This is a genomic window from Streptomyces sp. NPDC000941 (genome assembly GCF_053599555.1).
The window spans coordinates 1-45,909 of sequence record NZ_JBSFMM010000081.1; the positions used below are offsets into that span (position 1 = coordinate 1).

41 protein-coding genes and 4 pseudogenes are annotated in these 45,909 nt (G+C 70.8%); 25 read left to right on the forward strand and 20 right to left on the reverse strand.

Annotation, left to right across the window (positions count from 1 at the left end):
- Positions 1–157 precede the first annotated feature (157 nt).
- Positions 158–586: an IS200/IS605 family transposase gene (gene tnpA / locus ACWDSL_RS25145; RefSeq protein ID WP_450488985.1), complete on the reverse strand. Its 429-nt coding sequence runs from the start codon at positions 584–586 to the stop codon at positions 158–160.
- Positions 587–609: 23 nt separating this feature from the next.
- Here tnpA and ACWDSL_RS25150 point away from each other — a divergent pair, with 23 nt between their 5' ends.
- Positions 610–1,770, forward strand: coding sequence for an RNA-guided endonuclease InsQ/TnpB family protein (locus tag ACWDSL_RS25150; RefSeq protein WP_450488987.1), 1,161 nt, complete (start codon positions 610–612; stop codon positions 1,768–1,770).
- A 139-nt stretch (positions 1,771–1,909) separates the two neighbouring features.
- Here the strand turns inward: ACWDSL_RS25150 and ACWDSL_RS25155 are convergent, their stop codons facing one another.
- The 3 genes from ACWDSL_RS25155 to ACWDSL_RS25165 form a co-directional block, all read right to left on the reverse strand.
- A complete protein-coding gene (locus ACWDSL_RS25155) occupies positions 1,910–2,221 on the reverse strand; it encodes a hypothetical protein (protein ID WP_450488989.1) in 312 nt (103 codons plus the stop codon).
- Between the two features lie 146 nt (positions 2,222–2,367).
- Entirely contained in the window at positions 2,368–3,378 is a 1,011-nt protein-coding gene (locus tag ACWDSL_RS25160) for a zinc-dependent alcohol dehydrogenase (protein ID WP_450488991.1), read from the reverse strand.
- Positions 3,371–3,802, reverse strand: a complete 432-nt coding sequence (locus ACWDSL_RS25165) for a tautomerase family protein (protein ID WP_450488993.1) — start codon at positions 3,800–3,802, stop codon at positions 3,371–3,373. The genes ACWDSL_RS25160 and ACWDSL_RS25165 overlap by 8 nt, the downstream gene beginning before the upstream one ends.
- A 102-nt stretch (positions 3,803–3,904) precedes the next feature.
- On the opposite strand from ACWDSL_RS25165, the gene ACWDSL_RS25170 reads away from it, so the two are divergent.
- Positions 3,905–4,495, forward strand: a complete 591-nt coding sequence (locus ACWDSL_RS25170) for a TetR/AcrR family transcriptional regulator (RefSeq protein ID WP_450488995.1) — start codon at positions 3,905–3,907, stop codon at positions 4,493–4,495.
- 56 nt (positions 4,496–4,551) lie between these two features.
- On the forward strand, positions 4,552–5,022 hold the full coding sequence (locus ACWDSL_RS25175) for a DsbA family oxidoreductase (RefSeq protein ID WP_450488997.1): 471 nt from the start codon (positions 4,552–4,554) through the stop codon (positions 5,020–5,022).
- Between the two features lie 34 nt (positions 5,023–5,056).
- Here ACWDSL_RS25175 and ACWDSL_RS25180 read toward each other — a convergent pair whose 3' ends face one another.
- Positions 5,057–5,392, reverse strand: a complete 336-nt coding sequence (locus ACWDSL_RS25180; protein WP_450488999.1) for an ArsR/SmtB family transcription factor — start codon at positions 5,390–5,392, stop codon at positions 5,057–5,059.
- A gap of 166 nt (positions 5,393–5,558) precedes the next feature.
- Between ACWDSL_RS25180 and ACWDSL_RS25185 the strand changes: the two genes are divergently transcribed.
- Positions 5,559–7,013, forward strand: coding sequence for an MFS transporter (locus tag ACWDSL_RS25185; protein ID WP_450489054.1), 1,455 nt, complete (start codon positions 5,559–5,561; stop codon positions 7,011–7,013).
- 330 nt (positions 7,014–7,343) lie between these two features.
- Positions 7,344–7,784, forward strand: a pseudogene (locus ACWDSL_RS25190) (SDR family NAD(P)-dependent oxidoreductase); the annotation flags it as partial.
- Positions 7,785–8,143: 359 nt separating this feature from the next.
- Here ACWDSL_RS25190 and ACWDSL_RS25195 read toward each other — a convergent pair.
- Positions 8,144–8,740 carry a CGNR zinc finger domain-containing protein gene (locus ACWDSL_RS25195; RefSeq protein ID WP_450489001.1) on the reverse strand — a complete coding sequence of 199 codons (597 nt, stop codon included), beginning with the start codon at positions 8,738–8,740 and terminating at the stop codon, positions 8,144–8,146.
- 100 nt (positions 8,741–8,840) lie between these two features.
- Between ACWDSL_RS25195 and ACWDSL_RS25200 the strand changes: the two genes are divergently transcribed.
- Together ACWDSL_RS25200 and ACWDSL_RS25205 are read left to right on the forward strand one after the other, a co-directional pair.
- Positions 8,841–9,614, forward strand: coding sequence for an MBL fold metallo-hydrolase (locus ACWDSL_RS25200; RefSeq protein ID WP_450489003.1), 774 nt, complete (start codon positions 8,841–8,843; stop codon positions 9,612–9,614).
- 78 nt (positions 9,615–9,692) lie between these two features.
- Positions 9,693–10,958 carry an MFS transporter gene (locus ACWDSL_RS25205; protein WP_450489005.1) on the forward strand — a complete coding sequence of 422 codons (1,266 nt, stop codon included), beginning with the start codon at positions 9,693–9,695 and terminating at the stop codon, positions 10,956–10,958.
- A gap of 61 nt (positions 10,959–11,019) precedes the next feature.
- Here the strand turns inward: ACWDSL_RS25205 and ACWDSL_RS25210 are convergent, their stop codons facing one another.
- The 3 genes from ACWDSL_RS25210 to ACWDSL_RS25220 form a co-directional block, all read right to left on the reverse strand.
- Complete coding sequence (locus ACWDSL_RS25210; RefSeq protein ID WP_450489007.1) at positions 11,020–11,205, reverse strand: DUF1737 domain-containing protein; 186 nt, start codon at positions 11,203–11,205, stop codon at positions 11,020–11,022.
- A 91-nt stretch (positions 11,206–11,296) separates the two neighbouring features.
- Positions 11,297–11,803, reverse strand: coding sequence for a carboxymuconolactone decarboxylase family protein (locus tag ACWDSL_RS25215; RefSeq protein ID WP_450489009.1), 507 nt, complete (start codon positions 11,801–11,803; stop codon positions 11,297–11,299).
- A 107-nt stretch (positions 11,804–11,910) separates the two neighbouring features.
- The gene (locus ACWDSL_RS25220) at positions 11,911–12,855 is read right to left on the reverse strand and encodes a LysR family transcriptional regulator (RefSeq protein ID WP_450489056.1); all 945 of its coding nucleotides are present in this window, start codon (positions 12,853–12,855) and stop codon (positions 11,911–11,913) included.
- Between the two features lie 99 nt (positions 12,856–12,954).
- On the opposite strand from ACWDSL_RS25220, the gene ACWDSL_RS25225 reads away from it, so the two are divergent.
- The 3 genes from ACWDSL_RS25225 to ACWDSL_RS25235 all read left to right on the forward strand — a co-directional run bounded on the left by ACWDSL_RS25225 (position 12,955) and on the right by ACWDSL_RS25235 (position 16,678).
- Positions 12,955–14,079 (forward strand): diaminopropionate ammonia-lyase, encoded by a 1,125-nt coding sequence (locus ACWDSL_RS25225; protein WP_450489011.1) that lies wholly within the window; start codon positions 12,955–12,957, stop codon positions 14,077–14,079.
- Between the two features lie 31 nt (positions 14,080–14,110).
- Positions 14,111–15,376, forward strand: coding sequence for a Zn-dependent hydrolase (locus tag ACWDSL_RS25230; protein ID WP_450489013.1), 1,266 nt, complete (start codon positions 14,111–14,113; stop codon positions 15,374–15,376).
- Positions 15,377–15,484: 108 nt separating this feature from the next.
- A complete protein-coding gene (locus ACWDSL_RS25235; RefSeq protein WP_450489015.1) occupies positions 15,485–16,678 on the forward strand; it encodes an ArgE/DapE family deacylase in 1,194 nt (397 codons plus the stop codon).
- Between the two features lie 87 nt (positions 16,679–16,765).
- On the opposite strand, the pseudogene ACWDSL_RS25240 reads toward ACWDSL_RS25235, so the two are convergent.
- A pseudogene (locus tag ACWDSL_RS25240) lies at positions 16,766–17,731 on the reverse strand (MFS transporter); the annotation flags it as partial.
- A gap of 173 nt (positions 17,732–17,904) precedes the next feature.
- On the reverse strand, positions 17,905–19,038 hold the full coding sequence (locus ACWDSL_RS25245) for an acyltransferase family protein (protein ID WP_450489017.1): 1,134 nt from the start codon (positions 19,036–19,038) through the stop codon (positions 17,905–17,907).
- 707 nt (positions 19,039–19,745) lie between these two features.
- Between ACWDSL_RS25245 and ACWDSL_RS25250 the strand changes: the two genes are divergently transcribed.
- A complete protein-coding gene (locus ACWDSL_RS25250; RefSeq protein ID WP_450489019.1) occupies positions 19,746–20,969 on the forward strand; it encodes a cytochrome P450 in 1,224 nt (407 codons plus the stop codon).
- 107 nt (positions 20,970–21,076) lie between these two features.
- Positions 21,077–22,267: a cytochrome P450 gene (locus tag ACWDSL_RS25255; RefSeq protein ID WP_450489021.1), complete on the forward strand. Its 1,191-nt coding sequence runs from the start codon at positions 21,077–21,079 to the stop codon at positions 22,265–22,267.
- Positions 22,268–22,376: 109 nt separating this feature from the next.
- Here the strand turns inward: ACWDSL_RS25255 and ACWDSL_RS25260 are convergent, their stop codons facing one another.
- The 6 genes and pseudogenes from ACWDSL_RS25260 to ACWDSL_RS25285 form a co-directional block, all read right to left on the reverse strand.
- Positions 22,377–22,784: a RidA family protein gene (locus ACWDSL_RS25260; RefSeq protein WP_450489023.1), complete on the reverse strand. Its 408-nt coding sequence runs from the start codon at positions 22,782–22,784 to the stop codon at positions 22,377–22,379.
- Between the two features lie 130 nt (positions 22,785–22,914).
- Positions 22,915–26,307 (reverse strand): pyruvate carboxylase, encoded by a 3,393-nt coding sequence (locus ACWDSL_RS25265; RefSeq protein ID WP_450489025.1) that lies wholly within the window; start codon positions 26,305–26,307, stop codon positions 22,915–22,917.
- Positions 26,308–26,552: 245 nt separating this feature from the next.
- Positions 26,553–26,933: an ArsR/SmtB family transcription factor gene (locus tag ACWDSL_RS25270; RefSeq protein WP_450489058.1), complete on the reverse strand. Its 381-nt coding sequence runs from the start codon at positions 26,931–26,933 to the stop codon at positions 26,553–26,555.
- Positions 26,934–26,987: 54 nt separating this feature from the next.
- A pseudogene (locus ACWDSL_RS25275) lies at positions 26,988–27,440 on the reverse strand (tellurite resistance TerB family protein); the annotation flags it as partial.
- Positions 27,441–27,708: 268 nt separating this feature from the next.
- The gene (locus ACWDSL_RS25280) at positions 27,709–28,722 is read right to left on the reverse strand and encodes a sporulation protein (protein ID WP_450489027.1); all 1,014 of its coding nucleotides are present in this window, start codon (positions 28,720–28,722) and stop codon (positions 27,709–27,711) included.
- 193 nt (positions 28,723–28,915) lie between these two features.
- Complete coding sequence (locus ACWDSL_RS25285; RefSeq protein ID WP_450489029.1) at positions 28,916–30,397, reverse strand: short-chain fatty acid transporter; 1,482 nt, start codon at positions 30,395–30,397, stop codon at positions 28,916–28,918.
- A 184-nt stretch (positions 30,398–30,581) separates the two neighbouring features.
- On the opposite strand from ACWDSL_RS25285, the gene ACWDSL_RS25290 reads away from it, so the two are divergent.
- From ACWDSL_RS25290 to ACWDSL_RS25305, 4 genes are read left to right on the forward strand one after another with little or no spacing between them, the layout of a single operon-like run.
- A complete protein-coding gene (locus ACWDSL_RS25290) occupies positions 30,582–31,298 on the forward strand; it encodes a GntR family transcriptional regulator (RefSeq protein WP_450489031.1) in 717 nt (238 codons plus the stop codon).
- Positions 31,299–31,357: 59 nt separating this feature from the next.
- Positions 31,358–32,362, forward strand: coding sequence for an ADP-ribosylglycohydrolase family protein (locus ACWDSL_RS25295; RefSeq protein WP_450489033.1), 1,005 nt, complete (start codon positions 31,358–31,360; stop codon positions 32,360–32,362).
- A gap of 26 nt (positions 32,363–32,388) precedes the next feature.
- Positions 32,389–33,882 carry a purine-cytosine permease family protein gene (locus ACWDSL_RS25300; RefSeq protein WP_450489035.1) on the forward strand — a complete coding sequence of 498 codons (1,494 nt, stop codon included), beginning with the start codon at positions 32,389–32,391 and terminating at the stop codon, positions 33,880–33,882.
- A complete protein-coding gene (locus tag ACWDSL_RS25305) occupies positions 33,879–34,898 on the forward strand; it encodes a PfkB family carbohydrate kinase (protein ID WP_450489037.1) in 1,020 nt (339 codons plus the stop codon). Before ACWDSL_RS25300 ends, ACWDSL_RS25305 begins: the two co-directional genes overlap by 4 nt.
- A gap of 45 nt (positions 34,899–34,943) precedes the next feature.
- Here ACWDSL_RS25305 and ACWDSL_RS25310 read toward each other — a convergent pair whose 3' ends face one another.
- The 3 genes from ACWDSL_RS25310 to ACWDSL_RS25320 form a co-directional block, all read right to left on the reverse strand.
- Positions 34,944–35,075, reverse strand: coding sequence for a hypothetical protein (locus tag ACWDSL_RS25310; protein ID WP_450489039.1), 132 nt, complete (start codon positions 35,073–35,075; stop codon positions 34,944–34,946).
- A gap of 25 nt (positions 35,076–35,100) precedes the next feature.
- Entirely contained in the window at positions 35,101–39,633 is a 4,533-nt protein-coding gene (locus tag ACWDSL_RS25315) for an HAD-IC family P-type ATPase (protein ID WP_450489041.1), read from the reverse strand.
- A 232-nt stretch (positions 39,634–39,865) separates the two neighbouring features.
- Positions 39,866–40,084 (reverse strand): three-helix bundle dimerization domain-containing protein, encoded by a 219-nt coding sequence (locus ACWDSL_RS25320; protein WP_450489042.1) that lies wholly within the window; start codon positions 40,082–40,084, stop codon positions 39,866–39,868.
- Positions 40,085–40,336: 252 nt separating this feature from the next.
- Here ACWDSL_RS25320 and ACWDSL_RS25325 point away from each other — a divergent pair, with 252 nt between their 5' ends.
- From ACWDSL_RS25325 to ACWDSL_RS25365, 9 genes and pseudogenes are all read left to right on the forward strand, one after another.
- A complete protein-coding gene (locus ACWDSL_RS25325) occupies positions 40,337–40,954 on the forward strand; it encodes a hypothetical protein (RefSeq protein WP_450489044.1) in 618 nt (205 codons plus the stop codon).
- A complete protein-coding gene (locus ACWDSL_RS25330) occupies positions 40,951–41,148 on the forward strand; it encodes a hypothetical protein (RefSeq protein ID WP_089505642.1) in 198 nt (65 codons plus the stop codon). The genes ACWDSL_RS25325 and ACWDSL_RS25330 overlap by 4 nt, the downstream gene beginning before the upstream one ends.
- Before the next feature lie 167 nt (positions 41,149–41,315).
- Entirely contained in the window at positions 41,316–41,723 is a 408-nt protein-coding gene (locus ACWDSL_RS25335; RefSeq protein WP_014172832.1) for a hypothetical protein, read from the forward strand.
- Between the two features lie 45 nt (positions 41,724–41,768).
- Positions 41,769–42,344, forward strand: coding sequence for a phage tail tube protein (locus tag ACWDSL_RS25340; protein ID WP_450489046.1), 576 nt, complete (start codon positions 41,769–41,771; stop codon positions 42,342–42,344).
- 34 nt (positions 42,345–42,378) lie between these two features.
- Positions 42,379–42,669: a hypothetical protein gene (locus ACWDSL_RS25345; RefSeq protein ID WP_089505644.1), complete on the forward strand. Its 291-nt coding sequence runs from the start codon at positions 42,379–42,381 to the stop codon at positions 42,667–42,669.
- Positions 42,670–42,683: 14 nt separating this feature from the next.
- Positions 42,684–43,064, forward strand: coding sequence for a hypothetical protein (locus tag ACWDSL_RS25350; protein WP_450489048.1), 381 nt, complete (start codon positions 42,684–42,686; stop codon positions 43,062–43,064).
- A 15-nt stretch (positions 43,065–43,079) separates the two neighbouring features.
- Entirely contained in the window at positions 43,080–43,736 is a 657-nt protein-coding gene (locus ACWDSL_RS25355) for a hypothetical protein (protein WP_450489050.1), read from the forward strand.
- A 20-nt stretch (positions 43,737–43,756) separates the two neighbouring features.
- The gene (locus ACWDSL_RS25360) at positions 43,757–44,914 is read left to right on the forward strand and encodes a hypothetical protein (RefSeq protein WP_450489052.1); all 1,158 of its coding nucleotides are present in this window, start codon (positions 43,757–43,759) and stop codon (positions 44,912–44,914) included.
- Between the two features lies 1 nt (position 44,915).
- Positions 44,916–45,824, forward strand: a pseudogene (locus ACWDSL_RS25365) (phage distal tail protein); the annotation flags it as partial.
- Between the last annotated feature and the right edge of the window lie 85 nt (positions 45,825–45,909).

Sequence of the window (45,909 nt, forward strand, 5' to 3'; positions counted from 1 at the left end):
CGTTCACATACGGCGACGGCGCGGGTGGCCATGGTCGTCCCGCTGTCCTGGTTCAGCATGATCTAGCAAGGAACCCCGGCCCCTTTAGGGGCTCGGGAGGAATTGCTTCTCAAGATAGGGGTGACCCGCACCGGAACACGGGTCCGCACTGTTGACCTCAGTCGGGACGCTTCTGGTTCTCGATGTACTCCTTGATCACGGCGAGCGGTGCGCCGCCGCAGGAGGCGGCGAAGTAGGACGGGGACCAGAAGCGTTCGCCCCACAGGTACCGCTTGATGTGGTCGGGGTATTCCTTGCGGAGGTAGTGGGCGGAGACGCCCTTGAGGGAGCCGACCAGCGCAGACAGCTTGACCTGCGGCGGGTAGTGCACCAGGAGGTGCACGTGGTCGGTCTCGCCATTGAACTCGCGCAGTTCCACGTTCGCCTTGGCGCACACCTCCCGCATGATCGTTTCGCAGCGCGACAGAATCTCGTCAGTGGACACCTTCCGCCGGTACTTGGGGGTGAAGACCAGATGTGCGTGAAGGGTGTAGATGACGCTACGACCCCTGCGGATATCGGGGTTTGGTTCCCATCGAGGTGACATAGACACGATGGCAGGATGCTTGTGTGAAGATCGTCGTGCAGGTCAAACTCACGCCGGATGCCGTGCAGGCACCGTTGATCGAGTCGACCCTGCATGCCGCGAACGAAGCCGCGAACCGGGTGTCCGAGGTGTCGTTCGAGCACTTCGGTCTCAAGGGCTCCGTCCGCGAGCTGCGGAAGCTGTGTTACGGCGAGCTGAAGGCCCGTGGTTTCGGGGCGCAGGCAGCGCAGCACATCATCAAGCGCGTCGCCGACGCGTACACGACGCTGCGAGCCAACATCAAGGCCGGGAACCTCGGCCCGGAAGGCTCCAAGCGCCGCCGCAAGGCCGAGTCGAAGCCGATCACCTTCCGGTCCGACGCGGCACACACGTACGACGATCGCTGTCTGAGCTGGAACTACGACGCCCGGACCGTGTCCATCCGGACCTTGAGCGGCCGGGTCAGGAACGTGCGGTTCGCCTGCTCGCCAGCCGCGCTCAAGCAGCTCACCGAGCACCGCAAGGGCGAGTCCGATCTGATCGAGCGGGACGGCAAGCTGTTCCTGGTCGCCACCATCGACATCGCCGAGCCCGAGGTGTTCGAGCCGAAGGGCTGGATCGGAGTGGACCGGGGCATCAACAACCTCGCCACCACCAGCGACGGGGACAACCACTCCGGCCGTCGTCTGGGCCGGTACCGGCGCTGGCAGGCCCGTAAGAAGGCCGAGACCCAGGCCAAGCGCACCCGCAGCGCTGCCCAGCTCCTCAAGAAGCGTGCCCGCCGCGAGGCCCGGCACGCGACCCACGTCAACCACAAGGTCTCCAAGACTGTCGTTGCTGTCGCCCAACGCACCGAGCGCGGCCTGTCCCTGGAACAGCTCCAGGGCATCCGCGAGCGGGTTACGGTTCCCCGCGACCAGCGAGCACGCCAGTCTTCCTGGCCGTTCCACCAACTCGGCTCATTCATCGAGTACAAGGCCCGCCGTGCTGGCGTGCCGTTCATCGAGGTGGACCCGGCCTACACCTCGCAGCGCTGCCCGCGCTGCGGCCACACCGAGCGCGGCAACCGCCGCACTCGGGACCACTTTTCTTGTCGTCGGTGCGGCCTCGCTGGGCCGGCCGACCACGTCGCCGGGGTCAACATCGCACAGCGAGGGGCCACGGCGTGGGTATTCGTAAACATGCCCCAACCCGACCCCGCATAGCGGGGCCGGGCGATGTGACCCGTGACCGCCCTGTCGTAGGGGGCAGTCGGGAGCATAAGCGGAGCCTCACAGGGACCCACAGCCGGAAAGCTCGGTCCCTTCAGGGGCCGAGTTGTTTACAAGCGGGACTTGGTGTTCATCAATCGACCCAGACGGCTCGGCCAAGAATGGCGATGGCGCCCCCCGCGGAGCGGCCGCCGGGCGGGATCACGTCGATGACTGGCCCGGTGCAGTTGGCATTCTCGTAGGCGAGAGCGTATTCGTTGGTGGAGTTGTACACATGGAACCTGTTGTCTTCCAGCGGTACCGCAATACAGCCGGTGGGGTTGACGACGTGCCAGGTGCTGTTGCGGAGGTCGCCATGAGCGGCGGAGGCTGATGTGGCCATGCCGAGGGTGAGGACTCCTGCGGCGGCCAGAATCCCGGCAGTGGTGGTGATGCGTCGCATCATGCCTGACTCCTTCGGAGTGCTGCGGTCGGTGTGGCAGTTCCAGACCGACTGACGGCCATCTGGATTACCTGGGGACGCAAGAATTCCGGTGGAGCGCAGGGCGGTGCGTAGGCCGCCGTGCCCGTAGCCGGGCGGGCCTGAGGTGGTCAGCCGTCGGCGCGGACGAAGACGGGCTTGAGGTGTTTCTCGGGGAGTGCGTCGGGGAGTTGTTCCCAGTCGAGGACGTGGGAGACGACGCGTGCGGGGTCGACATGGCCGGTGCGGACGAGTTCGAGGGCGTCGGGGATGTGGTTGCGGACGTTGTCACGGGCGATACGGATGGTGACGCCGGTGAGGTACATGTCGAGCAGGGGCAGCTCGCCGGGGCGGAAGTGGTTGCCGGCCGGCTCGCAGATGCCTTCCGGGGCGAGGCATGTGACGGCCAGGGCGAGCTGGTCGACGCGGCCGGTGGCCTCGACGGCGATGTCGAATCCGTGCCGTACGGGCTCGAGGGTTTCCACGGTGGTGGCGCCGTAGCCGCGGGCGATCTCGCGGTGTTCGGGGTCGGGGTCGACGTACAGCACCTGCGAGGCGCCGAGCGCGCGGGCGATGTCGCAGACGTACAGGCCGATGCTGCCGCGGGCGACGACCAGGACGCGGGCCCCGGGCCTGCTCTTCAGATGGGGCGCGACCAGGCGCCAGGACAGGGACCAGTTGTCGCTGGCCGAGGCCATGGCGACCGGGTCGAGATCGGCGGGCAGGGGGACCAGCATGGCGTCCGCCCACACCACACGGACCAGGTCGGAGAAAAGCCCGCCCCAGCTGCCGCCGATCGGCGCGCCGTACATGGCCATATGCGGTACGGCCGTGCAGTGCGCGGTCAGCCCTGCGCGGCAGTGGTCGCAGCTGCCGCAGTTGATGGACCAGGGGACGACCACCAGGTCGCCGGGGGCCACGGTGGTCACGGCGTCACCGGTTTCGACGACCTTGGCCACGCACTCATGGCCGAGGGCGAACGGCGGGTCGACGAAGCCGTGTCCGGCCAGGATTGCGGAGTCGACGTCGCAGGAGGTCGCGGCCACCGGGGCGACGATCGCTTCCTGGTCGGACCGGAGCTTGGGGTCGGGGGCCTCGCGCCATTCGACGGTGTGCCGGGCGACATAGGTCAGTTCACGCATCGGCCCGCTGCCCCTTGGCCAGGGCCACGAGGTCGGCGTAGCGGATGACGGAGCCGCCCGCACCCCAGGTGCCGTCGGGCTGCTCGTGCACCAGCACCCATACGCGCAGGGCGTCGGCGGGGGAGAGCCCGGCGGCGTCGAGCACGGTCTTGGTGGCGTCCTCGATCAGGCCCGCCTTGCGCCGCTCGGACAGTGCGCCCTGGGGGACCGTCACCTCGACGAGGAAGCGGGGCACGTCGTCCTCGGCGGTGGTCTGCGCGCCGTCGGGCAGCTCGACGAGGTAGCTCCACGCCTGGGCGCGGAAGAACGCGGTGTCGGGCGCGCCCTCCCAGCGCAGCAGGACGGCGGCCAGCTCGCGCTGGACGCTCTTGCGGCCCTCCTCGGTCAGGGAACCGGGCGGGGCGGTGAGCCGGATCATCGGCATGGCGAAGTCTCCCTTCGGCCGCACTCACGGCCTATAACGGTCGTTATAAACGGAGGTCACGCTAGACTATGACGTGCGTTATAGCCAGAGGGGAGCCCGGTCGTGGCCAAATCCAGCGCGCCGTCGCGCGAGCGCATCGTGGCCGGTGCGGCCGACCTGATCAGCAGGCGTGGCCTGAACGCCACCAGCATCCGTGAGCTGGCCAAACACGCCAAGGCACCGCTCGGCTCGACCTACCACTACTTCCCCGAGGGCAAGCAGCAGCTGGCCACCGAGGCGGTTCGGTACGCGGGCACGGCCGTCGCCCGTCTCCTGCGCAAGGAACTGGACGCGGGCCCGGCCGCCGGACTGCGCGCCTTCCTGGCCCTGTGGCGCGGCATCGTCGTCGAGAGCGACTTCCGCGCCGGCTGCCCCGTACTGGCCGTCTCCGTCGAGGAGCCCCCGGCCGACGGGATCCCGCCCGCCCTCGTCGCCGCCGCCGAGGCGTTCGAGGACTGGGAGAAGCTGCTCGCCCAGGCGCTACGGGACCACGGCGCCGCCCCCGAGCGGGCTCCGGGGCTCGCGACCCTGATCGTGGCGTCCGTCGAGGGCGCCATCGCCATGTGCCGCGCCAAGCGCAGCATGCAACCCCTGGATCAGGTGGCGCAGCAGCTCGAAGCGCTGATCGCCGACGCGCTCGACGGTTCTGCCTGACGGTTACGCCTGATGGTGGAGGGTGGCTGGGGGCAAGTGCCGATCGCCTTGGCGGTGTGCGTGTCTACGGCGCGCCGGCGCAGGTACGGGCGATGACCCGGCAGGTCACTCAACTCGCCGCCGCCGAGGGGCTGAAGTACGACCTGGAAGCGGCCGTCTCGGTCAACACGATCGACGCCCACCGCCTGACCCACCTCGCCGCCGCGCAGGGACTGGACGGGCAGCTGCACGAGCGGCTGCTCCGTGCCCACTTGTGCGAGGGCGAGGTCGTCGACGAGCCCGACACGCTGGTGCGGCTCGGTGTCGAGGTCGGCGTGCCCGAGGACGAGATCCGGCGGATGCTGGACGGTGGCGCGTACGCGGACGAGGTGCGGGCCGACTTCGACGAGGGGCGCCGCTTCGGCGCCACGGGTGTGCCGTTCTTCGTCCTCAACCGCGCCTACGGCATCTCCGGCGCGCAGTCGTCGGACACCTTTCTCTCCGCGCTGCGCACCGTCTATGCGAACCCCACCCCGGAGAACAACTGAGCTGATCTCCGGCTCTCGCCGCGGCCGAGTCGCCCTACAGCGGCTCGCCGTTGGGCGACTCGGCCGCAGCGAGGCGCAGGATCGGATCGAGCAGGCCCGGGAAGCGGTCGCTGAGATCGTCGCCGCGCAGTCGGATCCGCCGGTGCCTTCCGTCGACGGTCATGCTGATCAGCCCGGCCTCGCGCAGGATCCGCCAGTGATTGGACAGTGTCGATATCGGCACATCCATACCGTCGGCGAGAGCGGCGCAGGTCGACTCGGGATTGCCCCGGGCCCGCCGCACCAATTCCAGGCGCACCGGATCGCTGAGTGCGTGCAGCACCGGCGCGAGCGTCAACGACTCGCGGGCGGGCTGGGGGAGCGGTCGCATGGCTCCACGATACCAAACTGTTCGACAGTTCGGGATTATGGAACTATCTTCTGCCGGAGCATCCGCAACGTGGGAGGGAACGGCGTTGACCGCACGCAAAGACACGACAACGGCCGGATCATCGGCGGCCGCAGGCAGCCGATCGGCTCGGGCGGCCTTACTCGCAGTGGCCTGTCTGGGGCAGTTCATGGTGCTGCTCGACAGCACCATCGTCGGTGCGGCGCTGCCCGATATGCAGGAGCGATTGCACACCGGGTTGAGCGGTCTGCAGTGGATTGTCGACGCCTATGTGCTGCTGGTCGCCATGCTGTTGCTGTCCGGCGGTGTCTTCGCCGACCGTTTCGGCCGCAAGCGGGTGTTCTTGGCGGGCGTCACGGTGTTCACCGTCGCCTCCGTGGTGTGCTCCGTCGCGCCGTCCATCGGTTGGCTGATCGCTGGACGGGCGGTGCAGGGCATCGGGGCCGCGGCGCTGAGCCCGGCCTCGCTGGCGCTGCTCGCCGCCACGTATCCCGTTCCGCAGGAACGGGTCAAGGCGATCGGGCTGTGGGCCGGATTCAGCGGAATCGGCCTGGCCGCCGGACCGCTGGCCGGTGGCATTCTGGTGGATGCCTTCGGCTGGTCCGCCATCTTCCTCGTCAATGTGCCCATCGGCGCGGTCCTGCTGCTTGCCGGACTGCGCGTCCTGCGCGAGTCCCGCAATCCGAGTGCGCCGGCGATCGACATCCCGGGGACGGCCCTGTCCGTCCTGGGTGTGGGTGCGCTGGCCTACGGGTTGATCGAGGGCGGTTCCCGTGGCTGGGCCTCGCCGTTGATCCTGGGCAGCTTCGCCGCCGCGGTGGTGATCCTCGCCGTCTTCGTCGCCGTCGAAGCACGCAGCGCGACGCCGATGCTGCCGCTGCGGCTGTTCCGGCAGCAACTGTTCACGGTGTCCAACACGGCCATGGTCGTGGTGGGTTTCGCGCTCATGGGCTCGTCCTTCTTCTTCTCCCAGTTCTTCGTGTACGTCCAGGGCAGTTCGATTCTGCGCGCCGGTCTGCAGACCCTGCCCGGCTCCCTCGCCATGGTGATCGTCAGCCCGTATGCGGGCCGCCTCGCCGCGAAGTACGGCTTCCGGATCGTGGTCACCACCGGCCTGACCCTGGCCGGTCTCGGGCTGCTGGCGCTGGGCTTTGTGCACGCGGCCACCGGCTACGGGAATGTGTGGTGGCGGCTGGCGGTCGTCGGTATCGGTTTCGCTCTCACCATGTCCCCGCTGACCGGCGCCGCCATCCAGGCGGTCAGCCCGCGGGAGGGCGGCCTGGCGTCGGGCATCAGCAGCACCACCCGGCAGATCGGCGCGGTGCTCGGCGTGGCTGTGCTCGGAGCCATCGTGCGCACCCGGGAATCCGGTGGCGCGACCTTCGAGGCCGGCCTCAACAGCGCCTTCGTCGTGGCCGGCGCCGTCACCTTGGCCGGCGCGGTGTTCACCGGTCTGTGGCTGGTGAAGTCCGAGCCAAGCCCTGTGCCCAGTCCGACAGCAGGGCGAAGTCCGCTGCCGTCAGACCGGTCCGAGGGTCGACGTGGTGGAGCAGAGCCTGACCCGCGTGGTGTTCTCGAGTCCACACGCGATCCGCGTCCGTGATCTCGTCGTCGACCCACGCGAACGGCCGGCCCCGCGCCCAGGCGACGATCCCTGACCTGTTTGTCGGGCAGTCCCCACTCGTTGAGCCGACGCCGCTCGGCAGCGTGCCATCGCGGTGTCAGCAGCCGGTGCGTCTCGTAGGCCTCAGGACGCCTGTGCGGCCTCGCCGCGTACGGATTCAGTGGTCCGTCCACATCCACCAGCAGCACCGGCCGCACCAGCCCACCCCCGTGAGGTCGTCCCCGCACGCTACCGGCCGATACCGGGGAGCCACCAGCGGTTTCGAGGGCCGCCACCTGGCCGGGTGAGTGGGGCCTGGCCGGGCGAGCGGCCCGGTGGCCGTGCGTCAGCTCCACCGGCCATCAGCAGTCCCCGATCGTGTGGGACGACATCCACTTCGCCTTCCGCCGCTACGACCCATGGCTCGGCTACGGCCAGTCCAAGACCGCCAACGTCCTCTTCGCGGTGGAGGCCACCCGCCGCTGGGCCGCCGACAGCATCACCGCCAATGCCCTGATGCCCGGCGCCATCTACCCCAACCTCCAGCGCCACATCGGTGACCGCGGCAGCGGCAAGGTCCCGGCCGAGCTCATCAAAACGGTCGAGCAGGGCGCCGCCACGTCCGTACTCCTGGCCACCTCGCCCCTGCTGGAAGGCATCGGCGGCCGCTACTTCTCCGACTGCAACGAGACCGAGATCGTCGACCGCCGCACCGGCACCCTGAGGCAGAAAGGATGCCCGGCCGGATCGGTGAGGCCGGCGGTTCAGCCGGCGGCCGCGAGCAGCTCCTGCGAGAGCGTCCACAGCCGCCGGGCGTTGTCCGGGTCGACGGCGTGGCGCCGAACCCGGCGCCGTACTGCTGGCTCAGGTGACCCCCGCCCTCCAAGCACTCGACGCGGCGGTCCGCCGCGCCCAACGGGCCTCGGCGCCGAATCACAGCGTGCTGTCGGCCGACAAGGCAGACGCCGACGGGGGACTGCTGGCCGGAGCGCTCCCGCAGCCGTGGTGTGGCCGCGCTGGTGCGCGCGGCGGTGGCCGTCGCCGAGTCGCGGGGGACGGGCGCGGCTGTGGAGGCGCCGGGGTAGCGCCGTGTTCTGATGCGCCGTACCGCCCGACGGCCGCCGCTATGGTCACGCTTCCGGGCGGGTGCGCCGGGCGTACGCGCGGGCGGCGCGGGCGCGGTCGCCGCAGCGGGTGGAGCACCAATGGCGGCGCCCGTGGCGCAGCAGGTAGCGGTTGCAGGGGGCGGAGCCGCAGCCGGTCAGGCGGTCGGCGTCGGGGCCGGTGAGGAGGTCGGCCGCGTTGGCCGCGAGGGCCGCGAGGGCGCGGTCGAGGATTTCGTTGGTGGGGCAGGGGGCCGCGCGGTAGGGGCCGTTCCGCTCGTCCCAGTACAGCAGCGCGGCCGTGGGAGCTTTGCTCAGCGCGTCGTTGACGGCGGACAGCGCCGCGGGCAGGGCGGGCAGCCCGGCGACGCGGGCGGCGAACAGCGATCTGAGGTGTTCGCGCAGGGAGCGCAGCTGCGCCGTGCACATCTCCTGCACCCCGGCGTCAGCCGGCGCGAGGCCGCGTTCGGTCAGCCATCGATTCGTGGCGTCGGGGGTGCCGAGGAGATCGATGAAGTGCCCGCCGGGCAGCGCGATGGCGCTGTTGGCGAAGTCGAGGGCGAGGTATTCCTCCGCCCCCGGCGCGGGCGGTGGCACGGATTCGGCGGTCGGGGTCTCGCTCATGGCTGTCATGGTACGGCTTGTGTTCATCCGTGAGACACGGCTATCGTCCCTCACGGATAAGCCGCTCTACATCCGTGAGGTTTTCATGTCTGGCACCCGTATGCCCACTGAGCAGATCCCCGTCCGTGTCTTCGGCGGCCCGACGGCCCTTTTCGAATACGGGGGCCTGCGATTCCTGACCGACCCCACCTTCGACGAGCCCCGCGACTACCACGTGCCGGGCGGGCAGCTGACCAAGACGGCGCCCTCCTCCGCCGCGCCGGCCGACCTCGGCCGTATCGACGTGGTCCTGCTCTCCCACGACGAACACCCCGACAACCTCGACGACTCCGGCCGGGCCCTGCTCGCCGACGTCCCGCTGACCCTGACCACGCCCGGGGGCGGGCAGCGCCTGGGGGAGGGGGCCAAGGGGCTGGCCGACTGGGAGTCGATCGAGCTGGACCGCCCCGGCGGCGGCACGATCACCGTCACGGGCGTGCCCGCCGTCCACGGGCCCGGCGCGCGCGAGGACGTCGAGCCGATCACCGGCCAGGTCGTCGGATTCGTGCTGACCGGGGAGGGTCTTCCCGCGGTCTACGTCAGTGGCGACAACGCCTCGCTCGACCTGGTCAAGGACATCGCCGAACGGCTCGGCCCGGTGGACACCGCCATCCTGTTCGCCGGGGCTCCCCGCTTCTCCGTCCTCTTCGACGGCGCGCTGATCGTCCTCGACAGCGCGCAGGCGGCCGAAGCCGCTCGGATCCTCGGTGCCCGCCGGGTGGTGCCCGTCCACTACGACAGCTGGGCGCACTTCACCGAGGGCCGTGACGAACTGATCGCCGCCTTTACCGGCGCCGGGCTGCTCGACCGGCTGGACCTGGGCGACCGGGGCTGACCGCGCGGCCGGGGGCGGGCCGGTGGCCTGCCGCCGGTCTGTCGCCGTCCGGGTCGCGCCTAGCGAAAGAACTCTCTTGTGACGACTACCGTGCCCGCTCGGGCCGAGGATCTGCCGCGGTCTCAGGCGCAGCGCCGCGTCCTGATCGTCCTGATTGCCGCTCAGATGTTCAGCGGCGCCGGGCTGGCGGCGGGGGTGACCGTCGGTGCCCTGCTCGCGCAGGACATGCTCGGCTCCACCAGCCTCGCCGGTCTGCTCGGCGCCCTGTCCACCGCCGGTTCCGCGCTGGCGGCCGTCGCGGTCGGCCGTATCTCTCAAGCGCGCGGCCGCCGCCCCGGTCTTGCCGCCGGGTACCTGGCCGGTGCCATCGGCAGTGCGGGCGTCATCGCCGCCGCCGTCGCCGGGAGCTCGGTGCTGCTGTTGGCCGCGATGTTCGTCTACGGTGCCGGTGCGGCGACGAATCTGCTGGCCCGCTACGCCGGTGCCGACCTGGCGGATCCTGCGTACCGCGCCCGCGCGGTGTCGACCGTGCTGGTCGCCACCACCCTGGGCGGCGTGGTCGGCCCCAATCTCGCCGCGCCCGCCGGTGACCTTGCGCACGCCCTCGGCATCCCCCGCCTGACCGGGCTGTTCCTACTCTCGGGTGCCGCCTACGCGCTGGCCGCCCTGGTTCTGGCCGTATGGCTGCGTCCCGACCCGCTGCTGCTGGCCCGCACGCTGGAGGCGGAGCGTGCCGCCGCGGCGGTCGCGCGCCCGGACGATGTCGGCGGTCGCGTGCGGCCGGCGGCCGGACGGCGCGGTTCCGGCGTTCTGGTGGGTGCGCTGGTCATGGTGGTCACCCAGCTCGTCATGGTCGCGATCATGACGATGACGCCGGTCCATATGCACGGCCACGGCCACGGTGCCGCCGCCTCCGGCCTGGTCATCTCGATCCACATCGGGGCGATGTATCTGCCCGCGCCCCTGTCCGGCTGGCTCGTCGACCGGTACGGCCGGCTCACGGTCGCCGCCGCTGCCGCGCTGGTCCTGCTGGCCGCCGGGATCGTCGCCGCCAACGCCCCTGTCGGTTCCGCCGCCGTGTTCGCGGTGGCCCTCGCGTTGCTGGGCGTGGGCTGGAGTCTCGGCCTCGTCAGCAGCACCGCGATCATCACGGATGCCGTTCCCCTGGCCACCCGTGCCAGGACCCAGGGGTGGGTCGACGTCTCCATCGCCATCGCGGGCGCCACGGGCGGTTTGGCCTCCGGCCTGGTCGTCGCAGGCCCCGGCTATCCCGTCCTGGCCGTCGGCGGCGGCATCCTGGCGCTGGCCATCGTGCCGACGGTCGTCGTTGCGGCGCGCAGCTGACGGTCAGAGCTCCGGCGCGCGGTGGACAGGACGGCAGGGTGCCTTCCTGCGCGGCAGGTGCCTACGGCCGTGTCGGCCAGATCAGCGCCTGGGCGACGATGACCCTCTCACCGTTGAAGGTGACGGCGGGACCTTGGTGCAGTTCGTAGCCAAGGCCGATCATTTCGCTCACGCGCTGGCAGAACGTGGCGTCGTCCGGTCCGGTCAGGACTCGGTAGATGGGCAATCCGTCCGGTGGTGTGCTCATGGGACGAAGAATTCCACAAGCGCCCGCCCACGCCCGTTCGGGTCCCGAGTCCCGCCCCGGGACCCGAACGTCGGGCTCTACCCCGGTGGCCTCACTTCCACGGGTCGGTGAACGACCGGCCGGGCACCGGCTTGGCGATGAGCGCTATGGAGATGAAGAAGTTGACCTGGCCGATCGCGAACATCAGCGTGGCGAGCGCCTTGGAGTCGTAGTGCTCGGCCGCCTGTGCGTACAGGTCGTCGGAAACCCGCTCGCCATCCGCGGACGGCTGGAGCACGGCTTCCACAAGCGCCAGCGCGGCGCGCTCGGCACCCGTGAAGTACGGCGAGTCCTGCCAGGACGCCACCGACGTGATCCGCTCCTCCGATTCCCCGGCCTTGCGCAGGAAGCCCGTGTGCAGAACGGTCAGGTAGGTGCTGCCGACGATCTGACCGGCACGCAACTGGATCAGACTGATCGTGGAGCGCGGTACCGAACCGTTGCCGGTGAGCTTGAACAGCGCCGCCGACGCCTCCGTCAGTTCGGGCACGAGCTGCGCGGGGTCCTCGGACATCCGCGGAGCCATCGGGACCTCGGCCGTGATCGAACGTGTTTCCATCGCTGTCTCCTCAGGGCTTTCGTGTTGCTCTCACTGCCCTGACGGAGCGCGACGGGGAAATGTGACCGGCGGAGGAAAGTTGTTCTTGGCCGGTGAGGTGTCCCGCCCTACGCCTGATCCGAGCGGAGGGCGGCTGCCCGGAGCAGGGCGTCCCGGCAGGCGAGGACGGCGGGGTGCTGGCTGCGGCCACGGCGTACGACGGTGAAGACGCGGCGGGTGCGCTGGCCGCGGGGGAGCCGTCGCAGGGTGACGGTCGGAGGTCGGCCGCTCCAGACGAGGTCGGGGAGGAAGGCCGCGGCGTGTTTCTGCTCGACGAGGCGGAGGTGGAGCAGCAGGTCGGTGGTCTCGAACCGTACGTCGGGTTCGAAGCCGGCGTTGCGGCACAGGGTCATGGCCCAATGCCGTGCGGCTGTGCCCTCGGGCTCCATCACCCAGGGGTGGTCCGCCAGTGAACGCAGCGCCGCCAGCGGGGAGTCGGTGCCCCGGCCTTCGGTGTCCGGGCCTTCGGTGTCCTCGGCCGGCTCCGGCAGTGCGAGGTGCAGGGGGTCCTCGAGCAGGTCTTCCTGTTCGAGTTCGGCGGGCCGCGGGTTGGGGTTGCCGGGGTATTCCTCGGCGAGGACCAGGTCGAAGTCGCGGGCTTGCAGGGCGGGCAGGGCCTTCTCCGGCTCCATATGCGTGACATGGACGCGCAGGTGCGGGTGCAGATCGCGCAGAAGGCTCAGCGCGGTCGGGACCAGGGCCAGGGCGGCCGTCTGGAACGAGGCGATGCGCAGGGTGCCGGTCAGCTCGGTGAGGGAGGTGGCGATATCGGCCTCCGCGCGCTCCAGGCGCTCGAGGACCGCTTCGGTGTGGGCGACCAGGATCTCGGCCTGCTCGGTCAGCCGCACCCGCCGGCCGACCGGCTCCAGCAGCGGGACGCCGACTTCGGCTTCCAGCTGGGAGAGCTGCTGGGAGACGGAAGAGGGCGCGTAGGACAGGGCTGTGGCGACGGCCGCCAGAGTGCCGCGGTGCTTGAGTTCGCGCAGCAGGCGCAGTCGGTGCAGATCGAACATCGCCGGCCCACTCATTTTCTTAATGGTCGGTTTTTCCGATGAGTATACGTTGAAAACATTCGCTGGACCGATCCTAGGGGGATATCGGACCCTGATCGCGTGCTTGAGAACCTTTCCCCCTCCCGTACGCTGCCGTGGTTCGTACGGCCCGGTGCCCGTACCTGGCGGTGTGATCCCGCGCCCGCCGAGGTACGGGGCTTCCATGCCGCGCTGCCCGACTACGCACCCACCCCGTTGACCGAACTCCCGCAACTGGCCTGCGGGTTGGGGGTCGGCCGGGTCTTCGTCAAGGACGAGTCATGCCGTCTGGGGCTGCCCGCCTTCAAGGCGTTGGGCGCGTCCTGGGCGGTCCACCGCACCCTGGCCGAGCGGGCCGCGGCGAGCGGGCGAGCGTCGGGTCCGGTCACCCTGGTGACCGCCACCGACGGCAACCACGGCCGCGCGGTGGCCCGTACGGCACGTCTGCTCGGGCAGCACGCCCACGTCTTCGTTCCGCAGGGTGTGCATCCGCAGGCCGTGGCGGCCATCGCCGCCGAGCGGGCCGAGGTCACCGAGGTCGAGGGGGCGTACGACGAGGCCGTACGCCTGGCGGCCCGGGCTGCCGCCGCACCGGACGCGGTCCTGGTTCAGGACACCGCCTGGCCGGGCTATGAGCGGATCCCGGGATGGATCGTCGAGGGCTACTCCACCCTCTGCGCCGAGATCGACGAGCAGTTGGCGGCACAGGGCATCGCCGACGGACCCGACCTCGTCTCCATCCCGGTGGGCGTGGGCTCGCTGGCCCAGGCCGTGATCACCCACTACCGCAGCCGTCCCTCGGGGCGGGCTCCGGCGCTGCTGTCGGTGGAGCCGGAGGCGGCGCCCTGCGTCCTCGAAAGCCTCATCCACGGTGCACCCGTCGGCGTCACCACCGGCGAGACCAGCATGGCCGGACTGAACTGCGGCACCCCGTCCAGCATCGCCTGGCCCTGTCTCAACGGCGGGCTGGACGCCGCGGTCGCCATCCCCGACGCCGACAGCGCCCACGCCGCCGCCCGCCTCGCCGCCCTCGGCGTTTCCTCGGGCCCCTGCGGGGCCGCGACGCTCGCCGGTCTGCGCGCGGTGCTCACCGGCGCGGGCGTCGGAGAACGCCGTACGGCGCTGGGGCTGGCTGCGACCTCGGTCGTCGTACTGCTGAGCACCGAGGGCACGGCCGCCAACCCGCACTCCACCACCGATCACTGAGCGCTCGGCGCCAACCACCTGGAGACAAGCCATGACAAGCCCGAAGATCACGGTCAACGGTGACCGCCTGTGGCAGTCCCTCATGGACCTCGCCGAGATCGGCGCGTACGACGACGAGCGCACCGGCCTGCGCGGCGTCAACCGCCTCGCCCTGACCGACGCCGACGCGGCCGGCCGCCGCCGGGTCGTCGGCTGGATGGAAGAGGCGGGACTGGCCGTCCGTATCGACCGGATGGGCAACATCTACGGCCGCCGCGAGGGCACCGACCCGACCGCGGCCCCGGTCCTGACCGGCTCGCATATCGACAGCGTCGCCACCGCCGGGGCCTTCGACGGCTGCCTCGGCGTCCTGGGCGGCATCGAGGTCGTGCGCACTCTCGACGAACGCGGCATCACCACCCGCCGCCCGATCGAGGTCGGCATCTTCACCGAGGAGGAGGGCGTCCGCTTCGGCACCGACATGCTCGGCAGCGCCGTTGCCGCCGGCCGCCTCACCCTGGAGTACGCCCACGCCCTGACCGACCGCGACGGCCACACCCTCGGCGCCGAACTCATCCGCACCGGCTTCGCCGGCCCCACCGACGTACGCCTCGCCCCGCCCCACGCCTACGTCGAATGCCACATCGAACAGGGCCCCGTCCTCGCCGAGCACGACGTCCCGGTCGGTGTCGTCACCGGCGTGCAGGGCATCTCCTGGCAGGAGATCACCATCCACGGCCGCGCCGCCCACGCCGGCACCACCCCCACCCATCTGCGCGCCGACGCCGGCCTCGCCGCCGCGCAGATCATCGTCCACCTGCGGTCCCTGGTCGACTCCGGCGAGTACGGCGAGCTGCGCGCCACCGTCGGCCATCTGATCGTCCACCCGGACCTGACCAACATCGTCCCGGCCCGCGCCGAGATGACCGTCGATCTGCGCAACCCCGACGACGCCCAGATGGCCCGCGCCGAGGAAGCCCTGGCCGCGTTCCTGCGCGACCTGGAGAACAGCCGGCCGGGCCTGTCGCTGACCACCCGGCGGATGGCCAGGACCGGCTACGTGCCCTTCGACGACGGTGTGCAGAAGGTCATCGCCCAGGCCGCCGACGACCACGGCCTGGAGCACATCTCCCTGCTCTCCGGCGCCGGCCACGACGCCCAGGAGATCGCCGCGCTCTGCCCCACCGCCATGATCTTCGTCCGCGGTGAGTACGACGGCATCAGCCACAACCCCCGCGAGTACTCCACGCCCGAGTCATGCGCCCACGGCGTCGACGTGCTGGCCACCACCCTCCTGCGCCTCGCCGACCAGGACTGACCGCCCACGGCGGCCCGCACAGAGCCCACAGCCGATCAAAACACCGCCACCCCCCGCGTGCCACCCGCCCCTGACCCCGGGGTGGCATCGACACGTCGGAAGGCCCCCATGCTCCCCGAAACCCCCTCGACTCCGCCGCCTCCAGCGGCTCCCGACGCCCTGGACCCGGACCCCGGCCGCCTGCTGGCCAGGCTGATCGCCATCGACTCCGTCAACCCGGACCTCGTCCCCGGCGGGGCCGGCGAGGCCGTCATCGCCGATTTCTGCGGCCAATGGCTGGCCGCCCGCGGCTTCGAGGTCCACAGCCTGGAACAGCGCCCCGGCCGGCCCTCACTCGTCGCGATCGCCCGTGGCACCGGCGGCGGTCGTTCGCTCATGCTCAACGGCCACCTCGACACCGTCAGCCTCGCCGACTACGACGGCGACCCACTCGACCCGCGGGTCCACGACGGCAAGATGTACGGCCGTGGCGCCTTCGACATGAAGGGCGGCATCGCCGCCATGATGGTCGCCGCCGCACGCGCCACCGCCCAGGGCCCGCTGCGCGGCGACGTGATCGTCGCCTGCGTAGCCGACGAGGAGTACGGCAGCCACGGCACCGCGGAGGTGCTGGAGTCCTTCGCCGCCGACGCGGCGATCGTCACCGAGCCGAGCCATCTCCAACTGACCCTCGCCCACAAGGGCTTCGCCTGGTACGACGTGGAGATCGAAGGCCGTGCCGCCCACGGTTCGCGCCCCGAGCTCGGCATCGACGCCATCGCCAAGGCCGGCCACTTCCTGGTCGCGCTGGAGGAACTGGGACAGCGCCTCGCGCAGGGCCCGGCACACCCCCTCCTGGGCGCCGGCACCGTCCACGCCTCCGTCATCCACGGTGGCCAGGAACCCTCCACCTACCCGGCGCACTGCCGCATCACCCTGGAGCGCCGCACCGTGCCAGGTGAGAGCGCCGACACCGTCGAGCGGGAACTGACCGATGTCCTCGACCACCTCGCCGCCACCGTTCCCGACTTCCGCTACCGGCTGACCCCCGGCCTGCACCGCGAACCCTTCCAAGCCGACCCCGACGCGCCCATCGTCCGCGCCCTCACCCGCCATGCCGAACAGGCCCTCGGCCATCCGCCCGTGGTGCGCGCCGAGCCGTTCTGGACCGACTGCGCCCTGCTGGACCGCGCGGGCATCCCCTGCCTGCTCTTCGGCGTCGACGGCGCGGGCGCCCACGCGGCCACCGAGTACGTCGACCTCGCCTCGCTGGACCGCCTCACCGACATCCTTACCCACACCGTCGCCGACTTCTGTTCCTGAGCCCCAGCTCCCGGGCGGTGACGGCGCGCCGGCCGAGTTGTTCCAGGTGAACGCCTCCGTAAGAACCGTCGGGTGGACGGACTTCTCGGTGAGCACGTTCAGCAGGACGAGCGTCGGCGGCACCGCCGCCTCCGTGACCACCACGGCTGCGCCGAGCCAGATCGCGGATGGTGCGAGGGGAAGCAGCAGTCCTGTGCCTGCCAGGTACGCGGTGGCGACGACGAGTTGGAGATGTGCCGGGGCGCGGCGCCGACGCAGTCCGTAGAGCCAGCCGGAGAGGAGTCCGTTGAGGCTGGCGGCGGCGGTGATCGGCGCGGCCGCCTCGGGCATGCCGTGTCCAATGGCGAAGGCGCTCACCGAGACGCCCATGGTGCCGAAGTAGAGCCCGATGGCCAGATTGAGCAGGGCGAGGAGGAGGGAGTCCGGCCGCAGCAGCGTCCGTTCGGTGCTCCCGGTGCTCCCGGTGCTCCCGGTGCTCTCGCTGCTCTCGCTGCTCTCGGTGGTGTGCCCGCGGGCGGGCCGGGGTGCGGTGCGGCGCTGGGCGGTCAGGGCGCCTCCTCCGCTCAGGATCAGGGCCGCGACGGTGGCGGTGGCCAGGGCCGTGTCGTCGGCCGCACCGAGCGCGGTGACCAGGACGGGCCCGAGGAGGAAGGCGGTGGCGTTGGCCAACGATTCCAGGGAGAAGGCGGTGGGCAGTTCACCGGTCCGCTCGTCGCGCAGCAGATGGACCCAGCGGGCCGCGGAGAGAGCTCCGAGCTGGGGGACGGCCGCGCCGGCGCAGATGGCGGCGGCGATGAGTACGGTCGAGGAGGTGACAGCCAGGACGCCGAGGATGGCGGCGCCGTGGGCGACCAGCGAGAACGGCAGAACGCGGGTCTGGCCGAACCGGTCGGCCAGACGCGCCAGATAGGGGCCGATCAGCGCCTCGGCCAGGGCGAAGGAGTCCTTCGTCGCCGCCGGGCGGGGCGGGCCATCACAGGTCGCCGGCGTCTGGCACCCCGCCGGGGTGCGAAGAAAAATTGGTGCGACCCGTGGCCCGCCAAGGACGTCCATGACTGGGGAAGGACGGGACACGCGCCCTCGCCGCCACCCCGAAGACCAGGCGGAGGAGAAATACCGGGCCCGGGCCAAGGCGGGACCGAGCGACTGGGATGACGGTAACAGGACATGAGGGTTCACCGGACCCTGGTCCGGTGAACCCTCACGGCACGCCCTGGTATGGCCGGTTACGTCGAGGGAGTGGGAGTGGGAGTGGGAGCCGGAGCGGGCTGGGACTGGGGCGGGGTCGGAGTCCGGGGGCTGCGGGCCCAACGGCGCATCAGCGGGAGCTCGAAGTACCGGAAGACGACCACGGACAGCGGGATCGCGACGGCGATCACTCCGAGGACCCATGCGAAGCCCACCCAGGGAGCCAGGTCGGGGTCGGGCCCGACCAGATAGCGGGCGGCCATCATCAGCGGGGCGTGGGTGATGTAGAGGGCATACGAGGACTCGCCCAGGAGGATCAGGGCCGGGCGGGGCAGCCGTCGTGAGCGGCCCTCGATATCGGCCAGGGCCGTCCTCGCGATCATCACTGCGAGGGCGGGGGCCGCCGCCGAGCCCATCGCGTACTGCGGGGGCAGGGAGGGCAGGGCGGCGAAGAGTACGAAAAGGAAGATCCCCAGGTACCGGCGGCGGATGTGCGGCCAGGTGCTGGTCTGGATCAGGCGGGCGGTGACGATGCCGAGAGCGAACTCCAGCAGCCGGACGGGCGGGAAGATGTAGACGAACCACAGGCTGCGTTCATTGATGGGCAGCCAGTCGTAGAGCTCCGGTCCGGGGATCGCGGCGGAGATCAGCGGGATCAGGACGATCACCCCGGCCAGCGCCGCCCACACCGGCCGCAGCCGCCGCGCGGGGATCTTGCGCGCCACGAGGATGAGGGCGGGGAAGAGCGCGTAGAAGAACACCTCGCAGGAGATCGACCACGCAGGTGTGTTGAAGCCCGAGTACAGGTGGTAGTCGGGTACCCAGTCCTGGACCAGGAACAGGTTGGTGACCGCGGCTGCCGTCCCGTCTCCGGGCGGGGACGGCATGGGCATCTGTTTGGCGGCGAGGGCGAAGAGCACCAGGGTCGCGGTCCAGCCGAGCAGATGGTTGGGGACGATCTTCCACCAGCGGCGCCGCCAGAACGAGGCGGGCCGGTCGCCGGGTCTGTACACCCAGGTCACCACGAACCCGGAGAGGATGAAGAAGGCGCTCACGGCCCCCGCGGCAAACGGCGAGACGATGGCGAGCGACTTGTGCAGAGAACCGTCGAAGATCCCCGAAACATAGCTGACGTGGTACCAGATGACGGGGCAGGCCAAGATGAAGCGCAAGCTTGTTAACGACGGCAGACGGCGGGACGACAGCTCGTCGGACATGGGGTTCCTTGCCTCCTTGAGGTGAAGAAGCCAGAACAGGTGAATCAGGCAAACCGGCCCCGACGACGCTTTTTCGAGTGAACTCCCTTTCGCGAAGGAATACATGGCGATATCGGCCGGGCCGGACTGGACCGGATTGCAGGATTCCGCGCTCACCGGCCGGGTGCACCACGAGTACCATAATTCGTCTGTCGCCGGCGACGGGTTGGAATCGCCAACTCGTGCTGTGTGCCCAGGTGTTGGACAGAAGTGTGCCGAATACACGGTCCCTTGATTGCGCCGAGTATCCGTATTCGGCGGGGAACTCCGAGCTTCGGCCCTTTGTTGCCGCAGTTGACCGAAGAGGGCGGATCGGAGTCACGCTCCGTTCTCCGCCGCAAGTGGATTATCACACTGCGTTCATTGCCTCGTGCTGTCGGTCTGAGTAGCGTTGCCGTCGGTTGTAAGAGTGGACAGGTAAGTTCGTTTTCGGGGTATTTTGCGACCGCGGGGTTTCGGGTCACGCTGTGGCCGGAGTTACGGGGGAAAGATGTAAAGGCGTAGTTATTCCCTTTGTCTGCGACGACGTTGTTCCTCGCCTTTCCGTGGCCGGTCCGTTGCCCCTCACCCGCCGTACGCGGAAGCCGACGCGTGCGCACGCAAGCTCGGAACAGGAGTTGACTGTGAGCACCCCACCGCAGAGCGAGCCCGTCATCTTCAACCCGTTCACGCCGGAGTTCATGGAAGATCCCTATCCGCACTACGCCGAGCTGCGCCGGCATGTGCCGGTCCATGAGCATCCGGGCGGCTTCTGGATGCTCTCCCGCTACGAGGACGTGGACGCCCTGCTGCGCTCCGGGCTCTCCGTCGAGCAGCGCCATGTCGCCCCGGGGCCGTTCCGCGACGCGTATACGAACGCGGGCGTCACGGACGAGCCGCGGCTGAAGGGGCTGGCCCTGCTGGACCGGGACCCGTCGGACCACACCCGGCTGCGGAGACTGGTCTCCAAAGCGTTCACCCCACGAGCCATCAAGGCCATGGAGCCGCGGATCCGCTCGCTCGTCGACGACGCGCTCGACGCCATCGCCGAAGCCGGCACGGTCGACCTGGTCGAGGCGCTGGCGTTCCCGCTGCCGTTCACCGTGATCTCGCAGATGCTCGGCATGCCGCCGACCGACAACGACCGACTGCGCCTGCTCTCCCACACCCTGATGCGCTCCGTCGAACCGACCACCGACGTGGAGGTGATGAGGGCCGTCGAGGCGGCCGACGCGGAGCTGTTCGCCCTGGTCGGCGAGGCCGTCTCCTGGAAGCGTGACAACCCCGCCGACGACCTGCTCACCGCACTGATCGCCGCCGAGGACGACGGGGACGCGCTCACCCACGACGAACTGGTCGCCCAGGTGGCGATGTTGTACGTCGCGGGCCACGAGACGACCGTGAACCTGCTCTCCGGCGGAACCCTCGCGCTGCTGCGCAATCCGGACCAGCTCAAGCTCCTGCGTGACACGCCGGACCTCATCGAGAACGCGGTCGAGGAACTGCTGCGCTACGACGCCCCCGTACACAACAGCAGGCGGGTGACGCTGGAGACCTACCACGTCGACGGATTCGAGATCCCGCCCGGATCGTTCATCCTCGCCAACCTGGCCGGAGCCAACCGCGACGAGACGTTCTGGGGCCCCGACGCGGAAGAGCTCCGGCTGGAGCGGGAGAACGCGCGCCGCCATCTGGCCTTCGGCGGCGGCATCCACCACTGCCTCGGTGCGGCGCTGGCCCGGATCGAAGGCAGGGTGGCCATCGGTGAGCTGGTGCGGCGGTTCCCCGCGCTGAGCCTGGACGGCGACGTCGAGTGGAACGGTCTGCTCAGCCTGCGCGGCGCGGCCCGGATGCCGGTCCGGGTCTGAGCCGTGCGAACGCGGGCCCGGACCGGAAGTGAGCCACCGGACCGGCACCCCCGCGCCATCTCCAACTCCATGAACAGCGAGAGCGACCATGAACGGATCTACTGCCCATGACCAGTGTTGACAGCGACACCGTGCGCGTAGTCAGAGACCTCCCGGTGGCCGAGCGGCGGGACGACGCCTGGCGGATGCTGATGGCCCGCCCGGAGCCGGCGCCCATGGACGACGGCCTCGCGGTGACCAGCCTCGCCGCCGTCAAGGCGGTGCTCAAGGAGCCGAACCGGTTCTCCGCCAAGAAGGCCTTCGACGCCGTGGAGACCGGCTATCCCCTCATCCCCCTCGCCTTCGACCCGCCCGAGCAGACCCACTACCGGCGGATCCTGCAGCCCTTCTTCGGCCCGCGCCGGATCCGGGCCCTGGAGGAGTCGCTGCGCGCCCAGGCCATCGACCTCGTGGAGGCCGTGAAGCCCCGTGGCGGCTGCGACTTCGTCGCCGATATCGCCGTCCCCTTCCCGGCGCAGGCGCTGCTCTCCCTGCTGGGGTTACCGCTCGACGACCGCGACCGCTTCATCGAGTCGAAGAACGCCGCCCTCGAACTCACCGCCGACGCCGTCGGCGAGCTGGCCCTCACCGACGAGGAGCGCGCCGCCAGGGTGGAACAGACCATGGCCCTGGGCAACTATCTGGGGGAGCTGATACAGACCCGCCGCGCCCGGCCCGGCGACGACATCCTCAGCGAGATCCTGGCCATCGACGGCGACGACCACCTCTCCGACACGGAAGCCATGGGGGTCTGCCTCATGCTCGTGCTCGCCGGGCTTGAGACCGTCACCGACGCGCTCAGTCTCGCGATGGAACGGCTGGCCACCCACCCCGAGCGGCGCCGGGAGCTGGCCGAGGACCCCTCCCTCGTCCCGGCCGCCGTGGAGGAACTGCTGCGGCTCGACCCACCGGCCCCGTTCCTGCCCCGGGTCACCACCGAGGACGTCGAGATCGCGGGCTGCCCCGTCCCGGCCGGGACCCTGGTCAACACCCATCTGACCACGGCCAACCGGGACGAGACCTGCTGGCCGCGCCCCCATGACATCGACTTCCACCGCCCGGACAATCCGCACACCAGCTTCGGCGTCGGCGTGCACCGCTGCCTGGGTACGCATCTGGCACGTCTGGAGATGCAGCTCCTCTTCGAGGAGTGGCACCGCCGGATTCCGGAGTACGCCATCGCCGAGGGCACCTCGCCCCGGGCCAGGCTGGTACGCGCCAACATCGGGATGGAGTCGCTGCGGCTGACACTCCCGTGACGACCCCGACGGCGTGACCGCAGCGTCGCAAAGGCCGCTCCCGACTTCCGGGAGCGGCCTTCCTCGTGGCGTCCCGGCCGAGATGGCGGCGCCGCGCGGCAGGGCGCTGTCAGTCGAGGATCGCGGTGGCTTCGATTTCGACGAGATGGTCGGGTACGTCCAGTGCCGCAACGCCCAGCAGCGTGGCCGGCGGGGTCGGGGTGACCCCCAGCTTCGCGGCCGCCCGGGAGATCCCCTCCAGGAGCGCGGGCATCTTGTCGGGCGTCCAGTCGACGACGTGGACGGTCAGCTTCGCCACATCGTCGAAGGAGCCGCCGACCCCCGCGAGGGCGGTGCCGATGTTGAGGTAGCACTGTTCGACCTGCGCGGTGAGGTCGCCCTCGCCGACCGTGTTCCCCTCGGCGTCCCAGGCGACCTGCCCGGCGATGAAGACCAGCTTCGACCCGGATGCGATCGACACCTGCCGGTAGACATCGATCTTGGGCAATCCGTCGGGGTTCACCAGAGTGATGGCCATGCTGCCAGTCTCCTTGCGTGCTCTCTTGTGGTTACTCGGGAACTTTAGGAGAGTGGCCGCTGACATGGAAGAACGCACTTTTCGGTGACTGAGGAACCTTATGGTGACCGAGGCGCCCCCGGGGGCGGCTCTAGCTGAGCTCGACGAGCAGGTCACCGCCCTCGACCTGCTGGACCCGGCTGATCGCGAGACGGGACACCTTCCCCGCCTTGGGGGCGGTGATGGTGGCCTCCATCTTCATCGCCTCGATGGTGGCCACGGTGGCACCGGCCTCGACCGTGTCCCCTTCGGCGACCGTGAGCGTGACGACGCCGGCGAAGGGGGCCGCGACATGGCCGGGGTTTGCCTTGTCGGCCTTCTGCGTCGCCGGGATGTCGGACGCCACGGAGGTGTCCCGTACCTGGATCGGCCGCAGTTGGCCGTTGAGCGAGGACATCACGGTACGCATCCCGCGTTCGTCGGCCTCGCCGATCGCTTCGAGCTCGATGAGCAGCCGGACACCGGGCTCGAGGTCCACCGCGTACTCCTTGCCCGGGCGCAGCCCGTAGAAGAAGTCCTTGCTGGCCAGCAGGCTGGTGTCGCCGTAGTTCTGGCGGTGGGTGGCGAAGTCCTTGGTCGGCCCGGGGAACAGCAGCCGGTTCAGCGTCGCGCGCCGGTCCTTCTCCAGCAGTGCACGGTCCTCGGCGGACAGCCCGGGGGTCGGCTTGGGGTTCGGGCGGCCCAGCAGCGCCTTGGTGCGGAACGGCTCCGGCCAGCCGCCGGGCGGGGTGCCGAGATCGCCGCGGAGAAAGCCGATGACCGAGTCGGGGATGTCGTACTTGTTCGGCTCGGCCTCGAAGTCCTCCGGCGCCACGCCGGCCCCGACCAGGTGCAGTGCCAGGTCGCCGACCACCTTCGACGAGGGGGTGACCTTCACCAGGCGGCCGAGCATCCGGTCGGCGGCGGCGTACACCGCCTCGACCTCCTCGAAGCGGTCGCCGAGGCCGAGCGCGATGGCCTGGGTGCGCAGATTGGACAGCTGTCCGCCGGGGATCTCGTGGTGGTAGACGCGTCCGGTCGGCGAGGCCAGACCGGCCTCGAACGGGGCGTAGACGGCGCGTACGGTCTCCCAGTACGGCTCCAGGTCGCCGACGGCCTGGAGGTCAAGACCGGTGGGCCGGTCGGAGTGGTCGGTGGCGGCCACGATCGCCGACAGTGACGGCTGGCTGGTGGTGCCCGCCATGGAGGCCACCGCCCCGTCCACCGCGTCCGCACCGGCCTGGATCGCCGCGAGATAGGTGGCGAGCTGGCCGCCGGCGGTGTCGTGGGTGTGCAGATGCACCGGCAGGTCGAACTCCCGGCGCAGCGCGGACACCAGCCTGGCCGCGGCCGGGGCGCGCAGCAGCCCGGCCATGTCCTTGACAGCCAGGATGTGCGCGCCGGCGGCCACGATCTGCTCGGCCAGCCTCAGGTAGTAGTCGAGGGTGTACAGCTTCTCCGACGGGTCGGAGAGATCGGCGGTGTAGCACAGCGCGACCTCGGCGATCGCGGTGCCGGTGTTCCGTACGGCGTCGATGGCGGGGCGCATCTGCCCGACGTCGTTGAGGGCGTCGAAGATCCGGAAGATGTCGATACCGGTGTTCGTGGCCTCTTCGACGAAGGCGTCGGTCACCTCGGTCGGGTACGGGGTGTAGCCGACGGTGTTACGGCCGCGCAGCAGCATCTGCAGGCAGATGTTCGGAACCGCCTCGCGCAGCTGGGCCAGGCGCTCCCAGGGGTCCTCGGCGAGGAAGCGGAGTGCGACGTCGTAGGTGGCGCCGCCCCAGCACTCCAGGGACAGCAGCTGCGGCAGCGTCCGTGCCACCACCGGGGCCACCGCGAGCAGGTCCTTCGTCCGTACGCGGGTGGCCAGCAGCGACTGATGGGCGTCACGGAAGGTGGTGTCGGTCACCCCGATGGTCGGCGAGTCGCGCAGCCACCGCGCGAAGCCGTCGGGACCGAGTTCGGTGAGCCTCTGCCGGGAGCCGGCAGGCGGTTCGGTGGCAGCCGGTTCGGCGGCGGCGGGGGTCAGCGGCAGTTTGGTGGTCGGGTCGAGCAGCGCCGGCCGCTCGCCGTGGGGCCTGTTCACCGTGACGTCGGCGAGGTAGGTGAGCAGCTTCGTACCGCGGTCGGCGGAGTGCCGTGCGGTCAGCAGATGCGGGCGCTGCTCGATGAACGACGTCGTGACCCGCCCGGCCCTGAAGTCCGGATCGTCCAGTACGGCCTGGAGGAACGGGATGTTCGTGGCCACCCCGCGGATGCGGAACTCGGCCACGGCACGCCGGGCGCGGCCGACCGCGGTGTCGAAGTCCCGGCCCCGGCAGGTCAGCTTGACCAGCATCGAGTCGAAGTGCGCGCTGATCTCCGTACCGGCGTGGGCGGTGCCGCCGTCCAGGCGGATGCCCGAGCCGCCCGGCGAGCGGTACGCGCTGATCATGCCGGTGTCCGGGCGGAAACCGTTGGCCGGATCCTCGGTGGTGATCCGGCACTGCAACGCGGCACCGCGCAGCGTGACGGTCTCCTGCGAAAGACCGAGATCGGCCAGCGTCTGACCGGAGGCGATCCTCAGCTGTGCCTGCACCAGGTCGACGTCGGTGACCTCCTCGGTCACCGTGTGCTCGACCTGGATCCGCGGGTTCATCTCGATGAACACATGGTTCCCGGCACGGTCGAGCAGGAACTCCACCGTGCCCGCGTTGCGGTAGCCGATCTGCCGGGCGAACTTCACCGCGTCGTCGCAGATCCGCGTCCGGAGCTCCGGGTCGAGATTGGGCGCGGGCGCCAGCTCGATCACCTTCTGGTGCCGACGCTGCACCGAACAGTCACGCTCGAAGAGGTGCATGACGTTGCCCTGCGCGTCGGCGAGGATCTGCACCTCGATATGGCGGGGCTCGACGACGGCCTTCTCCAGGAAGACGGTCGGGTCGCCGAACGCGGAGGCGGCCTCGCGGGATGCCGCCTCGATGGACTCGCGCAGCGCCCTCCGGTCCTCGACCCGTCGCATACCGCGTCCGCCACCGCCGGCCACGGCCTTGACGAACACCGGGAAGCCGAGCTCCTCCGCCGCCTGGACCAGTTCGTCCACATCGGTGGAGGGCTGTGAGGAGCCGAGCACCGGGACACCGGCCGCCCGGGCCGCGGCCACCGCCCGCGCCTTGTTCCCGGTCAGCTCCAGGATCTGCGCGTCAGGGCCGACGAACGTGATGCCCGCCTCCTCGCACGCACGCGCGAGGGCGGGGTTCTCGGACAGGAATCCGTACCCGGGGTAGACCGCGTCCGCGCCCGCCGCTCGCGCCGCGCGGACGATCTCCTCCACGGACAGATAGGCCCGTACCGGATGCCCCGGTTCACCGATCTCGTACGCCTCATCGGCCTTCAGCCGGTGCAACGAGTTGCGGTCTTCGTGCGGGAACACGGCGACGGTTTTCGCGCCCAGCTCATAGCCGGCTCGGAACGCCCGAATCGCGATTTCACCACGGTTGGCAACGAGGATCTTCCGGAACATCGCTGTCCCCCCTTGTTCGGTCGGGCCGTCGATCGGCTCTTCATCGCACCCTGGAAGCCATGTGAACGTTAGTGGCACCAGGTGCCAATGAAAAGGGAGGCGGTGCGCTCGATTGCGGGGAATATGCGTTACAGAGGCGACGAAATCGGTCGTAATCGGGGCGCGCCGACGGGCCTGAATCGACCGCCATTCGCCCCGCATGTGGCACCCGGTGCCGCCAGAGGTGCTCCCCTGGGTACTCGCCGCTAGCTCTGGGAAGCGCGAGTGTCCCGCGGTTCCGAAGGGGAGAGCAGGTAGGAGTGGAGCTGATCGAGCAGTTCGGCGATGCCCTCCTGGTCGGCCCGGTAGCGGACCAGCTTGCCGGTACGCGTCGACTGGAGCAGACCTCCGCGGCGGAGGACGGCAAGGTGCTCGGAGGTGGTCGACGGGCCGAGTCCGGCACGCTCGGCCACCTCGCCGACCGTCAGCTCCTCCCCGTCCGCGAAGTGCGAATAGAGCTTCTGGCGCGTCGTGCTGGCCAGTGCCTTGAGAAAGACCTGAAGGTCGTCGTCCGGTATGGCGGCCTCGGGGCGCACCGCCTGTGCCGTACCCGAGTCCGCTCGTGGCGACGGCCGGTCGTCGGCCACCTGGGGAAGCTCGTCCAGGGATCGGTATCGGCGGGGAGCGCGGAGCGCGCGGTGCAGGTCGAACTCGGTCGGCGGGATGTCCAGGGCCGTGCAGACCTCGCGGACGACGGCCCGTTCGCTGTCGTCGAAGTAGCCGTCGGCGCAGCCGATGACGATGCCGATCTGGATGACGGCTCGTGCCTCCGCGGGCTTCCTCCGCGTCTTGCCGATCTCCTTCATGGCGCTCACCTTGCCGAGGGGGAAGTCCTCGGTGAGCTTGTCGAGGTGTTCCTCGAAGCGGTGGTGCAGATCGTCCGGCGGGAAGTGCTGGAGCACGTCGTTGGTGGTGATGAGCTGGGCGACGCGTTGTCGCTCGGACGGGTCGATCGTGCCGTCCGCCGCCGCCACCAGGGCGCACATCGCCATGCTCGCGTCCCGGAATGCCCCGCTCTGCAACTCGTTCTTCTTCGCCGTGAGCTGGGCCTGCATCATCTGGGCCGAGTCCTTGATGCGGTCCCACAGCGCCATCCGTATCTCCTTGCCAGTACTTCCGCCAGATGAGGAAGAAACAGAATCTACAGGTATGTAGAGAGCTACCGGAAAGGAAGCCGTAGCGGAGGGTGAGTCGATCGTAGCCGGATGTCCAGGGCGGCCGGGGGAGGGGGCGTAGCGGGGGTGCGCGTACGCCCCCTCCGGTTCCTGGTTACTCCTTGGGTCACGCGGTCACGCGGTCATGTCGGCGTTGTCGTCGACGTTGCCGTCGGGGCCGCCGATGACGGTGTGGCCCTGGGTCGGCTCAGTCGTCCTCTTCCTCGTCCTCGAAGGCATCGCCGATCTCGTCCACGACCTCGGCGGCCACGATTCCGCCGACGACACCGACCGCGACCCCGGCCGCGACGCCCGCGACCACCGCGCCGGTGCTCGGCCCTGAGCGGTGCTGCCCGTCGTGTCCGTGGCCGTCGTGGCCGTCGTGGCCGTCGTGGCCGTCGTGGTGGGCGTAACCCTGCCCGTAGGGGGTGCCGTACTGGCCATGCGATGCGTGGCTGTCGACCAGCTGCCGGACCCAGGCGTCGACCTCCGCGTTCCAGTCGCGGTGCTCGACCCCGTCGTGGCTGACGGTGAAGCGGTTGAGGGCGTCGTGGCCGCCGGAGAAGAGCCCGCCGCGCTTGTCGGCCTCCAGGACCACCTCCATACCGCCGGGGTGGGCGAGGAAGGTGACCTCGATCTCGTTGACCGCGTGCGCGTACTGCGGGGCGGGGGCGAGCTCGATCTCCTGGTAGAACGGCAGCGTCTGGCCGGTGCCGCCGATGTGGCCCAGCTCCAGATCGGCCGACTTGAAGCCGAAGCCGAGCTGCCCGAACGCCTCCAGGACGGCTTCCTGTGCGGGCAGTGGGCCCACGGTCAGCTGGTCCAGGTCGCCCTTGTCCTTGGCGCCCTTCACCTCGAGCTCGGTGCGCACCCCCATGATGATGCCCAGCGGCTGCCCGTACAGCTCGGTGACGGGGGTCTCCCACGGGATGTGGACGGAGAACGGCACACTACGGTGCTCGCCCTCGGCGAGCCGGAACCCGCCGCCGACCGTGAAACGGTCGAAGACGACGACGCCCTCGTGCTCCCCGTCCTCGTGCTCGGCCTCGACCCGGGCCACCAGTTCCAGGGTGATCTGCTCGATCTCGAAGTCCGAGGATCCGCCCTTGAGATGGACCTGCCCGCTCAGTGGACCACCGGGACGCACCGGCCCGCCCTCCAGGACCGTGTCCACGGTGGGGCCACCGACACCGAGCGAGCCGAGCAGTCGCTTGAACACCATCGCGGCGTTCACTCCTTCATACATGTGGGGTTCTGATCTACACGCATGTAGAAGCATAGACCGACCTGGCGGGTGGTCAGGTCGCCTCCAGGGCTGCCAGTTCGGTGCGCAAACGTGGCTTCGCCATCAACGACCAGAAGACCGAGGCCGGACTCACCGCGGTCGCCGTCGAGATCCGGGACACCGTCGCCGGTCAGGGAAAGGTCAGGGTCTGAGCGAGCAGCGTCACGAGGACGAGCACCGTGGGAAACAGTGCGAGGAACATGGCGAAGGTGTAGCCCATGATGTCGCGCGCCTTCAGGCCGAGGATGGCGAGGGTGGGAAGCATCCAGAACGGCTGGAGCAGATTGGCGCTGGCCTCGCCGAGGTCGTACACCACGACCATCCACCCCTGGTTCACATGGAGTTCGTTGGCCGCCCCGAGGACGTACGGCGCCTCGACCACCCACTTGCCACCGCCACTGGGTACGAACACCCCGAGCACACAGCTGTAGACGCCGATGAGGGCCGGGTAGAGGTATTCGTTCGACACCGACACCAGCCAGTCGGCGATGGTCTGGTGCAGTCCGGTGAAGGCGATCATCCCGAAGATGCCGCCGTACAAGGGGAACTGCAGCAACACGCCAGAGGCGGCAGGCGCTCCCTCCCGGAAGGCGCGGGCGAGGTGTACGGGCCGCCAGTGCAGGATGAGGGCCAGCAGGATCAGAATCAGGTTGACGGTGTTCAGATCGAGCGCGTTGAGCGCATTGCCCTTGGCCTGGGTGAAGTGGCGGACCAGATACCACAGGCCCAGTACGAAGAGCGCGATCGTGAAGGTCGGGCTGTACTCGACCCACTCGCCGGGGCGGCTGCGCCGGGAGTCCGGGCTCTTCGTACGGAGCGCGGGACCGAGATCGATACCAAGGCGCTCCGCGGTCATCGCACGCTCCGGTGACGGGGCCAGGAACCACGCCATGGTGACCGCGACCACGAAGACGACCAACGTGGCCACGATGCCCTGCCAGAGGAAGATGGTGTCGGTCAGCGGAATGACCCCGCTGCCGCCACGCCCCTCGGCGATGATCTTCTGCACGGCGGCGGGGCTGGACACCGCGCTGGCCACCTGCAGCGCGGCCGATCCCGACAGGCCCTGGGCCCATACGGTGCCAAGACCGAGGAAGGCCATGGCCCCGATGGCGCGGTAGTCGACTCCGGGCAGTCGGCGGGCGATCTCCTTGGCGAGGATGGCGGTGAAGACGAGGCTGAAGGCCCAGTTCACATACGAGGTGGCCATGGCGACTGCGGCGGTGAACGGGATGGCGCCGCGCGGGGTTTTGGGCACGGCGGCGAGCCGGGCGATCAGGCGGGCGACCGGCGGCGAGACCGCGACCGCGTAGCCCGCGATGACGATGATCGCCATCTGCAGGGTGAACTCGATAAGTGACCAGAAACCCTTGCCCCATGCGTCCACGAGGCCGAAGCCGCTGGTCGCTTCCGGGTCGCTCGGCTTGCCCAGCAGACTCTCCCCGGAGGCGAGCCCCAGGGCGAGGACCACGAAGGTGCCGATCAGGACGAAGCCGAGGGCATCGGGCAGCCACTTCTCGGAGAAGCGGGTGAACCGCAACGCCAGCCGGGCAAGCCAGGTTTCCTCACGGCTCGCCTCTGCTTCCGACGTCTTGAGGGGGTTCGTGGGCATACGCATCTCCTGATCGCGGGGCAGGGTGCGCAAGATCCTCATGGGGAGCCGGTGAACGAGGCAATGGGGAGATCGCACACCGGTTGCCGCCACACCATGTGGAGCCTCCCTATCGATCACCGGCAATGACGGATAGAAAAACTCGTACTAGACAGGACTGGACATGTATGGCTAGCTTCCAGACATGCCTAAACAGGTCCTCAAGCATCAGCGCATCGCCCGCGTTCTGGCCCGTGAGATCCACAGCGGCGTTCTGGAACCGGGCAGCAGGCTGCCCGGCGAACACGCGCTCACCCGGCGCTTCGCGGTCAGCCGGACCACGGTCCGCCAGGCGTTGGACGAGCTCAGCAAACAAGGGCTGATCTCCACGCACGCGGGCGTCGGCTCGTTCGTCGCCTTCGACGGCAGCCTGCTGGACAACAGCTTGGGATGGACCAGGGCCCTGGCCGACCAGGGCGCCCGGATCACCACGGAGGTGCTCCGTCTCGAAGCGGTGCGCGATGCCGGACTGGCGGCGGACCTGGGGCTGGAGAGCAGCGAGTTCATGGCGCTCGACCGGCTGCGCGTGCTGCCCGAGGGCACTCCTGTCTCGCTGGAGCGCAGCAGGGTTCCGCTGGTCCCGACGCTGGGCGACGTCCCGGTCCGCGGGCTTCTCGACGACTCGCTGACCAAGACCCTGGCCGCGGCCGGACTGCAAGCCACGCATGGCGACGAGTGGGCGTCCGTGAGGCCACTGGCCGCCGAAGAGGCGACACTGCTCCGCCGCCCGGAGGGAGAGGTCTGGCTCAACACCCGCCGGGTCAGCCGCGGAGCGGACGGCCGGATCGTCGAGCAGGTGACCAGCCTGCTTGACCCCGGCCGCTTCCAACTGCACCTCGGCTTCGGCGAACCGCCCCAGTGAGCCGGCCCGTGCCCCATGGCGCGCCCGACGTACCTCCGCACACCGACAGAAAGCCCCGCATGAACCACCAGCACGACCGCGCGCTCGGCGCCCTGTACGGCCTGGCCATGGGCGACGCCCTGGGCATGCCCACCCAGATCATGTCCCGGCGGTCGATCACCGCCCGGTTCGGCACCGTCACCGGCTTTGAAGCCGGTCCGGCGGACAACCCGGTGAGCGCCGGAATGCCCGCCGGGTCGGTTACGGACGACACCGACCAGGCCCTCATCGTCGGCCGGCTGCTGACCGAGGACGGCGGGCGCGTCGACCCGCGGCGGCTCGCGCATGAACTCCTGGAGTGGGAGCGTGCCATGAAGGCCAAGGGCTCCTTCGATCTGCTCGGCCCCTCCACCAAGGCCGCCCTGGAGGCCGTGTCCCGCGGCGTACCGCCGGAGGAGGCCGGTAAGTCCGGGGCCACCAACGGCGCGGCCATGCGGATCACCCCGGTCGGCGTCGCCTTCCCCGCCACCCCGCTGGAGCCCTTCATCGACCGGGTGGCGGCGGCCTGCCAGGTCACCCATGACACCGGCATCGGCATCGCCTCCGCGGCCGCCGTGGCGGCGGCCGTCAGCCGGGGCATCGACGGCGGAGACCTGGAGGACGCCTTCGCCGCGGCGATCACGGCGGCCGAGGCCGGCGCCGAGCGCGGCCACTGGGTCGCCGGTGCCGATATCGCCGCCCGTATCCGCTGGGCCGTGGACCTGGTCCGCGGTCTGCCCGAGGACCAGGCCCTGGACCGCGTCTGCGACCTGGTCGGCACCAGCGTCGCCAGCCAGGAGTCGGTCCCCGCGGCCTTCGCCGTACTGGCCCTCGCCGAGGGCTCCCCCTGGCGGGCGTGTCTGCTGGCGGCCAACCTCGGCGGCGACTGCGACACCATCGGCGCCATCGCGGGCGCCATCGCCGGAGCCATCAGCGGGGCCTCGGGACTGCCCGCCGATGCCCTCGCCACCCTGCGCTCGGTCAACGGCCTCGACCTGGAACCGCTGGCCACCGCCCTGCTCGCGCTGCGCGCCGGCCCGGCCTGACCCCGTACAGAAAGACAGGTACCACCATGGCGGCTTCTGAGAACGACCGCGTCGGCTCCGTGGAGACCCGTGGCATCGAGCCGGTTCCGGACACCGAGCGCCACGGCCACGCCGGACAGATGTTCTGGACCTGGTTCGCCGCGAACATCAGCATCCTCGGCCTGCCGCTCGGCGCGGCTCTGGTCAGCTTCCGCGGTCTGAACATCTGGCAGGCGGCCGTCGTGGCCGTGCTCGGGTCCTTCGGCTCCTTCGCCCTGGTGGGCGCGCTCAGCATCGCCGGCAAGCGAGGCGGGGCGCCCGCCCTCACGCTGTCCCGGGCGGTGTTCGGGGTCCGTGGCAACGCGGGCCCCACGCTGGTCACCTGGATGAGCCGGCTCGGCTGGGAGACCATCAACACCACCACGGCCGCCTTCGCCCTGCTGGCGCTGCTCGACGTCGCCTTCGGCATCCGGCGGAACACCGTGCTCACCGTGGTCTGTCTGCTGGTCTTCATCGGCTGCACCCTGCTGATCAGCGGCCTCGGACACGCCACCATCATGTGGATCAACAGATGGGCCAGCTATGTCTTCGGCCTGCTCAACCTGGTGGTGATCGGTTTTCTCGCGGCCACCGTGGACTGGGGCAAGGTGGGCCACGCGCCGGCCGGTCCGGTGAGCGCGATGGTCGTGGGCGTCGGCATGATCGCCGCCGGGACCGGGATCGGCTGGGCCAACACCGGCGCCGACTACGCCCGTTATCTGCCCCGGCGGATCCCCGGCGGGCGGCTCGTGGCCGCGTCCGCGTTCGGCGCCGGTATTCCGCTGGTCGTGCTGATCTCGCTGGGCTCACTGCTCGCGGCGGGTGAGCCGGACCTCGCGTCCGCCTCCGATCCGGTCTCGGCCATCAACGCGATGCTGCCCACCTGGATGTCCATCCCGTATCTGATCGCCGCCTTCGGCGGGCTGCTGCTCTCCAACCACCTGTCCGTCTACTCGGCCGGACTCACCATGATCACCCTGGGCATACGGGTCCGGCGCACCCTCGCCGTCGGCCTGGACGTGATCGTCACCTTCGCGGGCGGGATCTACTTCATCCTGATCGCCAAGGACTTCTACGGCCCGTTCATCACCTTCCTCACCCTTCTCGCCGTGCCGATCAACGCCTGGGTGGGCGTCTTCGCCGTTGACCTCATCGTCCGCCGGTCGTATGACAGCGCGGCCCTGATGGACGTCGGGCGCTCCAGCCGCTACTGGTTCCGGGGCGGGGTCGCCTGGGCCGCGATGATCGCCTGGGCGATGGCCATCGTGGTGGGCCTGCTGTTCACGGAGGCGAGCACCGGCCCGACCGACGTGTGGTTCTCCGGGCCGCTCGCACACAGCTGGATCGGCTCCAACGGGCTCGGGTGGGTTGTGACACTGACCCTCTCGGCCGGCGTCTACGCGCTGCTGCGCAGGCTGGACGGCACCGTCCGCCAAGAGGCCGCCGGACAGCGTCCCCAGCAGCAGGTCCTGTCCGCCCCGGCCACGCGGGAGCTCTCATGAACGGGCTGGTGAACCCCAGCGCCCGGGACGGCGTCCCCGGCGAGCCCACGGGCGGCCGGCTGGTCCTGGTCGGCAACGCCATCGTCGACCTGGTGATGCGCGTGCCCGCACTGCCCGAACGCGGCGGCGACACCGTGTCCCAGGACACCAACCTCACCACGGGCGGCGGATTCAACGTCCTCACCGCCGCCCGCCGGCTGGGCCTGCCGACCCTGTACGCGGGCGCCCACGGCACCGGGCCGTTCGGCGACCGGGTGCGGGCGGACCTCGCCAGGGCGGGCATCGAGATGGTGCTGGACCGGGTCGCGGAGGCGGACACCGGATTCTGCGTCGCCTTCGTCGACGACGGAGGCGAGCGCACCTTCGCCACCAGCCTCGGCGCGGAGGCCCGGCTGACAGAGGCCGACGCCACGGCCGTGCTCGCCGCGCTGCGCCCCGGCGACATGGTGCAGATCTCGGGATACGGGCTCGCCTACCCGGTCAACGGCCCGATCCTGGCGTCGCTGGTCGCGCGGCTGCCGGAGCACACCCGGGTCTGCCTCGACCCGGGCCCCCTGGTCGACCAGATTCCGCAGGAGGTGCTGGCACCCGTCCTGGCGCGCTGCGACTGGGTCAGCTGCAACCAGCGTGAGGGAAGGCTGCTGACCGGTCTGGCCGACGCGCGCGGGGGCGCGGCCGCGCTCGCCGCCCGGGTCGGCCCCCGTACCGGGGTGCTGCTGCGGGCCGACGCGGCCGGCTGCTGGCTGGTCCCGCCGGGCGGCGAGCCGCTGCACCTCCCCGGCCGCCGCGTGACCGCGGTCGACAGCAACGGCGCGGGCGACGCCCATACGGGAGCCTTCCTGGCCTTCCTCGGCCATGGGCTCGACCCGATCGCCGCCGCACAGGGCGCGAACGCCGCGGCCGCCTTCGCGGTCACCCGGCACGGCCCCGCCACCGGACCGACCGTCGACGAGCTCTTCGACTTCCTCGACGGCGATCCGCCCGCCGCGCTGCTGTCCTCGGCGCTCCGGCGGTAACGCGGCGCTCCGGCGGTAGCGCGGCGTCCTTCTGGAAGCGGTGCCTCAGGCCGCGGCCGTCATCGGGCGACCGCGGTAGGCGAAAGCGTTCCAGAGCTGGACGAGCAGGCGCATGAGCAGCGCCTCGAGTACGGCGACCGCGGCCTTGGTGAGGAGGGTGGTGAACAACTGCGGCATGACAGCCGCCTTTCTTGTGCATGCTTCACTTACCGCTCCTTTGTGCGGTGCCGGAGCTTCGTACGGATGGAGTGCAAGGGACCGTCAGGTGAACCGTCGGTGTCATTCCGGCGTCCGTGTCGGAGCGCATACGAGCGGTGAGGAAGTGCCACGCGGCGGGCAGTACGACGGGGCCCGCCGCCGCTGCCAGCCCGATCGTCCAGCCGACCGGGCCCAGGGGCCGGCTGCCGAAGAAGTGGCTGAGGCCGGGGAGCGCGACCACCAGGCCGAGGGCCACGAGGGATCCGACGGCGGCGAGGGCGACCACGGGATCACGGCCCGCGTCGGCGAGGGTCTGCAGCAGCTGGGAGGCGACGAGCGCGACCAGGGAGACGGTGTCGGCGCGGGCCCTGGTGCCGGTCGCCCGGGCGACGGCCCATGCGCAGCCCGCCGCGAGCGCCGTGAGGGTGGCGCGCAGGCGGATGTGGCGGGTGAGGGCTCGGCCCAGGGACACCTCGGGCCCTTCCGCGAGCAGTTTCTCTGCCCTGCCCGCCGGAGGACGGGCGGCGATGGCCATGGCCGGCAGCATGTCCGTGAGGAGATTGACGAGGAGCAACTGGCGTGCGTTGAGCGCGCTTCGTCCGGTGAACATGGAGGTCGTCAGGACGAAGGCGATCTCCCCGAGGTTGCCGCCGAGCAGGATGCCCAGCGCCTTGCGGACCGAGGCCCACATGGCGCGGCCCTCCACGATGGCATCGACGACGGTCTCGATGCGGTCGTCGGTGACCACCACATCGGCGGCGGTGCGCGCCGCCGGGGTCGCCCGGGAGCCGATGGCGATGCCGACGTCGGCGAGCCGGATGGCGGGGGCGTCGTTGGCGCCGTCGCCGGTCACGGCCACCACCCGGCCGACCGAGCGCAGCGTGGTGACGATGCGCACCTTGTGGGCGGGGGTGACCCGGGCGAAGACCGAGATCCGGGGCAACGCCTCGGCGAGGGCGGCGTCGTCCAGCGCGTCCATCTCCACTCCGGTCATCATCCGCAGCCCCTCGTCCGGCTGCAGCTCACCGGCGATCGCGGCGGCGGTGCTCGGGTGGTCCCCGGTCAGCATGACGACCCGTACGCCGGCCCGGGTCAGCCGGCGGACGCTCTCGGCGGCGGTGGCCCGTACCGGGTCCGCAAGACCCAGCAGGCCCAGCAGCCGCAGCCCCTTGACGTCCGTGTCGTCGAGGGCCGGGGGAGTGTCGGCGACGGTGTCCGGGCCGATGCGTTCGGCGACCACCAGCACCCGCAGGCCGCGCCGCGCCAGGCGGTCGATGTCCCGGTCGACCGCCTCCCGCAGCCTCGCGGTGAACGGCATGGTGGTGTCGTTGCGCCTGACCTGTACGCAACGGGTCAGGACGACCTCGGGCGCGCCCTTGACCACCAGCCGCGTACGGCCCTCGGCCCGGCCGAGTACGGCGTGATATCCGCGCCCCGGTTCGAACGGCAGCTCCGCCAGCCGCTGCCAGCCGTCCGCCGCCTCCCGCCCCTCCGGGGCCGGGGCGGCGCCGACCCGCTCGGCCCCCGAGGCGATGGCACGGTCCGTGGGGTGGGTGAGCGCCGACGTCGGGCCGACGGGCCCCGCGAGGGCCGCGGTGGCGACGATCCGCCGCAGCCGCGGGGTGAGCGCGTCGAGCGTGCGCCGCTCAAGGCCGTCGGACACCTGCTGGAGGCTGATTCTGCCTTCGGTGAGCGTGCCGGTCTTGTCGAAGCACAGCACATCGGTGCGGCCGAGCGCTTCGATGGTGGGGGCGCTGCGCACCAGGGTGTTACGGGTGGACAGCCGGCGGGCCGCGGCCAGTTCCGCGACGGTGGCGACGAAGGGCAGACCTTCGGGTACGGCGGCGACGCACAGGCTGACCGCCGAGCCCAGGGCCGCGCCCAGCGGCCGCCTGCGGGTGAGGTCGGCGAGGAACAGCGTGACACCCGAGGCGATGGACAGGGGCAGGAACCAGTGGCCCAGAGTGTTCAGGCGGTGTTCCACACCGCTTTCCGGGAGCGCGCCCGCCGGGGCGGCCTGAGCGGCACTGCCGGCTTCGGTGGCGGTTCCGGTGGCGACGACGACGGCGAGCGCGCTGCCCGCCGCCACCGTCGTGCCCTGGTACAGCATGGAGTGCCGGTCCGCGACCGCCCTCGCCGCGGTCGGGGCGGGCGACTTCAGCACGAGCTGTGATTCGCCGGTGAGGCTCGATTCGTCCACCTCCAGGCCCGTCGCCTCGAGCACCCGGCAGTCGGCCGGGACCGCGTCACCGGCGCGCAGCTCGATGACATCGCCGCTCACCAGGTGGTCGGCGGACGTCTCGGCGAGGCCGGCCCGGCCCGCCCTGCGCAGCCGGGCCCGGGCCGAGGTCGCCTCGACAAGCCGCTCCGCCGCGCGGTCGGCGCCCAGCCGCTGGGCTCCGCCCACCAGCGCGTCGACGGCGAGCACGACACCGATGAGCACCGCGTCCAGTACGGAGCCGAGCGCCGCCGAGATGCCGCCGCCGATCGCGAGGACGGGCGTGAGCGGATTGGCCAGCTCCTCGGCGACCCTCCCGACCAGGGTGACGGCCGCGGTCGGCCGCTCGTGCCCGTCGAACCGACGGCGCCGCCCGGCCTCGGCCTCGTCGAGCCCCCGGGACGATGTGCCGAGCCGGGCGATCACCTGACGTACCGTCATGGCATGCCAGGGCGTCCGCTCGACCGCGGCGGGGGCGGGATGGCTGCGCAGCGCCCATCCCGCCCAGACACCCGTCCCGATCCCGGCGATGGCCGTACCGTCGCTCACGACACGGGCCCGCGCCCAGGCGCCACGCCGAGGAAGGGCCAGGGCCAACGTCGCACCCGCGAGGGCGCCGACCGCTTCGATACGGACACACAGCCGACTCAGCCTGCGGGCGTCCGGAACAGCGGTCAGCAGCAGATGTGCCACATCGGGCGGCGCGGCGACATCCGCGTCCCACGCCACCCGGCGCAGACCACCGGACACCCCGATGCCCAGATCGGCCTGGGCCAGGGCGCGTCCGGTACGGGTGGCGACCACGGCGACACCGCGGCCCTCGCCCTGGAGGGAGCGGACCAGAGCGGCCGTACGGGTGCCGCCGGTGGGCACGGCCTCGTCCAGTCCGAAGCGGCGGTGCAGGCCGGGCGGACCGCCCGCGAGCACCACCCGGCCGCATTCGCGCGCCGCCCGCACCAGATGCTCGGCGAGCGGCTGCAACTGCGGCACCAGGCCCGCGACCGCGACGAGGCGGCCGTCCCGGACGACCTGCAGCACCCGCGCGCCCTGCTCGGCCCACCCCTCGGCCAGGGCGACCGCCTCCCCGGGCAGCTCCGCTTCCGCCTGCCCAGGCGGCTCCGCTTCCGCGTCCTGGCGCTCGGTGAGCGGCCGCAGGGCCCAGCCACCCTGTTCCAGGGGCTGCGCCGGGTCGGTGCCGTCGATCAGCTCGTGGATCACGGCGTGGATCTCATCGAGGTCAGGACCCACGGTCGCGGTCCCGCCGGGCGCCAGGGGCGCCACCGTGCCGACCGTCCATGTACCGGTGGCCAGCACACGCGCGTCGAGGACGACCGTATCGATACGGTCGAGCCGGCGCAGCGCCTCCGGGCGCAGCACGAGGGCTCCCCGGTCGGAGGCGCACTGTCCCACCGTGGCGGCGAAGGTCTCAAGGCCGGACCAGGCGGCTCTCGGGATCCCCGCGATCATCGAGGCCAGCGCCCGGTCACGGCTGCGGCTCAGGGCTCCCGTGACGCCGTAACCCGCCACCGCCGCCGGGACGGCCGCATGCGCATACCGTCCGGCCGGCCCCTGCGGCAGCGGCGTCGGCCGCTCATGGGCCGGAGCGGCGTCGTGGCGGTACGCCCCGTCGCGCCCGCCCAGCCGCAGCGCCCAGTCCTGCCACGCCTGGCGCCGGGCCTTCGCCTCCGTGTACCGGACGGCGGCCAGCAGACCGGATACGACGGGGCCCAGCGGGCGGAACGTCAGCGTCGTGGTGATCAGGTTCGCGGTCGCCCAGCCGACATCGGCAGCCGCCGCGCCCAGCTTGCGGGCGGCGGCGTCATGCAGCCGAGGAGTGGCCTCCGTGAGCTCGAGCAGGGCCGGAACGGCCGGTGGCAGACCCGGGATCCTGGCGATCCGCCCCACCACCGCCACGCCGAAGGCCACCAGACTCCCGGCGACCTGGACCGCGGCACCGACCTGCGCCTCGGGGCCACCGGGGAAACCGACCGCGCGCGGGATCCGCACCCTGTCGGCGCCGGCCTTGCCCCCGCCCTCCCCGCGGGCCGTCTCCCGGGCGGCGGCCTCGGCCTCCGCCTCGGCTTCCGTGACGAGGCGGACGGCGGATTCCAGGTCGCTTCCGTCCAGATCGCTTCCGCCCGGTTCGCTTCCGTCCGGTTCGCAGCCGACGAACACGCAGCCGAGCGTCCCGTTCACCTCCGCCCGGCCCACTCCGCGCACCTCACCCAGCCGGGCCTCCAGCCCACGCGCGAACTCGGCTGCTCCGGGCCGCCGCACGTACCGGACCTCGATCTGCACCCCGCCAGGAACCTGCCACATACGACGCGTCCGCGGCGTCAGCATCCGCCCGAGTGCCGAGAGCACTACGGGAGTTGCCGTCACCGCCCCCGCGGCACTCCGGACGGCCCCGGAAAGCAGGCTCACGATCACATGGCCTCCACCACTGGTGGCCACTGACACGGCACCGTCCCGACGGGCGGCGCCCTTCATTCCCTCAGTATGTGCACATCCCCGCTGCACCGTCCTGCCGGAGCCCCGGCGGCCGCTCGGATCAGTTGGCGGGGCCTTTCAGCATGCGGCGTACCCTGCGCTCCACGAGGACCGGAATGAACGCGCGCACCGGCCGGTCGCGCAATGCAGCGTACGCCGTGGCCACGGCGGTATCGATCTCCTGCGGAGCACACCTGCCCGCGTATACGGCCTTCAGCCGTTCGGCGACCATCAGGACGGCATCGCGCTCCGTTTCCCCGGGAGCGTTGTGTCCATGCATGGGCGTCACCAACCAGGAGGGGCCCAACAGCGCCGCGCGCTGCCTACGTTCCCATGTTCACCCGCGGGCTGGATCGTCACCAGCGGTCGACAAGTGGGTCGGCGGCCGGCGCCCCTACAAGCGCACCATTCCGGTAGGAACCCTTCCGCGTCGTCCGCGGTTCCTAGTGGGCGAGGGGGCAGAGAGACATGGGGGATTCTGTTGAGCAATGACGCACTTGCGCACCCTGACCGCATCAGAGCGAGCCACTGGATGGCCGTGTTGGCGCGGCAATTCCCCGAGCTGCGGGCGGAGCTGGCACCCTCCCCGCACCGCCCCGGGCTCGGGCGGCGGCGCGGGGGCGCCGACCGGCACGGACCCTCGGCGCCGTTGCGCATGCGGGTCTGCGACACCGTACGGGACATCACCGACGGTGTGGTGGAGCTCGAGGAGGCCGTCCACGACCGGCTGGGGCTGCCGCCCGCCGGCAAGGGATCGGTCGAGGTCAGGCTGGGCCGCCTCGTGGGGCTGCTGGACCGGGTCGAGACCGACCCGGTGCTGATGCGGCATCTGCTGGACGAGGTCGGCGGAATGGCGCGACGCTGCTCCGACGCGCTCGGGGACGCCGAGCCCGTGGTGCGGCTGCGCGGCAGATGTCCGCTGTGCGCGTCGGTCTCGCTGCGGGCCTTTCCGCTGCGCGGGGCGGTGCTGTGCATCAACCCCGGCTGCCGGTGTCCGCAACCGGACTGCGGCTGCCACGAGGACCGGACACATCGGCACTCCTGGCCGGAGGCCGAATGGGGAGAGCTCATCGGGCGGGGCGGGATGGCCCTGGAGGAGATCACCGCCGCCCTGGACGGCCGGTCCACCGCCGGGGCGGTGGGCCGATGAGGACCGCTCGGGCGCCCGAGGAGGCACTGGTGACCGCCGACCTGGCCGCCCTGGAGGTGGGTGTCACCCCGGCCACCATCCGTAAGTGGGTGCAGCTGGAACGGCTGCGGCCCGCGGGTCGCCAGGGCAAGGCGTTCCTCTACCGGCTGGAGGATGTGTTCGCGGCCGAGCGTGCCGCCCGGCGACGCATGTGACCTGCGGGCCCCTTGGTCATATAGCGATAAGTGACGACAAGTGGTTGTGCGTGGGCCCGAGTTGCGTCACACTTGGCGACAGCGGCGGAGCTGTGCCCATGGAAACGGGCCACGGTCCCGCCGCTTTTCGCTGTGCGCAGCCCCTGACAACAGCAAGGAGTGCGCGCATGACCGAGCCCTTGGTGATCTTTCCTGATGTCGAACGCCTCGTCGTCGAGCATCTGAAGAACCGCCCAGAACTGGCCGGGGTCCTGGTGGACAACCGGACCCCGCCCGACTTCGACGGGACCCAGAAGGCCGTTCTGGTCTCCCGCGCGGGCGGCGTCTGGGTGGAGGACATCCACCTGGACCAGCCGCTGGTCGACCTCGAGGTGTACGGCCCCGACAAACCCACCGCCCACACCGTGGCCACGGCCGCCCGTACGGCGCTGTTCACCGTACGCGGCACCACGTTCGGCACCGCCTTTGTCACCGACATCACCGAGGTGGACGGCCCCCGCTGGCTGCCCGACCACCTCCACGCCGCGGCCAGCCGCTATCTGTCCACGGCCCGGCTCTCCATCCGCCCGGCGTAGCCGCCCGCTTGCCGCTCATCCACATCTCGTCACAAGGAGCCACGCATGCCCGGAATGAACCCCAACGAGATCCGTGTAGCGGGGACCGGCCGCATCCTGACCGCCCCGCTCGGAACCACCGTCCCGGCCGACGTGTCCACGGCGTGGGCGGCGGCCTGGAAGGACCTCGGGTACACCAGCACCGACGGCATCAAGTTCAACAAGAAGGACAAGATCGACCCGGTGGACACCTGGCAGTCGGTCAGCCCGGCCCGCTTCGTCTACTCCGACCGCGACCTGACGGTGAAGTTCCAGCTGCTCCAGCTCAACGAGGACACCCTGCCGTTCTTCTTCGGCGGCGACGCGGTGACGGAGACCGCGGCCGGCTCCAAGGTGTACCGCTACGAACTCGACGCCGAGCCGAAGAAGGACGAGCGGATGCTCGGCGTGGAGTTCGCGGACGGCGATGTCATCAAGTACCGCTTCATCATCCGCAGGGGCCAGGTCACCGAGACCGAAGAACTCCAGCTCACCCGCACGGCCGCGGTCCGCCTCGGCGTCACTTTCACCGCGCTGTCCGTGGACAACGACACCCCGCTGGCCACCTGGCTGATGAACGACCCGGCCTTCGCCGGGTCCTGACCCCACCACCGTTACAGCGAAGGAGCCGCCGTCCATGCCCCCGTTCAATGTCAACGCCGCTCGCGCCCAGCGCCTGGAAGCCCTGGGCCAGACCTGGGACTTCGAGGTCGACGGGGAGACGTTCTCCCTGCCCACCGAGATCCCCCGCCGCTCTGCGCACGCCCTCGCCGAGCTCAAGGACAACGACCTGGACGGGCTGCTCGCCCTGCTCATGGGCGAGGAGAGCTACAAGCGGCTGTGCGAACACGAGGTGAGCGTGCAGGACATCGCCGCGATCCTCGAGGCGTACGGCCAGGACACCGGGCTCGGCGTGGGGGAAGGCTGAGCCTCGGCGCGCTCGTGGAGGAGCACGCCGAGGCGCTGGAGGCCGATCTGCTGCGGTACTACGGCGTCGATCTGCTCGACTGGCACCGGGAGACGCTGTCCTCGCGGCGGCTGTCGGTCCTGGTCCGCCATCTGCCGCCGGACTCGGCGTTCGTCCGGGCCCGGGAGGGCGAGGCCGCGGAGTGGCGGCTGACGGACCATCTGCTGGCGGCGGTGGTCGACCACCTCGCGATCGCCAACTGGATGTACGCGTCGGTCAACCGCGACGAGTACGCGGACCCGCCGGAGGCGCCGGTGCCGGTGCCCCGGCCGGGCGCGGAGGCCGCGGAAGCGTCGGGCGGGCAGCCAGACGACCCGGGGCCGACCGCGTCGGAGCTGGCGCGATTCTTCGGCTGACCTGCGGGAGGGACGATGGGCGACACCGTGCGGGACCTGCTCGGATCGGTCCAGGACCTGCGGAAGACCCTGGACAAGAAGCTCAAGGAGTGGAATGTCGAACACGCCTGGGTGAAGCAGGCGATCACCGGCTTGAACTCCGAGGCCAACGCCCTGAAGGCAGAGGTCACCGGTATCACCACGGCCGCCAAGTGGGGATCCGCCGAAGTCACCGGCGCCTCCGCAGGCTTCAAGCTGTTCAACGCCGAGAAGACGCTGTTCGACATGCAGGAGATGCGCGACAAGGCCCGCGGTCTGGACCCGGAATCGCTCAAGGCGTCCATCAAGGCCGTGGAGCAGCGGGTGGCGGCGACGCGTACCTCTCTCGCCCGTACGATCCTCCGCGTCCGGGGGGAACTGACCGCCCTCAAGTCGTCGACCGAGACGGCCGTCGCCGGTGCGAAACACGCCGCCGAACGAGCCGCCGGCCAGGCCGAGGCCGCCGAGGAGAAGGCGGACCACGCCGAGGCGCAGGCTCGGCGTGCGCTGGGACAACAGCGCAGCGCCGCGACGGCGGCAGGCAGACCGACCGGCCGGGAGCGAACCGTGGACGTGCGCAACATCCGCGAGGCCGAGCAGGCCATCCGCGCCCTGGAAGGACGAATCAACCGACTCGTACAGGCTCTGGAGTGACAGGGCCGGAAGGGTGACCGATGTCGCTCGTGCAAGCGCTCAACAGATCCCTCTCCGGCTTCCGCGGCCTGCGCAGCACCGTGAGCCAGACGGACGCCGGCGTCTCCAAGTTCGCCCGGACCGCGACCCAGGCCGGCAGCGCCGTCGGCCGCGTCAAGGGCGATGTCGACAAGTCCGCCAACTCCATGCGCACCCTGCAGCGAGAAGCCAACGCCGCCGAGCGCAGCGTCGCCAAGAGCGGCCGTTCCATGACCACCGCGGGCCGCAGCGCGGCGACCGGTGGCGGGCTGATGGGGCGGATGAAGACAGGGCTCCAGGGGGTGACCACGGCCCAGAAGGGCCTGAACACCGCCATGAAGTCGAATGTCTTCGGGGCCATCATGGCGCTGCTGATGCCGCTGATCATGAAGCTCGTCGACATGGCCATGCAGTCCAAGACGGTCCAGCGCATCGTCCAGGCGGCCTTCAAAATCGTCGGCCAGGTCATCGGCAGCACGATGCGGGTGGCGAAACAGGTGGTGCAGGCGACCTGGAATGCCATCAAGGTGGCGTTCACGGTCGTGCTGAAGGTCATCTGGACCGTGGTGAAGACCTACTTCAACATCTACAAGACCATCATCACCACGGTCATCCACGCCATCATGGCCGTCATCCGCCCCATGCTGTCCTTCTTCTCGGAGAAGATCCCCGCCGCGTTCCGGGCCACCAGGAACGGCATCCAGCGCGCGTTCAGCGGGCTGGCGGGGATCGTACGGGGTGCGTTCAGCGCCGTGCTCGGCGCCGTGCGGGGGCCGCTGAACGGGGTGATCGGGTTGGTCAACCAGGCGATCGGGGCGCTGAACCGGGTCAAGGTTTCGGTTCCCTCGTGGGTGCCGGGGATCGGTGGCAAGTCGTTCGGGGTGAACCTGCCCACCATCCCCACACTCGCCCAGGGCGGCATCGTGCTGCCCCGCCCCGGGGGCACCCTCGCGCTGCTCGCCGAGGCCGGGCAGGCCGAGGCCGTGTTGCCGCTGAACCGGCTGAACGCGCTGCTGGCCCGTACCGGACCCGCGCCCGGGCTCGCCATGGCGGGCAAACCGGGTGGCGGGTTCGTCATCGAGCACTACTACGAGGCCCCGGGCGCCAGCGCCCGGCAGACCGCCGAGGATCTGATGTTCCTGATGAAGGCCAGGGGGTGACATGGCGAGCGAGACCATCACCGCCGCCGAGCCGGGACCGCTGATCACCGCCGATGGGCAGGTGCAGTGGGCCGGGCTGCTGATGGGCCCCGGCACCGACTACTGGATCGCCGCCGAGGGGCTGACCGGCTGGGAGGAGTTGCCCGCCCTGGACACGTCCGACGCCGACCGCCCGGTCGGCCACGGCGGTTGGCCGGGTTCGCAGTGGGCGCAGGCCCGTACGGTCACCGCGCAGGTGTGGTTCGCGCCGGACCCGGACTCCGGGCCCGAGGGCGTACGGGAGGCCCTGCGCGCGTTGCGCCTGGCCACCGCCGTACGCGACGAGGAGGAATGGCTCGCGGTGCGGCTGCACGGCGAGACGCTGGCCGTGCGCGCCCGGGTCACCCAGCGCGTCGTCCCCACCGACCGGCAGTTCGCGGCGAGCCGCCTGGCGAAGATGACGCTCCAGTGGAAGGCCAGCGATCCGCGCCGCTACGAGGCGGTGGGGCGGCGGGACACCGTCGGACTCCCGCAGCGGGAGCCGGGCCTGACCTGGCCGCTCGTATGGCCGCTTGCCTGGGGCGCGCCCGGCGCCACGGGCGACCTCACCGTGGAGAACGACGGTAGCGCCCCCGCCCATCCGGTGATCACCTTTACCGGCCCTTGCACCCGGCCGCGCCTGGCCAACCGGGCCGGCGGGGACTGGCTGGAGTACGCGATCACCCTGGCCCCGGACGATGAACTCGTCGTGGACACCGCCGAGGGGACCGTGATGTTCAACGGCACCGCGTCGCGCCGCCACACCGCCGTCCCGGGAAGCGCTCCGGAGGAGTCGTTCACCTTGCCGCCCGGCACCTCGCAGCTGTCCTTCCGGGCCGCGTCGGGAGGCGCGGGCGCCACGGCGACGATCGCCTGGCGGCGCGCGGAGTGGTGGGGGGGGGGGGGCCGCCCCCGGCCACCCGGGGGTCTTCTTTTTTGCCCCGCGCGCCGGGGGGGTGGTGGTGGTGGCCCCCCCG

Bases quoted from the DNA above. Each gene is read 5' to 3' on its own strand.
- ACWDSL_RS25290 (WP_450489031.1), top strand. From the start codon at position 30,582: ATGCCTAAACAGGTCCTCAAGCATCAGCGCATCGCCCGCGTTCTGGCC.
- ACWDSL_RS25330 (WP_089505642.1), top strand. From the start codon at position 40,951: ATGAGGACCGCTCGGGCGCCCGAGGAGGCACTGGTGACCGCCGACCTG.
- ACWDSL_RS25355 (WP_450489050.1), top strand. From the start codon at position 43,080: ATGGGCGACACCGTGCGGGACCTGCTCGGATCGGTCCAGGACCTGCGG.
- ACWDSL_RS25200 (WP_450489003.1), top strand. From the start codon at position 8,841: ATGCCCACTGAGCAGATCCCCGTCCGTGTCTTCGGCGGCCCGACGGCC.
- ACWDSL_RS25160 (WP_450488991.1), bottom strand. From the start codon at position 3,378: ATGCGTGAACTGACCTATGTCGCCCGGCACACCGTCGAATGGCGCGAG.
- ACWDSL_RS25165 (WP_450488993.1), bottom strand. From the start codon at position 3,802: ATGCCGATGATCCGGCTCACCGCCCCGCCCGGTTCCCTGACCGAGGAG.
- ACWDSL_RS25155 (WP_450488989.1), bottom strand. From the start codon at position 2,221: ATGATGCGACGCATCACCACCACTGCCGGGATTCTGGCCGCCGCAGGA.
- ACWDSL_RS25315 (WP_450489041.1), bottom strand. From the start codon at position 39,633: ATGTGGCAGGTTCCTGGCGGGGTGCAGATCGAGGTCCGGTACGTGCGG.
- ACWDSL_RS25230 (WP_450489013.1), top strand. From the start codon at position 14,111: ATGACAAGCCCGAAGATCACGGTCAACGGTGACCGCCTGTGGCAGTCC.
- ACWDSL_RS25215 (WP_450489009.1), bottom strand. From the start codon at position 11,803: ATGGAAACACGTTCGATCACGGCCGAGGTCCCGATGGCTCCGCGGATG.
- ACWDSL_RS25260 (WP_450489023.1), bottom strand. From the start codon at position 22,784: ATGGCCATCACTCTGGTGAACCCCGACGGATTGCCCAAGATCGATGTC.
- ACWDSL_RS25345 (WP_089505644.1), top strand. From the start codon at position 42,379: ATGCCCCCGTTCAATGTCAACGCCGCTCGCGCCCAGCGCCTGGAAGCC.
- ACWDSL_RS25180 (WP_450488999.1), bottom strand. From the start codon at position 5,392: ATGCGACCGCTCCCCCAGCCCGCCCGCGAGTCGTTGACGCTCGCGCCG.
- tnpA (WP_450488985.1), bottom strand. From the start codon at position 586: ATGTCACCTCGATGGGAACCAAACCCCGATATCCGCAGGGGTCGTAGC.
- ACWDSL_RS25305 (WP_450489037.1), top strand. From the start codon at position 33,879: ATGAACGGGCTGGTGAACCCCAGCGCCCGGGACGGCGTCCCCGGCGAG.
- ACWDSL_RS25325 (WP_450489044.1), top strand. From the start codon at position 40,337: ATGGCCGTGTTGGCGCGGCAATTCCCCGAGCTGCGGGCGGAGCTGGCA.
- ACWDSL_RS25310 (WP_450489039.1), bottom strand. From the start codon at position 35,075: ATGCCGCAGTTGTTCACCACCCTCCTCACCAAGGCCGCGGTCGCCGTA.
- ACWDSL_RS25280 (WP_450489027.1), bottom strand. From the start codon at position 28,722: ATGGTGTTCAAGCGACTGCTCGGCTCGCTCGGTGTCGGTGGCCCCACC.
- ACWDSL_RS25285 (WP_450489029.1), bottom strand. From the start codon at position 30,397: ATGCCCACGAACCCCCTCAAGACGTCGGAAGCAGAGGCGAGCCGTGAG.
- ACWDSL_RS25335 (WP_014172832.1), top strand. From the start codon at position 41,316: ATGACCGAGCCCTTGGTGATCTTTCCTGATGTCGAACGCCTCGTCGTC.
- ACWDSL_RS25265 (WP_450489025.1), bottom strand. From the start codon at position 26,307: ATGTTCCGGAAGATCCTCGTTGCCAACCGTGGTGAAATCGCGATTCGG.
- ACWDSL_RS25360 (WP_450489052.1), top strand. From the start codon at position 43,757: ATGTCGCTCGTGCAAGCGCTCAACAGATCCCTCTCCGGCTTCCGCGGC.
- ACWDSL_RS25220 (WP_450489056.1), bottom strand. From the start codon at position 12,855: ATGTTCGATCTGCACCGACTGCGCCTGCTGCGCGAACTCAAGCACCGC.
- ACWDSL_RS25340 (WP_450489046.1), top strand. From the start codon at position 41,769: ATGCCCGGAATGAACCCCAACGAGATCCGTGTAGCGGGGACCGGCCGC.
- ACWDSL_RS25210 (WP_450489007.1), bottom strand. From the start codon at position 11,205: ATGAGCACACCACCGGACGGATTGCCCATCTACCGAGTCCTGACCGGA.
- ACWDSL_RS25295 (WP_450489033.1), top strand. From the start codon at position 31,358: ATGAACCACCAGCACGACCGCGCGCTCGGCGCCCTGTACGGCCTGGCC.
- ACWDSL_RS25320 (WP_450489042.1), bottom strand. From the start codon at position 40,084: ATGCATGGACACAACGCTCCCGGGGAAACGGAGCGCGATGCCGTCCTG.
- ACWDSL_RS25255 (WP_450489021.1), top strand. From the start codon at position 21,077: ATGACCAGTGTTGACAGCGACACCGTGCGCGTAGTCAGAGACCTCCCG.
- ACWDSL_RS25195 (WP_450489001.1), bottom strand. From the start codon at position 8,740: ATGAGCGAGACCCCGACCGCCGAATCCGTGCCACCGCCCGCGCCGGGG.
- ACWDSL_RS25300 (WP_450489035.1), top strand. From the start codon at position 32,389: ATGGCGGCTTCTGAGAACGACCGCGTCGGCTCCGTGGAGACCCGTGGC.
- ACWDSL_RS25235 (WP_450489015.1), top strand. From the start codon at position 15,485: ATGCTCCCCGAAACCCCCTCGACTCCGCCGCCTCCAGCGGCTCCCGAC.